Here is a 55,883-nt window from a genome sequence, read left to right on the forward strand (position 1 = left end):
GTCATCTGTTGCGCGGCAACCGAATCCGGATCATCAGGGGCCTACGGTGAGATTCTGTGTCGGGTCGGTGGTGTCGTTGAACGCGAGGGTTCCCGATACCGTTCCGGTCGGGGATTCCGTTGGGCACAGCGGGTCACCGGTGGTCTTGACGGGCACCTCGACATTGCTGATCGCGACCGTCGACGGGCTGCCGTTGGTGAAGGTGCCGGAGGCGGAGAACGGCCCGTCCGGCGCGACCACGGTTGTGCAATTGGTCAATCCCGTCACCTGGATCGTCATGCCAGCCTGCGGAATCACCAGGCTTCCGACGATGGGCGACCCGTTCTGCGCCGACACCGTCCAGGTGCCGCTGGTGGTTATGGCGATGTTCACGCCGGTCAGGTTGGATGTGCAGTCGGTGATGGAGATCGACTGGATCGGCACCGACACCGGACCGCTCGGGTTCGCGTTGCCCGGAGCCGCGGGCACGGCGCCGGTCCCGCTGACGGTATTGCAGCTACCGGTCACCGGACCCGAGCTGAAGGTCATCGGCCCTTGGTTGACGGCCGTGATGTTGTGTCCGGCCGGGGTGACCGTTGTCGAACCGGCGGCCGCCTGCGCCGGGCCTGCGCCCGCGCCGACGAGAACCGTTGTCGCCGCACAACTCACGGCGGCCAGCGTTATCCGGGCAAGCGAGGGGTTGCTGAGCATTTCACTCTCCTTGACAAACCGAAAAGGCGTATAGGATAAGCAATCGACACCGAATGTGATCGAGCTGTCGATTCGAAGACAGCAATCAACATACCGAGAAAACAACCGCCCGAATACGTCCGATCAACAGGGGAATTTTCCCCAGTCGAGCATCCGGTCGGCTACTCGAAATCCCTTGCCGCACTTGTGATGTCGGCACAAATCCCCCGGGCCTCATTATATGAGGGATCACAAGGATGGAATGCCGAACCGAGCACGGAACTCTCGACCACCGCGGCGGCTCGATGCGCCCTCGTTCAGCCGGAATCGAGCTTCAGCACGCGTACCGAGCACCCGAATACGACGACCGCGCCCCGGCGATGAGACCGAAATCGGCCTGCCCAAGATTGCGAAATTCCACTCGCCCGAGAACATTCACCATCGGCAAATTCGAGCGGTGCGGCTATTGGATAGAGCAGTAATTACGAACAGAATCTCCTCCACCGAGCCACCGACGCGACGGAATATCAGCCGACCAGGTTCTTGCGCAGCCGCAAGATGGTCAGCGGATCCAGCCCGAGGCCCTCGGTGAGATATTTCCCGAATCCACCGTACGTCTGCTCCAGCTGCTGCACCGCTACGACCAGATACTCGTCGCGAACCTCCTGCAGCGGAATCAGCAGATCCGGATTCTGCATCAGACCCGCCTGCCGCAGCTGGGCGCGCAGCGCGGCATCGGCGGCGGCCCGATACCGATTCGACAGCAGATAGTCTTCGCGCGCAATCGATTCCGGCACACCGACCGCCCGCAACACAACGTAGGTGAGCCAGCCTGTGCGATCCTTACCGGCGGTGCAGTGATAGAGCATTGCCGAATCGGTCGCGGCGAGCTCGGTGATCGTCTGCCCGAACTTCGCCCGCGCGTCGTCGGTGAAGAAGCTGCGGTACACCTCCCCCATGATCCGTTCCGCCCCACCGTCTCCCAGCACCCGCTGCTGCTCGACCGGATCCCGGGACTGAATCACCCGCGTCATCTGCTCGAACAGCCCGGTGTCGTCGATCGGGCGGGCAACCGAGGCCACCCCGGCGGGCAGCCTGTCGGCTCCCATCATCCGAACCTCGGCCGGAGTTCGCAGATCGATCACGGTCCCCAGGTTCAGCGAGCCGAGCCGTGCGACATCCGCGTCGGTCAGCCGTTGCAGGGCATCTGCGCGAATCACCTTGTCCGCCTTGACAGTCGCACCATCGTAGGTGCGATAGCCGCCGATGTCGCGAACATTGATCGCGCCTTGCAGATCAATCTTGCCGTCGGCCGATAGCGACGGCGATTCCGGTGCCGAAGGCGGCTCGCCGCTCGCCACACCCGCGGTGAATGTAACGGCAACGACGATGCCGACAAGCATGCTGCGAAAAATCCTCATAAAGGGACGGTAGGGCCGCCGAACACACCGAATCCGCCCATCCGACTGGGGAATCCGACAGTTACGCGGTATCGGTCGAACGAAGCCGGTTCCTCACCGCGCTCGGGCGGCACCATCGCTCTCGGAGCCACCACCGCTGAGCAGCGACCGAGTGAGTGTGCTTGTCGCGGAATTCATTTCGGCCAGCGCATCGGTGAGATTCGCGCCCACCACCACGGTTTCGGCACCGGGGCGGTCGGTGATGGCCCGCAGGGCGGCTCGGCGCAGCAGCTCCTTGATGAACGACGCTGTCTGCCCGGCGGTTTCGGCGACGATCGGCGTGAGATCGGCTTCGACGCGCAGATTTCGGCTGTACAGCTGCAGGAGCGCTGCCCGCCCCTCGGCATCCGGGCGCGGGATCTCGACGGCCAGGTCGACCCGGCCGGGTCGCTGCGCGAGCGCCTCCTCGAGTTCGGCGACGCGGTTGGTGGTGAGCAGGAAGGTCACGTCGGCATCGCCTCCGATGCCGTCCATGGCGTCGAGCAGGCTGAACAGCAAGGGATTTCCCATCGGCGCGTAGCTGCGGTCCTTGGCGATGAGATCGACGTCCTCCACAACGACGACGCTGGGTTGCAGCCGCCGGGCCAGATTGGCCGCACGGCCGATCAACCGCATGGCGGGCCCGGTCAAGACGATCACGGTGCTCTCGGACAAGCGCCCCATGAGATACCGCACCGTATGCGTCTTACCGGTGCCCGGCGCGCCGTGCAGCAGCAGTCCGCGCTTGAGATGCTGTCCGGCATCGAGCAATCGGGCGCCGTGCGTCGCGATTCCGACCGTGTGCCGTTCGATCAGATCCAGCACGCCGTCGGGCAGCACCACCTGATCGGCGGTCAGCCGGGGCCGGGGCAGAAAGGTGACGAGGTCGTTGCCGCGATTCTCGCTGACACCGAAAGCCAGTACCTGGCCCCGGAATACGTCGCGCTGCGCCATCAGCCGCTCGATCCGGTCGCGGGTCGCGACCGCGGTCGCCCGCTGCGCGGCGAGTATTTCCAGCATGCACTGCTGTGTGTTGCCGTAGCGCATATCGGGTCCGCGCATGCCGATCACCACCGGTGCGCCATCGGGGGCGGTGGTGGTGATCAACCCCAATTGCACCGCCTCGGTGACCTCGGCGGGGCCGATCGCGACGGTGGTGAAATCGACCGTGCCGAGCTCGAATTGGTCGTTCTTGCGGGCCATCGCCACCAGGCCCGCCAACTCCTCGTGCCCGCGGTGGGCGCCCGCGACACCGAACCAGTCCGGCGCCGTCGCGCGCTCGGCCAGGTAGGCGTCGACACCGCGCTGCAGATTCGCGTGCTCCCAGCTGTCCCAGTTCTGCCCGACGACGGTCACCTGCGGCATATCCGCCCCGAGATGATCGACAACCTTGGCCACCAAGGTATTTCGCCGACCGTCGCCCGCCACGGCGTTCGCCGTCGAGCGCATGATTCGTTGTAGATCTATCGCGAACGTATCGGCATCGAATGCTTCACTCCCCACGAACTGCCAGCATCCTCCGGGCCTTTCGGAAATGCAACGGGCTACCCCGACCTCTTCTTGCCGACCACGAACCGGCCCATGACCAGATAGTCGATCTCCGTCGCCAGGAAGCAGGCCAGCGCATCGTGCGGCGAGCACACGATGGGCTCGCCCGCCACGTTGAACGACGTGTTCAGCAGGCAGGGTACGTCTGTGTGAGCGGTGAAGGCGGACAAGAGCTTCGCCAGTTCCGGATGCTGCCGTTCGTCGACCGTCTGAATCCGCGCGGTGCCGTCGACGTGGCAGGCGCCGGGGATCCGCTCCAGATATTCGTCACGCACCGGGAAGACGAACGTCATATACGGCGACGACGTCTTCTTGCTCATCCGGAAGACCTGGGGCGCAACGGATTCGAGGACCACCGGAGCGAATGGCCGGAACGGCTCCCGATGTTTCACGCGCAGGTTGATGACGTCCTTGATATCCGGGAAGGCCGGGTTCGCGAGGATGCTGCGGTTGCCGAGTGCTCGCGGCCCGAATTCCGCGCGACCCTGGAACCAGCCGACGACGTTCTTCTCGGCCAGCAGCTCCACCGTCCGCGCGACGACGGACGCGAGATCGGCCTCCTCCTGCCATTCGACCTGGTCGGCGTGCTCGGTGAGCGCGGAGCGGATCTGTTCCGCATCGTAGGACGGCCCGAGGTAGGGCGTGACGACCGCGGTAGCGGGTCGGTTGCGTAGCCCGGCGGCGTAGACGGCCGCGCCGATGGCGACGCCCGGATCGCTGGCCCCGAAGCTGACCTCCATACCGGTGAACGACGATCGCTCCAGCATCTTGGTATTGGCAACGCAATTCAGCGCGAGACCGCCCTCGAACAGCAGGGTGTCCATCCCGGATGCCGCGGTCAGCGCCCGCACCTGATGCGCGGTGACGGCCTCGACCATGTCCTGGGCCATACCCGCGACCTTGACCCGGAAGTCGAACTCCTCGCGCTTTTCGCTGTCCCCGCCGAACAGCCGGTCGAACAGCGCGTAGTAGGTATCCGGATCGGCCGGGATGGATATCGTGTACGAGCCGTTATCGTGTAGCCGCACAACGTTTTCCAGCAACGGGTTATGCCGCGGCGGCGGGCCGTACGCGGCCAGCCCCATCACCTTGTACTCGTCGTTGTTGGGTACGAAGCCGAGGTAGCGGGTGATCCGGCCGTATGCGACGCCGAGCGAGCTGGTCATCTCGACGGTGCCCTCCTCGAAGATCCGGACCACACCGTCGCGCAGCTCGCCCATCACCGCCGACAGCGTCTCGGCTCGGCCGTCGCTGACCAGGAAGGCGGCGTCCCGGACGCCGGAAAGGTAAGCGCCGCACATGAGATGGGCCAGATGGTGTGGCACCAGGGCCAGCTTGTTGGGGTCGAGCTCGTGGCCGGTGCGCTCGACGAAGTCGCGGTGGATCGCCTCGCGGCTGAACATGCCGGTGTAGACCGCGCCGGCCCGGCGCAGCGCGTCGAACTTCGCGGTGACGGACATCCCGGAATCGCATATGTCGGAAATCATCCGCTCGGCGACGGTCGGCGAAAAGCGCCACGGAAACGCAACGACATCCACCTCCTCGAATTTGACACCGGCGAATTCCAGGCACCAGTCGATCGCATTCGCCGGAAAGTCCGAGGTCTTCTTGACCCGGCTCAGCCGCTCCTCCTCCACCGCCGCCACCAGCTCGCCGTCGACCACCAGCGCCGCGGCGGCGTCGTGACCGACCAGCAGATTCCTGGCGATGCCAACGGCCCCATAGTGCTCACCAAAAAGCCTTGCACCACTGGAGAATCCGTTGTAACCGAGAACTATCATGGACCTTCCGCCTCCCAGCGCGACACGGGCGGCGAACGGCAGGTTACTTCGCACGCGCGCGGGTTCAATTCGAAAGGTGTTGCCGCACTTGCCGATCTGACATCCGTCCAATCGGAACTATCAACACCGTTACGGAAATCGTTGCAGCACAGCCGCAATCGAGCAACTGTGACATAGCTCACATCCATGCCGTACGGTCCCCTTTGTCGGGACATGGCAATAAGCTGCCGTATGCAAGCATCGCTGCGATTCGATACGGATGTATCAACCGCACCGAGGGTTGCGGTAGTAGACAGGATCGCTGTCTATTCAATGGCGCCTGCCACCGGAACGGTGAGTCGGGAAAACTCTGCTAGAGGTATTTGCAGTGGCGAAATATCCGATGTTGATCGTTCTCGGATATCGGGACGACCTGGATCAGGCGCTCCGGCGCCGAGGCGTGGATCCCTACTACATCGTGAACGCGCCGGCAAGCCCACCGAATGGGCGGAACTCGATATCCGTCACCGATATCGAGGACGTCCAGGAATTGTCCCGTGCGGTGCTGGCCGCGGGTGTCGACAATGCCGATGGGGTGCTCACCGTCCACGAATTCGGCGTCTTCGGGGCGGCGTATCTGCGCCAGCAGCTGGACCTCCCTGGACACCGGGATCCGCAGAAAACACTCTATTTTCGGGACAAATACCTGCAAAAGAACGCGCTGCCGCCCGAGGTGCGGCGGGCACGCGTCAGATACGTGTCGGCGCAAACCTCGTACGCCGATATCGCCGATGAACTAGGCGACGTTTTCGTGATCAAACCAGCGAACGGGGCGGGGTCGCTGCGCACCAGCATCGTTCACTCCCCCGACGAATACGCTGCGGCCGTCGAACCGCTCCCGACCAGGTCGGATGTGGCGATCGTCGCCGAATCCCACATCGACGCACCGGAGATCCACATAGACGGTATCTGGTGCGGTGGTGCCCTGTATTGGTCGTCGCTCGCCCGATACAACACCTCACCGCTCAGCGCCGTGCAGGGCCGGGTCATCGCCGTGAATATTCTCGACGAACGCAAACATACGGAACTGTACCGGCAGGCGCGAACGCTCGCCGAACAGGTGCTCGGCGGCCTCGGCGCACCCGATTGCGTATTCCACCTGGAGATATTCGTCGAGGAATCGGGGCTGACATTCGGTGAATGCGCCATCCGCCTTCCGGGCGGGATGACACCGCGCATCAACGAACTCACCTTCGGCGTCGACCTGTTCGACGCCGAAATCGACCTCGCCCTCGGTATGCGACCCGGCCCCATACCCACCACCGCGCCGAACCTATTCCATGGATACGCGTTCCTGCGCCGCCGCGATGACAAGAATTTGACCCGGCAGGACTTCGAACGCAGATTCATACTCGATGAGGTCGAGTACTCGCCGGAGACGCCGCCCGGTCCATACGGAAAAGTGGGGCACGCGATCATCTCCGACCAGGACGAGCTCAAACTACAGCGCAGGCTGGAGGATATCGTGCGGTTCAACGAGGCCGAATAATCCGGCTCGGCGCTGCTCATCCATAGTTCCTTTCAGAGGTTCCGTTTTCCATGCTCAAAAATTCTCAGTTATCGACGCTCCCGGAGTTATTGGCGAGCGCGGCCCGCGACGCATCCCGTGGCATCACTTTCATCGGTGGCTCCTTTCTCTCCTACGCCGAATTACAGGGCTCGGCCCGCCGGATATCCGATGGACTGCGCCGCGGCGGCACGGCCGCGGGCGACAAGGCGCTGATCGTCGCGCCGGATCCCGAAAGCCTCTTCCGCGCGTTCTGGGGGTGCGTGCTGAGCGGGGTGGTGCCGTGCCCGATCGCGGCGGCGGAATCATCGCGCCTGCAAGCGCAGCTCGAGCAGTTGCGCGTGCTCCTCGACGATCCGTTGGTGATCGCGTCCAAGCGCGGTTACGGCGCACTGCCGGATATCGGAATGCGGACCGTGCTGGTGGAGGAGCTCGACAACACCGAGCCGCAATCCGGGCAGCGCCATACGCCCTCCCCCGGCGATCTCGCCCTGCTGATGCTCACCTCCGGATCCACCGGATCGAGTAAGGCGGTACGCCTCACCCACGCCAATCTCCTTGCGGCACAGGCGGGTAAGGCGCACGCCCTGGACCTCGGACCGGCCGACACCCAGCTGAACTGGATCGCCACCGACCATATCGCCGCCTTCGAGGCGCATCTGCTGCCCATGTTCAACGGCGCCGATCAGATCATGACGACGCCGGAAACGGTACTCCCCGACCCGCCGGAGTTCCTGCGGCTGCTGTCCGCCCACCGGGTCCGGGTGGCGTTCACACCGAACTTCCTGTTCGGGCTGCTGAATCAGCACATCGCGGCATTGGGCGAAATCGACCTGTCCGGAGTGCGGTACATCATCTCCGGCGGTGAGGCCACCGTCACCGCGACCGTGCGGACCTTCGTCGAGGCGCTGTCCGGCCACGGCCTGCGCGCGGACGCGATCGTGCCCGCCTTCGGGATGACGGAGACGTGCGCGGGCAGCGTCTTCAACCGCGATTTCGCCACCGACGACCGCGAGACGGAATTCCCGCCGCTCGGTAATCCGGTGCGGGGCTTGCGGATTCGCATCGTCGCCGACGACGGCACGGTGCTGTCCGAGACCAGGCCCGCTGGCGAAGCCGGCGCCGGATCTGACCTCGACACGGGGCCCGGCGAGGTCCAGCTGTGCGGCCCGATGGTCACCGACGGCTATTACGGCGACGCGGCGGCCACCGCGGCGGCATTCACCGACGACGGATGGTTACGCACCGGCGATCTCGGATATCTGGACGCCGACGGCCGGTTGACGCTCGTCGGGCGCAGCAAGGATTCCATCATCGTCAACGGCGTCAACTACTACAGCCACGATCTCGAAGCTGTGCTGGATGAACTGGACGAGGTGCGGAGGGGATCCGTCGCGGCCTTCCCTATCCGCCCGGCCGGCGCCGATTCCGAGCAGCTCGCCATCGCCTTCGTGCCGACCGCCGATCCGGCCGACGATACGGCCCTCTACCAGGCGATCGTCGCGATACGGAGCTCGACGGTGATGCACTGGGGGTTCCGCCCGCAGCTGATTCTCCCGGTCGCGGCGGGCGATATCCCCCGCGGCAACCTCGGCAAGATTCAGCGGTCCCGGCTGCGCGCGGCGGTGGCGGCGGGGACCCTGGACGCGGCGGCGCACCGGACCGATGCGGTGCTCACCCGGTTCCTCGGCACTCCGGTGCCGCCCGCGGGCGCCGTCGAAATCGCGCTGGCCGAGGCGTACGCCAGGGTGCTCGGCGCCACCGCGGTATCCGCGACCGCCAGCTTCTTCGACCTCGGTGGCACCTCGCTGGAACTGCTGCGGCTGAAGCTGGAGATCCAGGCCGAGCTCGGCGTCGAGGAGGTGCCGATGGCCACGCTGCTGCAGTTTCCGACCGTGCGTGCGTTGGCCGAGCGCCTGACCGGACAGACCGACGTCACCGGCGACGCCGCCTACGATCCGCTGGTACCGCTACAGACCACCGGCGACGAAACGCCGCTGTTCTGTGTCCATCCCGGCCTCGGTGAGGTGCTGATCTTCGTCAACCTCGCGAAGTATTTCACCGGCGAGCGGCCGTTCTACGCCCTGCGGGCGCGCGGATTCGGAACGGGCGAAACCCATTTCGGATCGTTCGACGAAATGGTAACCACTTATGTCGCGGCGATCCGCCGGACGCAACCTCACGGACCGTATGCGGTCGCGGGTTACTCCTACGGCGGTGCCGTCGCGTTCGAGATCGCCAAACGACTGGAGGCCGACGGCGAAACCGTCGATTTCGTCGGCATTTTCAACCTGCCGCCGCATATCTCCGGCCGGATGCACGAGATCGGGTTCACCGACGGCGCGATCAACCTGGCGCTGTTCCTGGAGCTGATCGACCCCGCCGATATCGAAAGGCTCACCGCCACACTGCATCCCCTGCCCGAGGCCGATCAGCTGGCCTACTTGATCGACCACGCGCCGCCGCGCCGACTGACCGAACTCGACTTGACCGTCGAACGATTCACCGCGTGGGTGCAGTTGGCCCAGAGCATGGTGCGGCTCGGCCGCGACTACGAACCGTCGGGTTCGGTCGCGCGGGTCCAGGTCTTCTATTGCACCCCACTGCGCGGCACCCGGCAGGAATGGCTGGACGGACAGCTCAGCCGCTGGGCGGATTTCACCCGAACCCAGCCCACCTTCATCGAGGTCGACGGCGAGCACTACACCCTGATGAGCCCACAACACGTACAGACCTTCCAGGCCACGCTGCGGCGCGAACTGGCCAGCGCCGAGGCATACCGGACGACCCCGACGGAGGACGAATGACACTGCGCGGCAAGCGAATTCTGGTCACCGGCGGCACCGGACAGGTCGCGCGGCCCGTCGTCGAGGCGCTGGCGGCCGACAACGAGGTGTGCTGCCTGGGCCGGTTCGGCGATCCCGCCGCCCGCGCGGAGCTGGCGGAATTGGGTGTCGAAACCGTCGTCTGGGATATGGCGACCGACGATCTCGCCGGTGTGCCAAGGGATTTCACCCACGTGCTGCACTCCGCGGTCTGGCGCGGCAATGGCCGGGACTTCGAGGAGACCGCGCGCGTCAACGCCGCGGGCACCGCGCGATTGATGACGCACTGCGCGACGGCGGAAGCGTTCCTGTATGTCTCGTCCGGTGTGGTGTACAACCGCGCCGACCCGGCGCATCGGTACCGGGTCGGCGATCCGCTCGGCGGACAGGCGCCGTGGCTGCCGACCTATCCGGTCGCGAAGCTCACCGCGGAAGGCGTGGTGCGCGGCCTGGCCGAGGCGCTCGCGCTGCCGACGGTGATCGCCCGGCTCAATATCGTCTACGGCCCGTACGGAAATGGCGGCGTGCCGGTGATCCTGTTCGACCAGATGCGCAAGGGCCAGTCCTGCGCGGTGCCGCTCGAAGGACAGAACTACTGCAATCTGCTGCACACCGATGACGTCGTTCGTCAGGTGCCGCTGCTGTGGGCGGCGGCCCAGTCGCCCGCGCTGGTGGTGAACTGGGGCGGTGACGAGGAGGTCGGCTGGACCGACCTGCTCACCTACATGTCCACGCTCACCGGCGTACCGCTGCGGCTGGAACGCAGCGAATTCAGCCGGGAGACAGCGCTTTTCGACCCTGAGGAGCGTCGCGCCCTGATCGGCGACTGCACCGTCGACTGGCCCCGCGGTATCGCGGGCACGCTCGCGGGCCTGTTCGCGGAGTACCGCGACCACATCGCCGAATACATCCGCGACCACGAACCCGAGCCGGTCGCTCGGACACCGCGATAGGAGCCGCCATGCGAACGTCCACCGCCATCGACGCGCTGCGGGACGTGCTGTGCGCCGCGCTCGGATCCACCGAACCGGTATGCGCGGCAACCGAAGCCGGGTTGACCGGTCCCGACCGCCCGACCCTGATCGGCGGCGGGGCGCTGTACGGCCCGACCAGCCCTGCCCCCACCCCCGGCGTCATCGACGATTTGCTGCGCCGCGCCGAAGAACTGCGGGCGCCACAGATTCTCGTGCCGCATGTGCGCCGCACCGACGACCTCGCTCCGCTGCGAGCGGGCGGGTTCGTGCCATTCGACGCGGGCGTCGAATGCGTACTGCGACTGAGCGATTCGATTGACGAGACACTGCGGGCCCGCGTCGGCGCCGACCGGCTCGCCGAACTGCGCCGCCTGCATCGCGACCTCGCCGAGCACACCACCTGGGAGCGGATCCGCCTGCGCGAGCTCGCGGCGACACCGTGGGCGTGGGACGCATGCGTCAAACTCCCACCGCGCAACGGGAATTTCTCGTACAACGCTCGAGCCCTCGATGCCCTGGCGCGCGGCCCGCTGGCGGAGCGAGTCGAGGTGCTGGTGCGCCGTCGCGACGGCGCGGTCGTTCAGGTCGGGCTGATCGCGGCGTCGCAAAACGGCCGGGGCACATACCATCTCGCCCACGCGGTCGACGATTCCGCGATGGATCGCGAAACCCTCTACGCCGCAACCGTATACGAATTGTGCCTGGACGCATGGCAATCCGGCCTCGACTGGATACATCTGGGCCGAGTCGACGCCGAGGACGCCCGGAGTCTGGGCGCGGACCTGTTCATCCCGCTCGACAACTGGCTGCGCGCACCCGGACTCGCGCCGGTGGCTCAGGCGGATCCGGCGCTGTCGGATTTCGCCGCGCCGCCCGTCGCCGAGGTGGCGGCGGCGCCGGGACCGGTGCGCTTTCGCCTGCGCCCGAAGTTCGATCTCATCGATATGTCCGGTAATACCAATCCGTTCCTGGGTCGCGAGGCCCGGTATCCGGATCTCGACACGACCGAACTCGCGCGAATCTATCTGGCGGCGATCGCGGCCCTGCCCGGCGGCGACCGCCTCGGCGCGTTGACGCCGGATCACCTGCTGTTCACCAGCGGAGCCGTCGACGGCCTCGCCTTACTGCTCTCCGCGCTCACCTCCCCCGGCGAATCCGTCTGCGTCACGCCGCCGACCTTCGAGCTCTACGCGCATTTCGCCCGGGTGCAGCGGCTGCCGGTCGTCGAGGTGCCGCTGTGCGGCGCGGCCATGTCCGAACTCGACAACGAGCGAATACTGGCGGCCGGACCGCGGGTGACCGTGTTGTGCGATCCGAACAATCCCGTTGGCACCAGGCTGGATCGCGCGCAGGTTCGGGAACTGATCGCGTCGAGTCGCGGACTGGTGGTGATCGATGAGGCGTATGTCGAATTCAGCCGGGAGCCCTCGTATGCCGCATTGATCGACCGACACGAGAATCTGGTTGTGCTGCGGACGCTTTCGAAGGCGTGGGGGCTGGCCAGCGCACGCTGTGGGATCGTGCTGGCCCGGCCGGGCGTCATCGAGGCGCTGCGGCGCGTTCAGGTGCCCTTCGGATTCACCGATGCGTCACAGCGCGCCGTGCGGGAGCGGCTGAGCAATGCGCATTTGGCGCTGGATACCGTCCCGCGCATCCTCGCCGAGCGGGATCGGCTGGCCGCCAGGCTGTCTGGGCACCCGGCCGTGCGCGAGGTGTTTCCCTCGGACGCCAACTTCCTATTCGTCCGCCTACACGAGCACGAGCGCGCGATGGCGCGGCTGCGCGGGGCCGGGATCATGGTGGCCGACACCGGTCGGCTCGTTCCGGACACCTGCCGCATCTCCGTCGGCAGCCCGGAAGCGAACGATCTTCTGCTCCAAGTACTTTGAGCGTTGGAACGGCCGTTTCACCGCTGCGGCGGGAGGTCTATCGGATCGTTCGCGCCGCCTTTGACCTCGATGGTGAGATACGACAGCGGCGCGTCACCGATGTTCCTCATGTCGTGCAGGTGGTATCGCTCGGCGGGGAGCGGGAAGTAGCGGGTCTGTCCTCGGACGTAGGCGATCTCCCGTGACGTGCCGTCGCCCCCGTGCTGGCGGACCCGGCCGTCGGTGAGGGCGATCCAGAAGTAGTCCAGCACATGCCGGTGCATCGGGACGCGCTCGCCGGGTGCGAGGTGGGTTTCCCAGATGCGCAGCGCATCGGTCTCCCGCACCAGCGCCTGACCGATCCGGCCGTTGTGTGCGTTGTCGCCGAATTCCCGTAGCAGCGGCGGACTCCAGCGCGCGAAACCCTCCGCGACGATGGTGCCGATCAGTGGATTGTCGAACGGTGAATCCTTGCCCACGAACCGGGTCCTCTCGATTTCGATGTGCCCCAGCGGAATCCGACTGTCGATCCCCTGGCCGCGAATTGTGACTATAACGGAATACACAGCGCTCCACCGGATTTCGGCAATGCGAAGACGGCATCGCACCCTTCGGATGGGACGGAACCGGCCGGGTATTGACAGGCGATTAGCTAATTGCCATATTAGCTCGGTGATCGATGTGGACCTGCTCAAGGCGCTGGCCAACGACAAGCGGTTACAGATCCTGGACTGGTTGCGCGACCCGGTCTCGCACTTCCCGCCGCAGCGCGACGGGGACCTGGTCGAGGACGGGGTCTGTTCGCTGTTCATCGCCGAGAAACTGGGGTGAGCCAGCCGACCTGCGGCGAACATCTGAAAATCCTCGCCCAGGCCGGACTCGTCCGCGGTAAGAAGATCAAGCAGTGGGTCTTCTACCAGCGCGACGAGGACCGCATCGCCGAGGCGAAGCGGTTACTTTCCCACGATTGGTGAGTCGGCGAAATATGTTCGGGCACATCGTGATCGATCATTGCCACTATCTCATCGAGGATCAGTCATGACACAGACCGAGTACACCATTCACTACGAGCCGCTGTTCGGCGCACTCCAGAAGATGGATATCCAGACGCTGATCAACGAGGTCGAAGATCCCTGGTACAACCAGACCCTGTTCCGCCTCGGCGGTGTCGTGGTGCGCCTCGGCGTCATGCAGGGCGAATTCCACTGGCACAAACACGATGAGCAGGACGAATTCTTCTTCGTCCTGGACGGGCTGTTCCGCATCGAACTGGAGGGTCGCGAACCCGTCGAACTGTGCAGACGACAGGGATTCACCGTACCGGCGGGCATGATGCATCGGCCCGTCGTCCCGGTCCGCACCGCCGTATTGATGATCGAGCAGGACGGCGTCTGCGCCACCGGAGACTGAATATGAAGACATCACTGCGGCCCGGCCTGACCGCTCAACTGAAATACGTTGTGCCCGTGGAACGTACGGTGCCCGGCCTGCTCCCCGAATCGGACCACTTCCGCGCCATGCCCGCCGTACTGGCCACCGGATACCTCGTCGGCCTCGTCGAGTGGACCTGCATGCTGGTACTGGACGGACACCTCGACATCGGGGAGCAAACACTCGGCGTCCACGTCGATCTCAGCCACGACGCGCCGACCCCACCGGGAAGCACCCTGATCATCGATGCCGAGCTCGGCGCGATCGACCACCGCCGACTCACCTTCACCATCCACGCCTACGACGAAAACGCGACGGTCTGCCGAGGCACCCACCGCCGCGCCGTCATCTGCACAGACCGCTTCAACGCCCGCCTACAAACCCGATCAACCCCCTGAACAGAGCATCTCTCGGCCAATCGCACCTCGGCCCGGTGGTCCGGCACCGAGCCAGGGTTCTACGGCCTGATGAATTCGGCCTGCAATGATGGCCATATGAGCGCACCTGATAAGCAACACGAGCTGCGGGTCACGGCCGAGGAATTCGCGGACGGAGCGACAGCCGCGCTCGGTGACATCGAGATCGTGGACGGGCGCGTCGTGCGATTGATGGCCCAAAGCGCCTTGCACAGCCGAGTGGTCCGCCGCCTGGCCGGTCTGCTGGAGGCCGCACGGCGTGACGGCGGGCCGTGCATGGTCGTGGATTCCGACGTCGCCGCGCGATTCGCCGACGCCGATTCCTCGGTGGCGGACCGGCGACTGAATATTCGCTATCCCGACATCTGGATACGGGACTGCGAACCATACGAGGTCAACACCGTACGCGACCACCTGCTGCTCGTCGTCGAGGTGACCTCCGAATCGACCATCGACACCGACATCACCGATAAGCGAATCCAGTATGCGGCCGCGGGCATTCCGCGCTATCTGATCGTCCGCCTCGACCAGAAGGAAGAACGGATCGAGGAGATCGAGGACTATCGGCTCGATTGGTCGGGTCGCCGCTATCGCGTCCACACCGTCCACCGGCGCGTGCTGCTGCTCGACGATCCGGTCGAGGCGACCATACCGTTCGACGTTTTGGAACAGCCCTGAGGGCCAATGCTTTTCACAGCGATATCGAGGGTAGATCTATGCCGCGCAAGGGGATCGCGGTGACGTTGTGTACTCGGGTGGTCCAGATGGCGTGGCCGTGGGCGGACCACAGGGGGCGAGGGGGAGGTCGCGGAGGAGTTGGTTCTCGGCGAGGCGGTAGAGCTGGGCGCTTTCGGGGGTGGTGGGGGCGGAATCGGCGGCGGTCAGGAGGTTGGCGAAGCCGGGGTCGGTGTAGCCGGCGGTTTCGGCGATGGCGGTGAGTAGTTCGTGTGGGCTGGATGTGTTCGGGGTCAGGGTCACCGTGGAGGGGGCGGGTGCGTCGGCGCGCGGTTTCGCGGTGACGTCGAGTGTGAGGGCGGTGTGTAGTTGCTCGGCGAGTTGAGTTGCCCAATTTTGTTGTCCAGCGCTGTAATACATGGTGACCGGCCCGGTGAATGCGGCCTGGCCGAGTAGCGATTGCGCCGCGGCCTGGTCGTGGGTGCACGGTCGGCACGGGCCGGAACGTTCGCCCGGCGCGATGCCCGGCGGCAGCATCGAGCGGGCCGGATCGGCCTGCTGTGCGAGCGGACCCGACGTCAAGGCCGCGCGGTCGACCGCCATGGCGAAGGCGTAGCGCACCGCCGCGTCCTGGAAACGCTTGTCGGACAACGGAAATGCGAGATAGCCTGCCTCCGGTAGCGGCCACATCGCGTGCCGGTCGGCGAATTCGTGGTGCATGGCCTCGTGCCGCTCGCCGGGGACCTCGCTCGCCAGATCCAGCGAGCCCGCCCGCACCTGGTCGTATTGCGCGGCGGAATCGCCTACCCGGAACTCGATTTCGCGCACATTCCCACCGGCTTCCGCGACGCGCAGCAGTCGCCCGCCCGAACCCGGCCGCCACGGCTGCGCCATCCGGTACGGACCGTTGCCGATCGGATCGGCGGCGAAGCGGGCCCAATCCCGACTGGCCAGTACCGATTCCGGCAGCGGAAGCAGTGCCTGCGCCGCGAGCACCGCGGGGACCTGGCCGAACGGTCGATCGAGCACGATCCGGATCGTGTGCTCGTCCGGCGCGCCGATCTCCTTGGCGCGCAACACTTCCGTGAGCGCGCCGGAGCCGGTCCACCGCTGGCCGGCGACCGTATGCCAGGTATCGACATACGATTTCGCGGTGACCGGCGTCCCGTCGTGGAACCGCCCATCCGGGCGGAGCTTGACCTCCCAGGTCAACTGGTCGGTGCTGGTGACCGATTCCGCGGCCCGCGGGGTGACCTTTCCTGTCGCCGAATCGTAGTCGACCAGCGGCGTCCACAGCGCGGCGACGATCATCCGGCCCGCCTGATCGTGCAGATCGGCGGGCAACAGACTGCCCGGCTCGCCGACGCCCACCGTGAGCACGCCGGGCTTCGCCGACTCCGGCGCCGAACCGCAGCCGGTGACGCTGAGCAGGGCGATGGCCAGTACGGCGACGACTCGAAACCAGGACATACCGGCATCACCCACCTTGTCTCGCGCGAATCACCCTTTCGCACATGACATCACGTGATCAACTACCCGAAACACCGGCGACAACTGGGGAGCTCGCGCCCGGCCGCACTGAAATCTACAGTTGTCTCGATGATCAGGACACCCTGATCCGAGGCGATCCCGTCCGGGAGGCAGTCATGCGCCGCTGGTTCTACCGATCGTCCCTGCTCTTGGCCACCGTGACGGCCACCGTCGCCGCCGCGACGCTGCCCGCCCTCGCCTGCGGTGAGGACGGCCCGGACGGCGCGGCGCCGAAGGTCACGGGCTCGCCCGGCGCGGAAAAGAACGTCAAGGCGGTGGGCAACGTCCCGGACGCGCAGGGCGCGATCTCGCTGGGATTCCTCCAATACGGCGACCGCGACGTCATGTATGTCTCCGGCCAGTTCGGGCTGCGGACCTACGACCTCACAGGTAACCCGACGGCCCCGAAACTGCTCGGACAGCTCAGCATGCCCGGATTGTGGGAGACCGAGGACACGCAGGTCGACCCGGTGCACAAGCTGGCCTTCCTCGCTCGCGACCCGCGCGCCTTCAACGGCAACACCGATACCGGCGAATCCGGCGTCTACATCGTGGATTTGGCCGATCCGGCGAATCCGACCACGCTCAGCTATGTGAAGGTGCCCGCGGGTCACACCACCCGATGCATCAACGACTGCCAGTACCTGTGGACCCAGGGCCCGGCCAAGGCGGACGACCAGCCCGCCGACTGGGGCGGCCGCCCGATCTGGGTCACCGATATCAGCAATCCCCGTGAGCCCAAAGTCTTTCCGGATCCGATCGATCTGGCGCGCAATGACGGCAAGACCGATTATGTGCACGATGTCCAAGTGGACGAGACCGGCATCGCCTGGGCGTCCGGCCGCGGCGGCGTACGCGGGTACTGGACAACGGGCACACACAACGATCCCGTCACCGGTCAGCAGCGCGAGGCGACCGCGACCGATCCCGTGCCGTATGCGGGCGGCGGAATCGCGGAGACCGCCGCGCCATCGCGGTTCATGCACAACAGCTTTCGCCCGATCGGCGGCCGCGCGAAGGACGGCGGCGGCGGGCGGTTCGCCGACGGCGATCTGATCTACGTCACCGAGGAGAATTTCGCACCCGGCTGCGCGGACGACGGCGTCCTCGTCATCGCGTCGCTGGACGGCTCCTACGACGGCGAGGGCTGGCGTTCGACCCCGGATCAGCCGTACCGGCTCACCACCGTCGGCACCTGGGGCGTCGCCGGTCAAGAGGGCAGCGACCCGGCCTCCGACGACTGCTCGGCACACTACTTCGACGTGCAGGACAAGATCCTCGTGCAGTCGTTCTACGCGCAGGGCACCAGATTCCTCGACGTCAGCGACCCCACCAACCCCCAGCAGATCGCCTACTACCGCCCCGCCGACGCCCGCTCCTGGGCGCCCTACTGGCACCGCGGTCTCGTCTACGTCGCCGACAACACCCGAGGCATCGACATCCTCCAACTCACCGCATAGTCTTTGCCCGATCCCGTTGTGTTCCAGCGCTGATCGCTAGTCTGACGGATATGGCGATCTCGCGAAGTTTCGTGAACATCTGCACCGACCGGCTTCCGGAGACACGCGACTTCTACGTCGACCTACTGGGTTTCGAGGTCGGCTTCGACAGCGACTGGTTCATCCAATTGAGCGCCAAGGGATCCGACGCGACCATCGGCATCATGCGACGCGACCACGAGCTGGTGCCGGAGCAGGCCCGCGGCACGGCATCCGGTTCGTACCTCACCGTCGTCGTCGACGATGTGGAACCGGTATTCGCCCGCGCCAAGGAACTCGGCGTGCCGATCATCGAGGAGCCGACGGACCTTTTCTACGGCCAGCGCCGCATGCTGGTGTCCGACCCCAACGGGGTGGCCGTCGACGTATCCAGCCCGACGGCGCCACCGACCGCCGAATTCGGTTACGCTCCAGCGTGATTCGGTCGCTGCGCAAGCTCCTCGACCAATTGTCGCGTCAGCGGCACGGGTAATCCGCGCCGATCGGCCGCGCGGACGATCGCGCCGCCGATCGCGTCGAGTTCGGTGGGGCGTCCCGCCTCCGCGTCGCGTTGCATCGATGACTTCGTATTCGCCGGGAAGATCTCATAGCGGGCGAGGACGTCGGCGGCTTCGACGGTCGCACCATGGGCTCGGCTCACCGTGGCGATCTCCTCGACCAGCGTCCGCAGCTCCGGTAGTCGCTCGGATCTGATGCCGCCGAACGGTATTCGATAGCGAGTGGTGAGCAGCGCCAGCGGCGCGAGAAGGGCCAGCTTGTCCCAGAGCACGGCGTGCTCGTCCGGCATGACCCGGGTGTTCACTCCTGCGGCGATCAGCTGCGCGGCAAGCGGGGCGAGATCCTCGGGCACGGCGGCGGCCATATCGATCTCGACGAACGGGCTGTTGTGCTCGATGGTTCCCGGCGTCGTGCGGGTGGACTCGACCCGGATGATCGCGGGAACCACCTGCCCGACTCCGTAGCGCGCCCGTAGCAGGTCGATATGTTCTATGCCGTTGAGCAGCGGCAGGATTCGACCGTCGCGCAGGCGCTCCGGCGGCACGCGGTCCAGGGCGGCGTCGAGCGCGGTGTGTTTGACGGTCACCAGGCACAGATCGACGGACTCGGACAGGACGGTCGCGGCCTCGACTCGGGCGGTGAAGTTCCCGAACTGGTTGCTACGCACCCGGATTCCGCTCTCGCCCAGCGCGTCGACGGTCCGCGGGCCGCCGAGGCAGATGACGCGGTGCCCGGCCCGCGACAACAGTGCGGCGAGTAGTCCGCCGACCCCACCGGGGCCGAGTACCGCGACTGTCGCCTTACCTGACCACATGGTATGCAGAGTAGCAGCAGCCAATTACGCTGTGGCACAGCACAATGCAGAGCTCAGCTTGTCGTCCATGGGCGCAGTTTCTCCGGGTTCCGGATCACCCAGATGCGGGTGATACGGCCGTCGGCGATATCGAAGGCGTATACCGAGACGACGGTTCCGTCGAGTTCGGCCACCAGGCCGGGTTGGCCGTTGACGGTGCGTTCGAGCAGGGTCACTTCGGGTGCGCGAGTGGCGATTTCGATCCAGGCGTGCGCGATCTGGGCGCCGCCGTCGATCGGGTGCAGGAAGGCCGGGGTCAGGCCGCCGCTGTCGGCCATCGCGATCGCCCGCGGATCCAGCAGGCCGATCAGCGCCTCGATATCCTTTGCCTCCCAGGCCCGTTTGAAATCCCGGACCACCTCGGCGCGTTCGGTCCCCGACGGGCCCTGCGAGGTGCGGATGCGGCGGCGCGCGGATGAGGCGAGCTGACGGCACGCCGCCGGGGTGCGCCCGACGATCTCGGCCACCTCGGCGAAGGAGTAGCGGAACACGTCGTGCAGGACGAACGCGACCCGCTCGGCCGGTGTCATCGAGTCGAGCACGACGAGGAAGGCCATGCTGATCGACTCGTCGAGGGTCACCCGGTCGGCCGGGTCGGCGGGCACTGGACCGCCGAGCCATTCGGAGCGGTCCGGCACCGGCTCCGGAATCCATTCGCCCACATAGCGTTCCCGCCGGGCGCGGGCCGAGCCGAGCAGATCGAGACAGATGCGGCTCGCGACCGTCGTCAACCACGCGCCGGGCGCGGCCACCTCCGCGCGCTGCCCTTCGGACAGCGTGTACCAGCGCGCATAGGTCTCCTGCACGACATCCTCGGCCTCGGCCAGCGAGCCGAGCAGCCGGTAGGCGAGGTTGATCAGCTGACGGCGTTCGCTGATCACCGAGCGCGGGTGCGGGTCGGTCATGGGTGCTCCTCGGATCGATACGGCCGTTCGACCAATCGACGAAACGGCGACCTGAATTGTCAGGGGCGATGCGAAACGTCCCGATGACGGGGCGCAACCCAACCGAATCCGGCAGCTGATGCAGCATCGCAGTCGCCGCCGGTGCGCATCGAACGCGCACCGGCAGCAGCTGCCCCTCGGTCGCAGTGGTTGGCGTTGTGGCACAAGGAGACTGGACGTCGACGCATGGCAGCTGCGCCCGTCGTAACACCTTTATGGTACGTTCATATCATCAAAGACCGAAGGGGAGTTCATGGCGAAGATCGGGCGATTCAAGAGCGACGCGGCGCGGGCCGAATTCCTGCGGGCCTACGATGCGCTGGCCGCGCAATGGCCGGTCCCGTCGGACGATATCGATGTCGAAACATCGTTCGGGACAACGCGAGTGCGGAAATCGGGTGCGGGGCAGGGCATACCGCTCCTGCTGCTGCCGGGGATCGGGGGCAATTGCCTGTTCTGGAGCCCGTTCATCGAGGAGCTGGCCCGGGACCGGGTCGTCTACACCCCCGACATCATCGGGTGGGCCGGGCGATGCGAGCAGACCGCTCCCCTGCGCGACGAGACCGATATCGTCCGGTGGATCGCCGAGACGCTCGACGGGCTCGGCGTGGATCGCGTTCACCTGGTGGGCTATTCGCAAGGCGGATGGCTCGCGGCGGTGGCCGGGATCCACCGACCGGATCGGCTGGCGAGCCTGAGTCTACTGGAACCGGCTCCGGCCACCTTCGCCAGGCCATCGTGGAAGCTGCTGTGGAAATTCGCCACCGCCGGGATGCCGCCCACCCGCGAGAAGTTGGCGAAGTTGAATGCCTGGCTCCAGCCGAGTATCGAACCATCCGAACTCGAATGGGCAATGATAGAGGCGGCTTTGAAGTTCCGCTTCGGACTGCCGTGGCCGCGCCCGATCCCCGGTGCACGGTTCGCCACCATCACCGCTCCACTGCTCGTCCTCTTCGGCGCGGAGACGGTCGTACACGACGCCGAGGTAGCGGCCGGGCGCGTGCGCAATATGGTTCCGTCGGCCGACATCGAGATCTACCCGAGCGTCGGCCACGACATGCTCTGGGCGATTCCGGAGCGGGTGATTCCGCGGGTACTGGAGTTCGCGGCCGACCACGATCGAGCGAACGTCTGAGCTCCACGGCTAGGCCGCGAAATCCGATTGCACCCTCATTCGGGACATGTACTATCCCTATTCATGTTGATGAGCGAAGGAGTCGAGTGGGGTCTGCACTGCTGCATGGTGCTGGCCTGGCTCGGCGATCGCGCGCCGATCGCCACCGCGCGACTCGCGGAGATATTCGAGCTGCCACCGGAGTACCTGAAGAAGCGGCTGCAGCCGCTGGTGCGCGAGGGCATTCTCGAGTCGACGCCGGGTGTGCGCGGCGGCTACCGGCTGGCGAAGGCACCCGAGCGCATCAGCCTGATGGACATCGTCGCCGCGGTCGAGGGCCGCACCGGGGCGTTCCGCTGCACCGAGATTCGCCGCCGGGGCGCGGGCGAGACGGCCGCCGAATCGGAATTCGCCAAGCCGTGCGGAATCAGCACGGCCATGCGCCGCGCCGAGTTGGCGTGGCGGCGCGAGTTGGCGAGCCAGACCGTCGCCGATCTGCTGGCGGGCGCGCCCGCGAACGCCTCCGCCCGCGCGCGCAGGTTCTACGAGCAGCGGACCGCCTGAACGTCCATCGATAAATCGACCCGGCCACCAGGCCGGGTTTTTCTCGAAAGGAAACCGGGATGTCAAATGTCCTGATTAAATCGCCCAGGGCCTCGGGTGATCGATCGAATGGGTTGCGGCGCACGCTGATTCTGGCGCTCGGTACCTTCGCCGTCGGCACCGACGCGTTCATCCTGGCCGGATTCCTGCCGGATCTGGCTGCCGGACTGGAGGTTTCGACGGCGACCGCGGGCCTGGCGGTATCGGTCTTCGCCGCCGCCTACGCGCTCGGTTCGCCGCTGCTCGCCACGGCCACCGCGGGCGTGCCGCGCCGAGCGCTGTTGGTCACCGCACTCGCGGTGCTCGCGGTCGCGAATCTGGGATCGGCACTCGCGCCGACGTTTTCGATCCTGCTCGGCACCAGGATTCTGGCCGCGGCCGGGGCAGCGGCATTCACACCCAACGCGGGCGCGGTGGCCTCGGCACTGGTGCGCCCGCAGGCGCGGGCCAGGGCGCTCGCGGTGGTCGTCGGCGGGTTGACCATCGCGACCGCGCTCGGTGTTCCGCTCGGCGATGCGCTCGGGCAGTGGCTGGGCTGGCGTTCGGCGCTGGCCGGGGTCGCGGCGCTGTGCCTGCTGGCCGCGGCCGGGGTCGCGCTGTGGGTGCCGTTCGTGCCGGGTAATCCGAAAGTGCCGCTGGCCGAGCGAATGTCGGTGCTGCGCAACCGCACCGTCGCGACGGTGCTGCCGCTGACGGTGCTCGGTATGAGCGCGGCCTATGTCGTCTACGCCTATGCCGTTCCCGCGCTCGGTGGGCTCGGAATCGGTTCCGCGGCAACGGCCTTGATGTTGTGCCTCTACGGAATCGGCGCTGTCGCGGGAAATCTGTTCGCCGGCTTCGCAACCGACCGCTGGGGCCCGGCCCGCGTGCTCACCGCGGGCTACCTGACCATGGTCGCCGCGCTCGGCAGCATGGGCGTACTCGCCGCCACCGGCGTCTATTCACCGCCACTGGTCGGCGTGCTCGCCGCGGCGTGGGGTGCGGCCAGCTGGTGCCAGACCCCGCCGCAGCAGCATCGGCTCATCGGCGCGGCCCCGCAGGAATCCGGATTGGTGGTGGCGCTCAACGCATCCTGCATCTACCTCGGCATCGGCGCAGGCACCCTGCTCGGCGGCAGCACCACCGGCCACGGCGCGGCCACCATGTTCACCACCGGCGCGATCCTGGCGGTGCTCGCCCTGATCTATCTGCGCGCCACCGTCCGATCCTGACCACGCGAGGGTGCCCGGCGATATCCGCCGGGCACCCGAACCGTCACGCCGTACGTTTAGGCGTGGCACGTCCCCCGAAGTGCATGAACGGGCTGCCGTCGGCAATTCGGTAGAACGTCAACGGGATCCAGCCGAGCTGCGGGTCGTGGCAGAGATACCGGTCCTCGGCGACCGGGACCAAATCGAATGTCTTGTCCGGCATTTCACCCGCCAATTCTCCGGTGCCGATCACTCGCATCCGCAGTTTGCCGTCGCTGACGGTCACCTCGCAGCGCGCGCCGGCGCGTTCGTAGACGCCGACGTGGCGGTCCACATCGACCCGCGGCGGCTGTGCGGGCGGGGCGAACGGTTCCGGCACGGTGATGCCGACGAGCGCGGCGACCTCGGCGCACACCTCGCTCATCGCGGGCCCCACCTCGCCGCCGTTCGTGAGCATGGCGAACGCCAGCCGTTGTTCCGGAAGCACCCGCAAAAGCGCTGTCTGGCCGAGGGTTCCGCCGTCGTGCCCGATGATCCGGTGGCCGTCCCAGTCGAGCCGGAACCAGCCGATCCCCCACGAGTCCAGGCCCGGCGACAGATCCGGACCGGGCAGCACGGCCTGCTCGGCCCGCATCTGCTCGACCAGGTCGGCGGGCAGCAACCGATCGCCATCGGGTGCGACACCGCCGTCGATGTGCAGGCGGGCGAAGGTGAGCAGATCGCGGGCGGCCGCGGTGATCAGCCCGGCGGGCCCCGCGCTGCGCGGCAGCACCCACCGGTCCGCGCGGCGCGGCGCACCGTCGGGGCCGGGCAGATGTCCGACGGCGGCGCGATGCAGCAGCGCCTCCTCGGGCAGGGTGACGGTGCGGCGCAGGCCCAGCGGTTCGAACAGCAACTCACGCATGGCCGCATCCCACGTCTTGCCGGTGACCACCTCGATGACCCGCCCGGCCAGGCTGAATCCGGAATTGCAGTAGGACCAGGTGGCATCGAGCGGGAAGATCGACGGCACATCCGCAAGCGCGGCGACATAGCGTTCGAGACAGTCGTCGCCGCGCCCGGTATCGGTGAATACGTCGCCGTCGATACCGCTGGTGTGAGTCAGCAAGTGCCGCATGGTGACTCGCTTCGTGGTGTCCGGATCGGCGAGCCGCAGCCACGGCAGCGCCTCGATCAACGGCGCGTCCAGCTCCAGCCTGCCCTGATCGACCAGCCGCATGATCGCGGTCGCGGTCCACACCTTGGTGATCGAGCCGATCTGAAACAGCGAATCGGGGGTGGTTTCGACACCGGTGTCGAGATTGAGCACGCCGTGCGCGGCCTCGACGATCTCGTCACCGTGCGAAATAGCAAGTACCGCACCGGGAATGCGGTGCCGAGTCGCTATGTCGGCGAGTCGCTTTTGCCAGTGCTCACCATCCAATGTGGTCCGGATCGCCTCGGCGGGACTGGAATTCGTCATGAAACAGCTCCTTCACTACTCAGGGTTCCGATGGTCGCCACGGTTTGTTCCGGATCGTGCTGTCCGGCAAGATTATCCGAGGAACGGCCGCGCACGAGAAGTGCGAGCGCCGCGGCCGCGACGGCGATCGCGAGGCCCGCGCCGCAGACGACGTGCAGGCCGAAAACGAAGGTGTGGTGCGCGGCATCGGTGACGGTGTCGACGGGATTCGGCACGCGCGCACCGACATTGCCGAGCTGGTCGGACAGGTGCTGTCGCGCGGGCGGCGGGAATCCGAGCGTCACATCCTGACGCACCTGCGGATCGTCGGCGATCCGCCCGGCCACGGGATCAGCTGACGGGAACGCGGTGCGCACCGCGTTCGGAAAGCGGGAATTCACCACCGACACCAGCAGCGCACTCGTCGCGGCGACCCCGACGGTGCCGCCCAATTCCAGCGCCGCTTGCTTCACTCCCCCGACGACGCCCGCATTGCCGACCGGTGTATTGCCCAGGATCGCCTCCATCGATGCCACCATCAGCAATCCCGCGCCGACCGCGACGAGCAGCAGCGACGGGACCACCTCCGCCATCGAGGAATCCGGGGCGAGGCGCAGCAGCGATGCGAACGCCGCGGCGAATGCCCCGGCGCCGAGCAGCAATGTTGTTCTGGCGCCGAGCTTTTGGGTAAGCACCCCGGCCAGCGGCGCGGCGACCACGACCGTCACGGTGAGCGGCAGCAGCGCGACGGCCGCCGCGGTGCCGCCCAGCGCACGCACCCCTTGCAGATAGAACATCAGCCCGAAGACGACCCCGGTGAGCGCGGCCTGCGCCAGCGCCTGCAGCACCAGGCCCGCGGTGAACGAACGGTCGCGGAACAAACCCGGCGGCACCATGGGATGTGCGACGACGCGTTCGATCACGAGGAAGCTGCCGAACGCCAGCGCGCTGAGCGCCAGGTAGCGCAGCGTCCACGCGGACGCCCAGCCGTGCTCCTGCGCTCCGGTGATCGCCCAGATCAGGCCGACCACCGCGGCGGTCGCCGTGATCGCGCCCGCCAGGTCCAGCCGCTTCGACCCGGGTTCGGCGGATTCGCGAATCACGAACGCGCCGAGCAACACAGCGAGCACGCCGAACGGCAGGTTGATCAGGAACACCCAGTGCCAACCGGCGTATTCGACGAGCACACCGCCGAGCAGCGGACCACCCGCCGAGGCCAGCGCGGTGACCGAACCGAACAGTCCGAGCGCCGTCGGCAACCGGCTCGGCGGGAACGCGGCCCTGACGATGGCCAGTGCGGCGGGGAGGATCAGCGCGGCGAAGGCGCCCTGCGCGATTCGCGCGCCGATGAGGAATCCGATCGAACCGGCGAGCCCGCACACCAGCGAGCACAGCGCGAATCCGGCTACGCCGCAAAGAAATACCTTCTTGCGACCGAATTTGTCGGCCAGGGTGCCCGCCGGGATGGCCAGGCCCACCGTCGCGAGCGATTGTGCGGTCACCACCCATTGGATGCCCGCCGCGTCGGCCCGCAGGGCGACGGCGATGCTCGGGCTCGCGACGGCGACGACGGCACCGTCCAGCGCCACCACCAGCACCCCGAAGGCCACGGCGAGCAGGGTCGGCCAGGCTCGCGCCGGAATCGGTCCGACCGGGGATCGCGCCATTACTCTCACACGTATTCTCTTCTCGTACAGGACTTTTGGACTGGCACGGGCCTGCTGCCGATGCCCACCGATGACGTTAGGAACTCCGGCGTCATCCCCCATCCGGCGAGCAACCGGATCGCGACGACAGCGGACACCAGATCGCGGGTAGGGGTAGCCCCACCCCGGCGGCTCCCGGCCACCGGATGGTGGCGCCTACCCCGGCTCGGGAATCCTTATCCGCATGATCGACATCGCTCAGACCCGGCGCGACCTGGTCTATCTGCTACCCGGCCTCGCCATCGGGCTGGTCACCTTCGTCACGCTGGTCACCGGCGTGCTGCTGGGTTTGTCGCTGGTGGTGGTGTGGGTCGGTCTCCCGGTGCTGGCCGTCATGCTGGTGCTGGCCAAGGCATATGCCGACCTGGAACGGCTCAGGCTGCGCGCGGTCACCGCCGGTGAGCTGCCGCCCACCAATTACAAGCAGACCACCGGCATCGGACCGCGCCGGTTCGCCGCCGTACTCACCGATCCGCAGCGCTGGCGCGATGTGCTGCACGGAATCCTGGTCATGCCGCTGGCCGTATTCACCTGGAGCGTCACGGTCATCTGGACCTCCGGTGCGATCGTCGGGCTGACCTACCCGCTGTACGGCTGGGCGGTGCCCCGATACCCGGACAGCCAGAACCTGCCCGACATGATCGGGCTGCACGGATTTTTCTGGGACGCACTGATGAACGTGGTGCTCGGCACATTCTTCCTGGTGACCGGGCCCCGGGTGCTGCGGGCGCTGACCTTCCTGCACACCGGTTTCGCCCGCAAACTGCTGACCAACGAAACGGCGGAATTGCGGGCCAGGGCCGAACAACTCACCGTCAGCCGCAGTGCGGCGGTGCAGGCCGAGGCGCAGACGCTGCGCCGGGTCGAACGCGACCTGCACGACGGCCCGCAGCAGCGCCTCGCCCGGTTGACCATGGATCTCGAGGCCGTCCGCCGCCGCATCGACAACGATCCGGATGCGGCGCGGACGCTGGTGGACGAGGCGATAACGCAGAGCCACGAGGCACTGTCGGAGTTGCGCGCGGTCTCCCGCGGTATCGCGCCGCCGATCCTGCTCGACCGCGGCCTCACCGCCGCGCTCGCCGCCGCCGTCGGCCGCTGCCCCGTCCCGGCGACGCTCGACTGCGAGCTGGCCGACGGACAGCGGCTGCCCGAGGCGGTGGAGAACGCGGCCTACTTCACCGTCAGCGAGGCATTGACCAATATCGCCAAGCACTCCCGCGCCACCCGGGCCACCGTCCAGGTCACGCTGGATACGACGGGTCTGTGGTTGCAGATCACCGATGACGGCATCGGCGGCGCGCACCTCGGCAAGGGCCACGGCCTCGCCGGGCTCACCGATCGGCTCACCGGCGTCGACGGGCGGCTCGACGTGCACAGCCCGGAGGGCGGGCCGACCGTGCTCACCGCGCAGATTCCGGTCGCCCGGTAACATCGCCGCGTGCGAGTGGTGTTGGCCGAGGATTCGATGTTGCTGCGGGAAGGCCTTATCCGATTGCTCGACGAGGCGGGTGCGACCGTCGTCGCCGCCGTCGGCGACGGGGACGCGCTCGTCGACGCGGTGGTCGAGCACAAGCCGGATATCGCGATCACCGATGTGCGGATGCCGCCGTCGTTCACCACCGAGGGACTGCGCGCCGCGCTGGAGGCTCGCCGCCGCGTCCCCGGCACCGCGGTGGTGGTGCTATCGCAGTACGTCGAGGCGTCCTACGCCACCGATCTCCTCGCCCAGGCAGGGCTCGGCGGCGTCGGATACCTGCTCAAGGACCGCATCTCCAAATTGGAAGAACTCTCCGACGCACTGGAACGAGTCGCCGCAGGTGGCACCGCACTCGACCCGGAAGTGGTCGCGGGCCTGTTCGCCGGCCGCAAACGCCGCCCCCTCGACGAACTGACCCCGCGCGAACGGGAGGTGCTGGAGCAGATGGCACAGGGCCGCACCAACCGCGCCATCAGCAGACAACTCACTATCACCGACGGCGCGGTGGAAAAGCATGTCTCATCGATCTTTTCGAAACTGAACCTGCCACCCTCCGACGACGACCACCGCCGCGTCCTCGCCGTACTCGCCTGGCTGGAATCCTGACAATTACGGTGCGTCCGCCGATACGCTCCGCTGCGCCCGATCCGTCGCAGCGATGCTGCCCAGCAAACGCAGCGCGGTCTGCCCCTCCGAACCCGGTGCCGCACTGAACAATTGCAGTTGCTGATCAGGCTGATCCGGCAAACGCAGCATCTGATAAGACAATTCGAAGCGGCCCACCTCCGGATGCCGGAATTCTTTTGTCCCGAACGTACATTCGCGAACATCGTGATCGTTCCACAGTCGCGCGAATTCCGGACTCTTCACGCACAGCTCGCCGACCAGCGCAGCCAGCCGCGGGTCGTTCGGGTGCCGGCCCGCTACGAGCCGGAGAAATGCGACGGCGGGACGGGTCTCGGCTTCCCAGTGCACGAACAGGTTTCGATACCGGTCATCGAGGAAGAGCATCCGAATGTGGTTGGGCGGCTCGGCCGCGTCCGGCGGCAGGCCGGCGCCGATCAGCGCCTGTCCGAGTCCGTTCCACGCCAGCACGTCGAGGTGGCGGCCGTACACGATCGCGGGCACCCCGTCCATGGCCTCGAGCAGTTGGCGCAGCTGCGGACTCACCGACTCGGTGACCGCGACCGGACGACGACGCGGCGCGGCGGCCGCCAGATCGTGCAGATGCGCACGTTCGTCGTCATCGAGGCGCAACGCCAGCGCCAACGCATCGAGCACTTCGGCGGACGCATTGCGAGCTTGCCCCTGCTCGAGGCTGGTGTAGTACGCCACGCTCACCCCAGCCAGCTGCGCCAATTCCTCCCGGCGCAATCCGGGCACCCGCCTGCGCGCGCCGTAGGAGACCAGGCCGACGTCCGCGGGTTGCAGACGCGACCGCCGCGCACGAAGGAAACTGCCGAGGTCGGCGACGGAGGACTGACTCATACCGACCAGTCTGCCGGATCGGTATACCCGCAACCTGACCCTGCCGGTAGTAGGAGTTGAGATGCCCACACACTGCGCGACCGTCTGGATAACGCGAAATGGCCACCTGGCAGGACCATGCCTCGAAACATGATTTCCTGCCAGGCGATGGTGAATCTCAGCGCCGCCGACTAGGCGTCCGTGTGGGAGACGTTTGCCGGTGACACAACCGGCGGAGGTATGGGACCCGCGTCCTTATGGGGGGCGTGTGCCGGTGGAGGTATGGGTCCCGCGTCCTTGTGACCCGACGGCACCGGGCCGGGCCCGCCCGGGGCAGCCAGCGGGCTTGTGTGGGCGAAGGATTGCTCGACCCCGCCGAGGGCCAGTACCCCCGCAATCGTCGTCATGATCGCCAGGCGTGTCCAGCGCCCGACGCTCGCTGTTTCTTTCATCGAATTTCCTCTTACTCGGGAATACTTTCAATAAGACCTTCCCTCGAAATCGAGACCGGATATATCCCGAGAGTTAGGGATATTCGGCTGACGCCGAGGGGTTGCCGATTTCGGCCCTCAGAATATGGCGGCACGGCCGGGATGGGTATCCCGAAGTTTCGGGATATGTCCGCGTCGAGCGTGGGAGAGATCCTGTTTCTGGAAACCCGAGCCTAACCAAGGCATCAATGGGAGGAAATGATGAACATGACATCGGCTCGAACACTGCGAGCAGGCATGGGGGCCGCCGTCAGTGGGCTGGGGCTGGCTGTCGCGCTGGCAGGCGGCGTTCTCGTCGGGAACATAGAGCCCGCGCCGAGCCCGCACATGAGCAGCGGAGGCGCGCCGTTCCCGGCGGTGATTCATCAGCGGGACCTGATCGGCTCTTTCGCCGCCGCACAGCCGCCCGTTGAAGGTATTCACACCGAAATCCAGCCGCCAGGAAAAGGGATCATCGCTGAAATCGATCCGCCGAGCAGAGGTATTTTCGCCGAAATCGAGCCGCCGGGCAAGAACATTCTCGCCGGAATCGAGCACGAGCCGAACAGAGGCCCGTAGTCGAGCGACGAATGGTATCGGAATTCCGATCCCGGTGCTGCCCATGGACATCGGAATGGTGACGCGTCGTATGCAGCGTCGTGCCCGGCGAACAACCGAACCAACAACTGAGGAGAATCCCAATGGTCATCCCGGATAACCCGGACGTCCCTCCCGCCATCCACCTCCAGACCGAGCGGGCCGCCGAGATCGACTATTCGGTCCGCCCGTTCGGTGAGGTCACGGTGACGATCAGCGGAGGGCTCGTGGACGGTTTCCTGAACCGCCCGGCGCCACTCGTCGTCGACGGAGTGCACAACCGTCGGTCATCGCAGGTCTACATCGGCCCCGCGGCAAACAGCGACGAGAAAGCACTTTCGGCCGGCCTCGTGGACGATTTCCTCAATCGCCCGGCCAGGCTCATCAATCGGGGCGGCACCGAATGACCGGCATTCCAACGGGATTCGGTTTTCACGACTGGTTCGCACCGCTCGAACTCGCGGAGTTCCACCGCACCGTCCTGGGCCGCGAACCCCTGGCCACCGCGGCTCGTCCGGATCTGGCCGAACGGATCGGCAACGCGCTCGAGGTTCGATCCGCCGACGATCTTTTCGGCAAGCGGGTCCGCCAGGTCTCGGCGTGGTTCCCGCGCCTCGACGGCGCGGTCAGTTCGGCCGTGATCCAAGCCGGTACGGCGAAGACGTTCTACGAAGCCGGAACGACGCTGTTCTACCAGGACGTGGCCGAGTTCGCGCCGTTCGCGCTGGAGGCTGCCGAGGCGTTCGGGGTATCGGCGAAATCGGCCAAATGCCAGATCTTCTGCAACCGGCCCGGCGCCGTCACCGCCGTACACTTCGACCCGATAGACGTGATCACCGTCCAGCTGACCGGCCGGAAGACCTGGCGCGTCGCACCCAACGCATTCGCACCCGCCCCACTGGAAGCGTGGTCGCCCAAAGAACCCGTGCCACCGATCGTGCGCATCTACAGCGACGGCACGACACCGACAGCGATCCCGGACGAGGCCACCGAATACGTCCTCGAACCCGGCGCGGTCCTGCACGTCCCACGCGGCTACTGGCACGAGACCAGCTCCGACCAGGACTCGATCTCCGTGCACATCCTCCTGATCCCACCGTTGCGCCTGGACTTCCTGCTGGCCTCGCTACGCAACGAACTACTGCGCGAACCATACTGGCGGGAGTCGGTATACGACTTCGACAACTCCGACTGGCTCCCGGCCGCATTGACGGCGTTCGCGGACACGGTCGGCCGGATCGACACTCACGACCTCGCCCGGCCTCCGCTCACCGACCGGCCGGTCACCCCCGACACCACCTTCGTGCGAGCAGGACAAACATCCTTCACCATCGACACGATCGACGACACCGCCGCCCAAATCTCTGTCACCGCACACGGATTCCGCGACACGGCCACGGCGACCCTTCGCCTCGATCGCGCCCTGCTGCCCGCATGTCAATGGATCGACCGACTCCGAACCACCGCCGCCATCACCGTCGCCGACCTACTCACAACCGCACCGCACCTCTCGAAATCCGACGCGCAACAGTTGCTCGGCCTGTTCGAGCAGACCCGGCTCATCCGTCGAACGGATTGACAATTCGCCTCATTGCCTACCACCTGACCCCGGAGTGGCGTGCCGGTTGTCAGGTGGTGAGGATCGCGAGCAGTTCGTCACGGCCGTACGTTCCGGTCTTGCGATACAACGCCTTCAGATGATCGTTGATCGTATGTGCCGATACGCCAAGGGTTTTGGCGATCGTTCGAGGTGGGTCGCCCGTGCAGAGCCGTTCGAGGACGGATCGCTCCCGGCCGGTGAGTTCGTACCAGTGGCAGAACGAGGGCAACAGCAGCTCGCCGCGAGCGGCCTCGATTACGACGGCGACATCACTGGTGTCGTCGGCGCCCATACGGCGGCCGTGCACGGCGATCCACCGTCCGGAACCGCTGGCCGATGCGCAGATCAACGGCGTCGAGGTGATGCCTACGCCCGCCAACTCCTTTGTACGGCAGGATAATTCGGTGGCGAACGGCTTTGCGGTCCAATCGGAGGAACTGCCGCCGGGCATCCACAGCTGTTCCAGCCACGCGTGCGCCTCCGGGCTGATTCCCTGAATGCGGTGGTCCGGTCCGACGATGATCACGCCCGGCAGCGGGGGTGGCGGTGCGACCGCGGGCGGGCGACCGCGCACGTAGGCGCGGATCGCCGCGGTGAGCGCAGGCCCCAGCCGTGCGACCCGTTCGATATCGTCCTGCCCGAACGGCCGCCCGCCCGCGGCACGCAGCAACCCCAGAAAGCCCCATACGCCGTGGCGATCTCGCAACAGCGACCGCAATTCGCCGCTCGCACCGTGCTTCGCCAGCAGCCGCGCGGTCTGCCGACTCCGCAGTCCGAATCCGGACTCGGCACCGATCACATCGACCGCAACGCGCTGCCGGTCGAGGTCCTCGGGGCGGCACGGATCGCCGCCCAGATAGCGATCGAGGACAAGATCGCACAGCAGCTCGCGATCATAGTTGTGCCAGCAGCTGAACGAACCCAGGCCCAGCGCGGCCGCCGGATTGGTGCATACCACCCGGAGGCCGTCGAACGCCACACACGACCGCACCGCGCCCGCGAATGTCTCGCCCAGCTCGGCCGGTCCCATCGCGCGCGTCGCGACCGCACAGAGATCGCGGGTCAACCGACCCATATCAGGTACTGCGTCGACCATGTCATTCCCCGGAGCAACTTACGGCGCACGGTGCGGGGTCGATTCCCGTTGTTCGCACGACCGGGCCGTAAGTGCACAGCAGTGCATTGAATGCATACAGGTATAGTGAGCATCGGAAGGTGCTCTGTCAAGCCCCGAACGTCCTGCGAGGAGTAGCCGCGCGTGTCCGAACCCACCTCGAAAAACGGCCATACCAGCGAATCCGGCCGGACCGCGCAGCGCCGTCGCACCCGCAGGGCGATCGTCGAGGCCACCATGTCATTGCTGGCCCGGGGCATCGAACCGTCGATCAACGACATCGCCGATGCGGCCGAAGTCGCCCGACGCACTGTCTATCTGCACTTCCCCACGCTGGATCAGCTACTGCTCGATGCCACTATCGGAAATCTGAGCACCGATACGGACACCGTCATCGAGCAGGTCGATTCCGATGACCCGCGAGCGCGTATCCGGGCCCTGGTCGACGCCCTGTGCGCGAATATCGGTGACACGCTGCCGATGGGTCGCCGCCTGGTGAAGTTGACGGTGGACACCGCCCCGTCCACCGACGACCAACCGCGGCGCGGTTATCGCCGTGTCCGCTGGATCGAGTGGGCGCTGGAACCGCTGCGAAAAAGCCTTTCCCCCAACGAATTCGAGAATCTGGTATCCAGTGTGGCGCTGGTGATCGGCTGGGAGGCGTTCATCGTTCTCACCGACGTCCGCGGTATGGGACCCGAAGCCATCGGCGAGCTGTGCACCCGCACCGCCATCACGCTCATCGACGCCGCCGACCCCACCGCGCACCCGACAAAATAGCGGTCGCGTCCACCGGCACAGGGCTCGCTGTCGGTTGCTAATGGGGCGACTTCCAGTCCGGATCGCGACCGAACCAGCCGGCGAGGCGGTCGTAGGCGGGGGCGTCCGGGGCGACGGCGACCTCGAATCCGAAAGCCTTGTCCGGACCGCGGAATTCGGGGCGCAGCATCTGCCGTGACCAGGCCAGACCGTGCTCGGCGAGTTCCGGGTCCAGAGTGATGCGCTGGTCGGTGGCTCGGGCGAGATCCCAAGCGTGCATGGCCAATTCGGCGATCTGCTGGTCCAGCCGATTGCGCAGCGGAGCGTCATCGGCGCCGGCGGGGACCGAGTGGTCGGCGCCGCGCCAGACCTCCAGCAATGCGGCGGCGCCGGTTCGGAACTGCGCAGCCCAATCTCCGTGAAGCTCCTCGGCCGGTGCCCGCCAGTCCACCGTCTCGCCGCGCGCCGACATCGCGAAGTTTCGGAGATCCTGGCCGACGACATGCCGGACCAGGGTGTGCACGCCCCAGCCTTCGCAAGGGGTCGGCCACTCCGATTGCTCGGCCCCGATCGCCGCGATAACCTCGCCCATCTGCGTCAACGCCCGCTCCAGCAACTCAACGGTTGTCTTGAAATCGGTCATGAGAGTCGATTCTGCTCGGCCGATCGCCCCAGGTCTTGGAAAAATCCGCCAGGCCGGGACCGGTTCCGTCGCACCGGTCAGTCCGGTAGCCAATGCTGCTCGTGTGCCAGGTTTTTGGCGACGGCACGGATGCGGCGGTGTAGTGGCGACTGCTCGCGTGGGAGGACCAGGTGGATCGTCAGGCCGGGCGCGCCCCGCAGCGGTCGCCAGGTGAGACCGGCCGTTGTTGTCGTGGCCGCGGCCTCTCCGGCGGGGGCGAGGGTGAGCCCGTCGCGTAGGTCGCACTGAGACATGTCGAAAGAGACTGCGGGCGTGTGGAATTGGCGCAGCTGCGGACTCACCGACTCGGTGACCACGACCGGACGACGACGCGGCGCGGCGGCCGCCAGATCGTGCAGATGCGCACGTTCGTCGTCATCGAGGCGCAACGCCAGCGCCAACGCATCGAGCACTTCGGCGGACGCATTGCGAGCTTGCCCCTGCTCGAGGCCGGTGTAGTTCGCCACGCTCACCCCAGTGAGCTGTGACTCTTCCGCACTCCTTGCGGTTCCCACATCGTTTGTCGCCCAGCCAATCTGAACGGTTGGCCGACGCGCGCCCAGCGGCTGCTTTCCGTGCGTTGCTCGGCGCGTCGCGCGCAATGCGGCGACGGGCCGGTCGAGGGCAACTTGTCGCCGGTTCAGGTGCCGTGAGGACCACGAACCGTCTTGTGTCGGAGGCGTCCAGGCGCGCCAGGGCACTGGGCAGGTTGGATGGTCACCAGCGCCATTGAACCCAGCGATCGCCGATGAATCCGAACGAATACGCCTCGTGGTCGGTCCCGTTCCGAGTCGCGATGGCCCAGGAGCCGGTCTCACACCAATCGACGTCGGCGCGCGTCGTCCGATGGCGGCTCAGTTCACGGTCGTAGAACTCGTTGTATGCATTGTCATCATCAGGCAGATCGTCCTCGTGCTGAGCGAGCCACTGGAGAAACTCCACAGCACTGTCCGAACGCTCGCCGCGCCTGGGATCCGAATCTTCGAAAAGTCCTGTCGCCCATGGCGTTTCGAAACCATATCGGGTGATCGAACCGACGAACACCCGATCGCGGAAGAGCCGCATGGGCATGCGCAAATCCATTCGCCCAGCGTACAAGTGGTCGATGTCGCAAACGACCGGCCAGCGGCATGAGCGGCACTTTGGTTGGCTGAAGCCAGCCTGGTGAGCGGCTGAATCACGTGATTCAGAACGCATTACGCTGATTTGCGGATGTCAGCCGATCGGGGGCGACGGGGTCGACCCGGGGCGCTCGAGCGTGGGTCTCATTCCGGCGTAAGCAGATTCGTTTCGACTTTCCGCAGCATCCGTAGGAACTCGGTGCGCTGGCGCTGGGACAGGCCGCGGGTGGTGGCGGCTTCCAGATCGGCCCAAAGGTGTTCCACGCGCGGGCGTAGTTTTCTTCCTCGATCGGTCAGTGACACGATCATCGCCCTGCGGTCGTCCGGCGCCGGCGTGCGGACGATCAGGCCGTCCCGCTCCAGCGTTTTCACCTTTGCCGTGATGGTGGAGGCGTCGAGGCCGAGGGCCTTGCCGAGTCCGGCCTGCGTCTGGCCGTCTCGGTCCCACAGTTCCATCAGCAGCAGCTCCGGCCCAGGCGTGAGGCCCGCCCCGCGCAGCAACCCGGCGGCCGTGGCGATGTGCGCCTTCGCGACCCGGGCGATCATATGACTGATCGGACCGCACGTCGCCGACACAGACGGCAGCTCGTGCACAGTCATCGGGCCCCTTCCGTTCATTTCCTTGGCGTGCCAAATACTACACGTCCGAACGCAACGCTTGCGGGAATGTGCGACGCGGCACTCCGTTCATATACTTGGCGCACCAAGTATTATTCTTGGCGTACCAACTATCTTGGAGGAATCGTGTCCCAGTCCGATATCGCCGCGCTGTTTACCCCAATCACCGTCAGTGCTGCTCTGGAGCTGCCGAACCGCCTGGTGATGGCGCCGATGACACGCAGTCGCGCCCACGGCGGCCTGGTCGATGAGCTGACCGCCGAGTACTACGCGCAGCGCGCCGGGGCCGGTCTGATAGTCACCGAAGGGATCCAGCCCAGCGTGCTCGGCCAGGGCTACATGCAAACCCCGGGCCTGCACGACGTCGAACAGGTGGCTGCGTGGCGTAAGGTCACCGCCGCAGTGCACGCCGCGGGCGGACGCATCTTCGCGCAACTCATGCACGCCGGCCGGGTCGGCCATCCAGTCCTGTACCCGAATGGTGAGCTGCCCCTTGGGCCTTCGCCGATCGCATCCGGCGGGAGCCTGTTCACCCCGGACGGCATGCTGGAGCACCCCATTCCCCGTGAGATGACCCGCGACGACATCGGCGATGCCGTCCGTGAACATGTCGACGCCGCGCGCAACGCCCTCGACGCCGGGTTCGACGGTGTCGAGTTGCACGGCGCCAACGGGTATCTCATCCACCAGTTCCTGGCCGACGGCAGCAACGAACGCGCCGACGAATACGGCGGATCGATCACCAACCGCATCCGCTTCGCCGTCGAAGTCGTCACCGCCGTCGCCGCGGCCATCGGACCGGAGCGCACCGGCCTGCGCATCTCACCGGCGGTCACCCTCAACGGCATCACCGAAAGCGACTCAGCCGAGCTGTATCCGGCACTCATGCGCGCACTCGCACCGATGGACCTCGCCTACGTACACGTGATGGAGATGGGCACCCGCCACCTGACCCGCCTCGTTCGCGCGGCATGGCCGGGCCTACTCGTCGTGAACCCGCACCCCACCGATCCCAGCACCCCAGCCACACCCGACCTCGCAGCGCAGGCCCTCGACTCCGGCATCGCCGACATGATCTCCCTCGGCACCTACTGGTTGGCCAACCCCGACCTCCCCGCCCGCATCCGCGCCGACGGCCCATACAACACCGCCGACCGCACCACCTTCTACGGAGGCGACCAGCACGGCTACACCGACTACCCGACGCTGGCAGACACCGGCACGCGGTAGCCGACAACCCCCGCGCGCAGTCCGGGTTTCATTCCGCCGACACGAAACCCGGACACCACGCCGCCGCCACCTGCCAACGCACTCGACTCGGCATGTGCGTACGTTGAAAAACCCTGTCGCTCAACCGATCTGAACGGTTGACGACGCGTGATATGCGGCATGAGCATACGTTCTGAACTGGCCTCCCGACGAGGATGATCTTATGCCGCCCGACATGCGAAACATGCTGCGGATCTGGCACTACATGTCCGCGCGAGCGAGAGCCTCGGCTTCCATCGCGGCGATAAAGTCCGTGACGTCGGATCCGTAGATGCCCCAGCTGTTCACACCGCCGAGCTCGACGAGGCGAAGCGCACCGTCGGGGCCAACGCCGACATCGACGGTGACCATGGTGCAGCCGTGAGCGATCAGACGCGCCGCCGCGGTTTCCGCGAAGCCGCGAACGTGATCGGGGACGGGGAGATATGGCTCGACCGTATAGGAACTTCCGCAGACGAAGCGGCCGTCGCGGCAGAAACAGCGGTACTCGCTTTCGAAGGCCACGACCTCGGACACGACGACGAGTTCGTCTCGGTACTGGTCGTAAGTCTCGAGCCAGTGCTCCAGCTCCGTAATGGCATGCACGCCTGCGGGAAACAGCTTGTAGTTCGTATCGCTGCGGACGAAGACCTGGCCACCGTCGAACATGCGCCGCAGCGGTAGACCGGGAACCGCCGAGAACGGCACGAAGACGGCGGTGCGTCCCAGGAGGTCGTACATGTGCCGGTAGTAGAACGAGCAGCGCAGCATCGTGTAATCGTCGAACACCGCTTCTCCGAGCCGCGGCACGCGACGGAGACTTCTCATCGTGGGCATAGTCCCGTACCCGACGATCGGGCGGCCGTCTTGGACGACGGGCCAGCGTCCCGTCATCGCATCCCGCGGTTGAATAATCAGGGCATCGTCGAGCGCGGCCGCGACGAGAGCGGAGCCGGGGAATTCCTCATGGAGATCAATGAGCCATTGCGGTCGCATGGCACGATGCTATTCGCTCTGAACGCGACGGAGCGCGGCAATCAGGTTGGGGCAGTTAGCGATTCACGACACTGACCACGCTGGTCGGCGGACAGCGGGACATGGTTCGGTCAGCCACACCGACACCCTCAATTCGGCAGAAGAGGACGTTCAGTAAACCCAAATGATCTCGGCACGTTGATCTTTCGGCGTGCCGCGCGACTGTTCCGTACCGCCCGCCCAGCGGCATGTGGGGATGTTGTGGAGATGTTGTGGTGGATGGTCGCGAATGGTGTTGTCGCCGTTGCATCGCACGTACCATCGGCCCGATGGAAAGCCTCTTGTTCGAGACGCGCCGACCCTGCGATTATCTGCGCCGCCTGGCCGATTCCGATATCGGCCGCCACTACAAGGCGATCGCATTGGAACAGTTGGGAATTCGGCCGGGCGATATCGTGGTCGATCTCGGATGCGGGCCCGGAGCCGATTTGGCGGCTCTCGCGGATGCGGTTGGATTGGACGGATTTGTCATCGGTGTCGACGTCGATGCCGCGGCTGTCGACGAGGTATCCGCCGCGCATTCAGCTGACCCGCGGATCACAGTGTGCCACAACGATATCCATGACCTCTGTCTGGCTGATGGCAGTGTGGATCGCGCACGCACGGATCGTGTCCTGCAGCATGTGGCAGAGCCCGCCGCTGTCCTGCACGAGATGCGCCGGATTCTGAGACCCCATGCCACGGCGGTCTTCGCCGAACCGGATTGGGAAACCCTGGTCGTCGATCATCACGACCGGCAACTTGCGCGCGCCTACGCCCATTTCGTCGCCGACTTCGCAATCCGCAACGGTGCGATCGGCCGACAGCTACCCGCCCTTGCCCTGCGATCCGGTTTCGACGTCCACGATGTACTGCCGATCACGACCGTCTTTCGAGACATTCGTGCCGCAGACCGAGTACTCGGCTTCCACCGCGTCTGCCAGCGCGCTGTCGATGCCCACCAGTTGACGCAAGAGCAGGCCGACCGCTTGCTCCACGACCTCGCGACCGAGCCATTCTTTGCTTCGGTGACCCTATTCATCGTGACTGCCACCCGGCAGCCATGACCGGGTACATCATCGGCGCCGAGAACGCGGCGGCGAGACCGGACATCGCCTCATCGGCATGTGCGTACGTTGAATTGTCATGTGCCCGAGGCCATGTAGGCGGCCAGGATGTAGTTGGGGTGGCGGTCGAGGTTGGTGCGTGCACGGTCGTAGCGCATGGTGGTGCGGGGGTCGGCGTGGCGGGCGGCGATCTGGACATCACGGAGATCGACTCCGGCGTCGAGCATGGTGGTGACGAAGGTGTGCCGCAGCATGTGCGGGTGCATCGGTGGTAGCCGCACCATCGATCCTTGCTCGAGGCGACGCAGCCGCCGGGTGGCGCAGTGCCGATCCATGCGTCGCCCACGGGAGTTGAGCAGGATCGGTCCGTGCTCGCGGTCGCCGATGGCGCGGTCGATTCCGCGCCCGACCGCTGGCGGGAGTGGGATGAGAACGACCTTGCTGCCCTTGCCGACTACGCGCAGCACGCGGTGCCCGTGTTCCTCGCCGAGATCATCGATATCGCAGTTGGAGGTTTCGAAGATCCGCAGGCCGAGCAGTCCCAGCATCACCACGAGCGCGAAGTCGAACCTGTTGGCCGAGTTCCGGGCTGCGGACAGTAGGGCTTCGAACTGCAGGTGTGAAAGGCCCAGTGTCGGTGACTCGTTCGACACTCGCGGACGGCGAACGTACTCGGCCGGCGAGTGTTCGAGGACGCCGTCGATGACGCAGGTGCGGTGGAAGCCGGTGACCACGGCCATGCGGCGGGCGACGGTGGCAGGTTTGAAGCGGCGAACTTCGCGCATCCACCCGACGTAGCGTTCGATCTCGGGCCGCCGCATCGCGAGCGGGGCCAGCTGGTGCTCGGTGCACCATGCGAAGTACAGGCGCAGGTCCGAACCGCAATGCTCCCGGGAGGTTCCGGTGAACCGGGCCGGATACGCGGCCGAGGCCAGCCACAGCACAAGGTCGTGACCGGCGAAGGTGACATCGATGTGCGTTGGAAGATTATGTCGCCCACCAGATCTGAGCGATTGACCGACGCCCGCGCGGCGGCAGATGCGGGTGTTCGTCCACCGAGCAGCGCGTTCGTCTGCGGCGCCGTCGCGACGGTGCATCAGACCGGACTGACTCCCAAGTGGTATCGACGGTAGGAAGCAAATTCTGCGATCGGCTGAAAACCCAGGCGTTGCAGCACCCGGGCGCTGTCGTCGTTGCCGTGTCCGACACCGGCGAAGATATCCGTTGCTCCGAGCGCAGTGCGCGCGTACTCGATTGCGGCAGAGCAGGCAATCGTGGCGTAGCCGCGGCCGGTGTGGTTGCGGTCGAGCCAGTAACCGATCGTATAGCGAGGTGGCGCAACGGGATTGAGGTCCACCCGGCCGACGAGCTTCCGATCGAGCCGCAGGCCGTATCTGATGTTGTTGTCGGGTGGGTTGGTGAAGTAGTCGATGACCCAGTCCAGCGTGGCGCTCTTCTCCTGCTGGTAGTCGCCGAACCGGCTCAGGTGGTCACGGTTGTGGTCCAGGACGGAGAAATAGCAATCTGCATCCGAAATAGTCAGCTCGGACAGCAGCAGGTCTGGGCAGTCGGTAACCAACGTCGGATGCGAGTCGAGCACGCCGCCAATCCTCTCGAACCCGACGCACATCCGCACATCGGCATGTTGGTGTTTGGAAGACCTTGCCGCTCAACCGGTCTGGACGATTGACCAACGCGTGATATGCGGCATTACCGTGAACTGTCGGTGCGGGTTCGACATCGTGGAACCAACGTCGTCGAGCATCACGCCTGCCTGCACGATTCATGCGATGTGACTTCACGATTCATGCGATGTGACTTGAGGAAGTGGCCTGGGCTTTGAACATGCGGACTTTCCCGTCTGGGTGCACCAGAACCCTGTAATCGGCTGGATCGTGACCGTCAATCAGCGGGGCGGTCGGAGTGCAGGAGCTGCTCGGCAATCGTCTGCACATGGGCCAGCGTGATGCCCGTTCGCTGTTGGATAGCGAGCGGGTGATCGGTGGGTTCCAACTCGACTGTCGGACGGGTCCCAACGGGCTGGGTGTGCAGATTGGTTTTCAACTCCAGTGTCGTTGGCTTGTAGAGGGGTAGCTCGGAGGCTAGCCAGCCGAAGTACGGCGGCTCTTCGATTCGGCTCGGGCTGTCCCACACCTCGGCCATACGGTCGAAGTTGGCTTGGCTGACCGAAACCCAGACACCCCAATCGAATTCCTGCTCGGCATCGATAATCGGTAGGACCAGACGACCTCGAACGAAGAAATGCGTTCCCTCGATCACGCACTGTTCCTCGCCGAGGACGTTGCCCGGCCGGTTTTCGAGGCCAGGGTGCCAATAGGCCGGTGCGAGCGTGCCATAGCTGAATGGTGGTCCGTCGTGTTGCCGACTGCAGGATGAACAGACATAGCTGGAGCTGGTCGTCACGTTGCAAGCATAGTGAGAACATGTTGCCGGTACGCGGCCTCGACGCCCGATAATCGCGGTGTGGTCTCAATGGGTTAGCGCAACACTGGGTTTGTCCTGGTGAACGAGGATGTGATGCGCGATGGCCTCGAGCAGACCGTTGTCGGAGAAGCGAACACCATTGACCGAGGCGCAGGCCGAGGAGGTGTGGCGCCGCTGGCGATCCGGGCAGGCCATCAAGGTGCTGGCCCGCGAGATGCGCCGGCATCCCTCGACGGTGCGCGAATTGCTCAAACGCTGCGGCGGAGTCCGTTCTACTTCTGCGACCTGAACAGTCCCTGGCAGCGCGGAAGCAACGAGAACACCTATTGGTGAATACTGGCTTCAATGGCCTTGTCCGCCAATACCTTCCCCGCCACCTCGACCTGCGCACCTACAGTCAGGCCGATCTGGATGCCATCGCCGACGAACTCAACGGCCGCCCTCGACAAACCCTGGGATTCCGAACACCATCAGAAGCACTCGATGAAGTGTTGCGATGACCGCCTGAGGCCACAGGTGTGTGCGGACGTTGGAAACCTATGTCGCCCAACCGATCTAAACAGTTGACCAACGCGCGCAGCGGCATTTCAGGATGTTCGCAGCGTCGGATCACCTGACCTGGTTGCCAGCGCATCTATCGAGCAAAGCCTGCCGAGATCGTGATGAGACACCCGTCTACCGCGTCTTTGATGCTTGTTCGCTTCACCGGATCCGTCCTATCTGTCTTGTCTGCGGCGTCGAATATCTATCAATGTCGGATCGGGGCAGGACCGTACCGAGTGTGAGGAGAAGAGAGTGTCGATGTCGTGTAGGGCGAGCGTTGTTGTGCTGGCCGCTATCGGTGCGCTGGCTCTACCGTCTGCCGCCGCATCAGCCGCGCCCGGAGCCCGGAGCTTCGCTGCCGAACTCCGTTCCGCCGCTGACGTCACCTTCGCCTACGACCCGCCGCAGCTCAGCGAGGATGGCAGCCACGTCACATGGCACTGGTCGCTGAAGAACACCGGCAGTGAGACCGCCCGCGAGGTCACCTTGATCCACCGCATCAAGCCGCCGCTGGCCAACGTCAAGGCGTCCGCGCCCTGCCAGGTCGAGCAGAAGGCAATTCAGTGCCGATACGTCGAAGTACCGGGCGGCGGGACGAAACAGGGCACGATCGATGCCGACCTGCCCGAAAACTTCTCCGGCACACCACAGATCAGCGGCCGGATCACGTTCCAGGAGTAGGTAGTCGACACCCATGATGGCCCATTGCGATTCACGGGCACCACACCCGCCGACTCGCCCGGCTCGCCGGTCGGCGGGTGAATCCGGTTCGCCTGCCGCGTCGTTCGATCGGAGCTCCCTACTGCCTTTCGGAGAGGGTGAAGGTGGCCCTCGATGGTCGCACTCGTCAAGCCCAGGGCAGGCGCCTTTCGCCGTCAGAGTGTCGTTGTCCGTGGCGGTGTCTCATGTCGCTGATCTCGTCTTGATCAGCTTCGTGAAGCACGCTGCCGAGCGCGCCTTGGCCGTTTGCCGCTATGTAACGACACCCTCTGTCGGTCGATATGAACTGCGTCACATTTATGCGGTTTTCGCATGACCGGTAGCAGGAGAAGAATCCCTATGACACGCATGACACGCCTGAGCGCTGGACCGGTCAGGCTGGCCACTATGGCCGCTGCCGCGACCACGCTGGCCGTGGCGTTCGCCGCACCCGCGTCCGCGGCCACAGGTCCCGGCAACGACCTCGACATCGACTTCGGCAAGATCAACAACGCGGGGGAATTGACCTTCGCGGGCACGTTCAGCTGCACCGATGTTCCCCGGGTCACCATTCTCGTGACCGCCACCCAGGGCACTACGACCGGTAAACAGTCCTTCACCGAGACCTGCGACGCCACCGGTAAACCGATCAAAGGGGCGCTGGCTCCCGAGGTCGGCACGTGGTCAACGTCGACGACGCCCGTTGTGACCTGGACGGCCACCATGACCAGCGATGCGGGCGTCGCGGTGGCGTCGCAAACCGGAGACGAGGAAGTGGGCGACCAGAACGTGTCCATCTCCGTCGACACCGTCACACCCGTCAGCGGCGGCTTGGAGGTCAGTGGTGTCTACGAATGCCACGGCGACCTCGACAGGGCCCTCACGGTCACCGTAACCGCCGGCCTGATCACCGGCACGGCCTACACAACAGTGCACTGCCCCACCGCCGGGCCTACTCCGGTCACCGTCACCGTCACCGGCTCCTTCCCGGACCACGGCAGCGCGAAAGTCGCCGACTTCCTCGACCAATCCAATGCCGGGCAGGCCACCGCAGACACCGAAGTGAACTACTAGCTGGTGGCGGGCCACCGAGCCCGGAAACCCCGGAAAGCGAACAACGGCGCTGTGCGACACGGCCTCACGGGCGGCTGGCACGACATGATCACCACCGCGCCACCCCTCCCGCCGGTTTGCCGACTTGTAACGACGTTGATCAGCCTTCGGATATGACCTACATCACAATGATGTGATCGCTGCGGGGAGCGGAACCCGAGTACGGGGAGTCCTGTCATGAACAACAACCTCATCAAGATCGGCCTCGCCGCGATCACCGCGGCCAGCGCGATGGCGATCAGCGCGGGAACAACCAACGCCGTGACCGAATCCTGCCCGCCGTCGGATACGACAAGCTGCACCGCGAGTGTCTCTGTTGTCCCCAGTGTCGACCAAACCCACCTGGACGCACTCATAGCCGCCCAATCGACACTGTCAGCCAACTGTCAAGCAGCAGTAGTTGCAGTTGTGGGCCTCGGTAGCAACCCCACCGCCGCCGAGCTCGCCGCCCAGGCGGCCAATATCGCCACAGTGTCGAGTTGCCAGCCTGGCTGAGAAGTCTCCTTCTGGTAAATCGGCGCAGGTCAACTGAGTTGTCTGGCGATAGGTGCCCGCAGCGTGGTGGCATCGAGAGGGCAGGTACCGCCCCTGCAAGCGCGGGCACCATCATCCAGGTATTCGATTGATGTGACTGCTCTTCACACGGCTGCAAGCGGCCTTGAGCAGCGCCTCGGCACCCGCCACGATTCACACCATGGTGGGTGTTCGGGTGCCGGGCTACCTCTTTATCCCCAGTGCGCTGTAATCGGCATTACCGCGCGCCGGAAGGCTCTGTCGCCCAATGAATCTGAACGATTGACCACCGCCCGGTCAGTGTCGCCTGCCAGCCTGAAGGGACCATTGGGTTGCCATGAGCATGGGACCGGGTTGGGTCCGGTCGCGGGCCGTGTGCTGATGGTGGCCGACGATCGGGCTGTTGGTCAATCCGAGTGGGCCGGATCGGCTGGTTTGCCGCGGCGGGGCTTCTGCCGTTGCCGGTAGGATTCGCCCTCGACGACGAGTTCGTAGGCCGCGGACTGGAGCCGGTCCATCGCCGATTGCGCCAGCAGTGGGTCGGCCATCATGGTCAGGATCTCCGGAGGTTCCCGGTTGCTGGTGATCACCGTGGAGGCCTTGCGGTGGCGCTCGACGATCAGTTCGTAGAAGTCGTTGGTCTCGGGTGCTTCGAGTCGGTGCAGGGCCAGGTCATCGATGATCAGCAAGTCGACGCGGTGCAGTTTGCGCATCTCGTCTTCGTAGCTGCTGTCGAGGCGTGCTCCGCGCAGTCGTTTGAACAGTTTGTCGGCGCGTTCGGTGTGAACAGTGTGGTGGCGGCGGACCGCGATGTGTCCTAATGCGTTGGCCAGGAACGTCTTTCCGACCCCGACCGGCCCCATGATCAATACGTTGTAGGCGTCGGCGAGGAACCTCATCGAGGTGAGTTCGGCCCAGAGTTCGCGGTCGAAGGTGACCGCGGTCGAGTCGTCCCATGCCGCCAGGTGCATCTGCGGGTCCAGGTGGGCGGTCTTGGCGCGGCGTTGCTCGGATTGCCGGTCGCGGCGGGCGACCTCGTCGGCGAACAGCATTTCCAGGAAATCGTGGTGCGGCAGCCGATTCGACCGTGCCAACGCCAACCGCTCGGGGAGGGTGTCCAGGAGCTGGCCGAGCTTGAGCCTGCGCATCAGCGACTTCAGCTCCGGGGTGATCTCGATCGGTTTGACCGCCGGGTCGGCGGCGGGACGGCGAGTGGCGCTCATGACGGCCTCCTGACCGCGAAATCGGTGGTGGAACGGACGAACCGGGACGGAGCCGGTGGCGGCAGCAGCGTCAGCTGCTGACCGGTGGTGGCGCGGGTGAGCATGCGGTCGATGACGCCGACGTCGACGACCTCGGCGTCCAGTGCTCGGCGGCAGGCATCGTCGACGGCGTCGGCGCCGTGGCGGCGCACCAGCCCGAGCAGCCGGTAGACCTGCCGCATCTTCGTCCAGGGCAGTGGATGCTCGAGGACCGCCGCCGCATAGGAACCGACATGAGCGCCGTGATCGAATGCTTTGCGTTGCAACGTATTCAGGTCTCGCATCGCATAGGCGGTGAGCTCGCTGGGCAGGTCGGCCGGATCGGTTTGGCGGCGACCGGCTCCGACTCGGGGTGGACCTTGATCAACTCGCCACGGAAGTAGAGCTTCACCGTCTGCGAGTCGACGCGGGCGGACAGGCGCTGCCCGACGAGATCACCGGGAATGCTGTAGAGCGCCTGACAAATCTGAACATGCCGGTCCGGGGCGACCTTCGGGTTCACCCAGGTCGGAATATCGAAGGCAGTGTCGGGCAACGGTTTCAGCTTCGGGTGCTCGTCGGTGGTGAACACTTCGGCCGGACGTAGTCGCGTGGTGCCATGTATTCTCATTCCCGCGGTCTCCCGGCACCACCGCTGCGCGCGTTCCCGGCAGTCGGCCAGGTCTCGGAATTGTTCTCCGGCAAAGAAATTCGACCGTGCGTAAGGAACACAGCGTTCGACGCGGGGCTTGTCCTGCGGGCTGCGGATCCGCGCCGGATCAACCACGAACCCACGAGACTCGGCATATTCGCGGAACGAATCGTTCAACCGGGGATCTGTCGCGTTCGCCCGGTCGACGATGGCTTTCATATTGTCCGGGATCGCGACAGCGAACACACCGTCGAAGAACACCCACGCCGCTTCGAATCCGGCGATGACGTCGTTGAGTGTTTCCCGGTAGGTCGGGAAGACGAACATGTGCCGCGAATACACCGCGGTGAAGATCAGACCCTTCACCACCCGGCGACGGCCCTCGACGTCGGTCAGCAACCCGAGCCGGCCGAAGTCGACCTGCACTTCCGCACCGGGTTCGCAGTCGGCCACCCGCACGGTCGTGCGCCGCTTCCCGAACCCCAATTCCGTTGTGGCGTAACGGTTCAACGTCCGATACGACACCACCACGCCACGGCGGGCCAGCAGAATATGAATCTTGGTCAGGGTCAGGCCCTGATCCAGCCATTGTTTGATCTGCTCGGACTGACCGGCGAGTGTCTCCCACACATCGCTCTTACCGTTCGGTCGAGACCTGCGAACCCCGGCGATCACCGCCGCCAGCAGCTCATCGGTCAACTGCTCCACACCCTCGTCGCGGTCCACGCCACACGACTGCGCTCGCTCGACATACCGGCGCACCGTCTTGCGGTCAGTGCCCGACAGCCGGGCCACCTCCCGCAAGCCGCGACCCTGCAGCCATAGCCGCAGCATCTCCCTGATCTCGATCACCGAAACCTCCCGGTAGCTCATCTGGCCAATACAGCGGCCGAGCGACCGGAAGCCCCGAAGCCACGCCGGGTGGTCCCATAACTGGCAAAACCGCTAGTCAGGTGGTCCCATCAGTGGCAAACAGGGTGGTCCCATACTCATGGCAAAACCGGCTCCGAAGTGGTCCCTTCCTCCTGGCAGCCGACAAGCGGCAATGTAGTGCGTTCTGGCGACTACCAGATGAGTACGCCGCCGCCCACACCCAGCGCCGTTCGGACCACTCGGCCGCGGCCTGCGCGGCGATCATGGTGAGAGGGCGGGGAAGGGCGAATGAGACGGAAACGTACTGCGTGGGTTGCCAGATAGACAGCACAGGGGAACCCAGAGAGAGCGAACCGATGGCACAACCGAAGTACGAAGATGAGTCGGTAGGCCGTATGGACTACGAGCTGGCAGCGCGGGCGCTGATCAATCATGCGCGAGACATGCAAGTGTCCGTTGTGACTCCGGACGGCGGCCGGTCATGGGACATACAGCTGAAGAACGATGGCGATTACTCCAGTCGGCACGACGCAGAGAACGTCGCCAACTACCTCCGTCAGTTGGTCGCCCGTCTTGCGGAGCTTGAGGGGCAGTGACCTATCTTCAACTCGGCATTATGGGATGCCCTGCGTAGCAGCGGATCTCGCTGTGCGGAACGCCCGCCCGGCGGCATTACAGCTCACTCGAGTTGACTTGAGCCAGAGCGCCGAGCCGTTGCCTGGATCAAGTCGGCAGAGCGTGGGATTACTCGCGAATCGACCGCGACCCGACCATCCGAAACGGCCCTCGATCATCGGTTTCAGGCTACCTATGCCACAGGGCATTCACCCTACGGCCGCAGCAGCCGGGCGAGTTCGGTACGGGTTGCGAGCCAGGGGTTGCGCGATGAACTCGATTGGCGCGGTTCGATGGCGGTGCGCAGTGCCAGCCCGCGCAGGGTGTCCAGGGCAACGGTGATGCGGCGAGTCCAGTCCCGGGCCTCGATCCCAGGCGGGGTGAGGTCGGCGGCGGTCGCGGCGACGGCCGCGGCCAGGCCGGGTTCGATGGCCGCGAGGCGGTCGTAGAGGGCCGGATCGTCGGCGGCTGCGATCCACACCTTCAGCCACACCGCGAATAGGTTGCCGCTGAACAGTTGCCACAAGGCGTCGGGAGCGGCTGGAATGCGATCGGCGGGGTCTGCGGGCAGAGCGGCGAAACGATCGTGTATCTCGGTGACGGTGCGCCGGCCGACCTCGCCGAGCGCGGCGGCGATGAGATCCAGGTGGTTCGGGAAGTGGTGGGAAGGCTGAGTTCGAACTCGACGCGGAACTCACCGACACCGTGGTCGCGACCACTCACGGCGTGTATCAAATCCGCAGTTACACACTCGATTTCGCGAAGCAGGCCCGGTGATGGCGGGCCTTTCACTGCCCTGAGCGGTGGGCCGGATCGCCGATGAGGCACTGGCCCTGCGGGACTGTGTGCGCGGGACCGCTCGGGCCGATGGGACCGGCTCGGCTACGGGGTGTGGTCTCGGCACTGGCCGATTACGGGGTGATCGGCGGTGCGCTGACCGCGTCGGCGATCCGCTGGCCCGAACGTGTCGCGGTGATCGACGAACTGGGTTCGCTCACCTACGCCGAACTCGACCGCCGGTCCACCGCTCTCGCCAATGCCTGGTGCGACAAGGGATTACGCGCGGGCGGCGGGGTCGCTGTGCTGGTCCGCAATCATCGCGGGTTCCTCGACGCCGTCTGTGCCGCGGGTAAATGCGGTGCGCGAATCGCCTTGTTGAACAATGACTTCGCCGGACCGCAGATTCTGGAGGTGGTCGACCGCGAGGGCATCGAGCTGCTCGTCCACATCGTCGTCCCGGTCATGCTCGCGCGCATCCTCGATGCCGAACCCGAACCTACTGCCCAGCACGATCTTTCGGCATTGCGGGTGATCTTCGTTGCCGGTTCACAGCTCGGCGCGGCCATGTGCACCCGGGCGACCGCGGCGTTCGGGCCGGTGCTCTACAACCTCTACGGCTCCACCGAGGTTTTCTCCGCCACCATCGCCACCCCCGCCGATCTGCGTGCCGAACCCGGCTGCGTCGGCAGACCTGTGCGCGGCGCGGTAGTTCCAGGGTGATACCTGGCCGCTCGCCCAGGGCTTCGACGGCCACGGCCTCGAAATCGTCGGTGGTCATCCGCAATGGAGTGGCGTGTTTCTTGGCTGCTGCCATGTTGAAAGCTCCTCGGCTGTACAGGATTCGGCTGTGAGACAGTCCGGTGCCGCACCCAGCCGACAAGCGCGGCGCCGGGGACTGCTGCACGGATAGGTGACAACCGAATTGGCTTGCCCGTCGGGCGGGCCGGAAGGATGTCACTGTGCCCAAGCCGTATCCCCGCGAGTTCCGCGATGATGTCGTGCGCGTCGCACGCAACCGCGATGAGGGTGTGACGTTGGAACAAGTCGCCGCCGATTTCGGGGTCCACCCGGTGACGCTGTCGAAATGGATGCGCCAGGCCGATGTCGACGAGGGCGCCAAGCCCGGCACCAGCACGAGTGAGTCGGCCGAGTTGCGGGCGGCGAAACAGCGAATCCGGTTGCTGGAACAGGAGAATGAGGTCCTCGAGCGGGCCGCGGCCTATTTCGCGCAGGCGAACCTGCCGGGAAAATGATCTACCCGCTCGTCCGTGAGCTGGCCGCCGACCCGATCCCCGTCACGGTGACGTGCCGGGTGCTGAAACTGGCGCGTCAACCGTATTACCGGTGGCTGGCCGCCCCGGTTACCGACGCCGCACTCGAGCAGGCGTATCGAGCCAACGCGTTGTTCGACGCCCACCGTGACGATCCCAAGTTCGGGTATCGGTTCCTGGCCGATGAGGCCCGCGCCGCCGGCGAGGCGATGGCCGATCGCACCGCGTGGCGGATCTGCTCGGCTCAGGGTTGGTGGAGCGTGTTCGGGAAGAGACGCAGCGGCAAGGCCAGACCCGGTCCGCCGGTCCATGATTTTGCGCGGTCACCGACGTCTACTCCAACCGGATCGTGGGCTACTCCATCGACTCGCGGATGAAATCGACACTGGCCGTGCGCGTGCTCAACAATGCGGTAGCTCGCCGCGGCGACATGACCGGATGCATTCTGCATTCCGACCGCGGGTCGCAGTTTCGAAGCCGAAAGTTCGTGCGCGCCTTGACTCGTCACGGCATGGCCGGGTCGATGGGCCGGGTGGGCGCGGCCGGTGACAACGCCGCCATGGAGAGCTTCTTCGCGCTGCTACAGCGCGACGTTCTCGACCGCCGAACCTGGTGCAGCCGTGAGGAATTGCGTATCGCGATCGTCACCTGGATCGAACGGACCTACCACCGCCGACGACGACAAGCCGCTCTCGGCCGTTTGACGCCGATCGAATACGAGACCATCATGACCCCACCGGCCAGTCAGGCCGCGTGATCACAGCTGTCACCTGATCGTGCAGCAGTCCCCCCGGAGTGTGGGCGTGACTAGCGGGCCAGGCCGTGCTCGGCGCGGCCTGGCCGCGCCTGTTCTCCTGAAGCGGCACGAGCGAACAGCCTGCGCCGCAATCGTTCTCGCCGCGCGGCTGCGCACGGCAATGGTCATACGCGCAGTCGATTCCCCACTTGCTGCGCAATCTGCAAATCGGGCTGCGCCACTTGTTAATTCAGACGGTCGAGATCATTCTGACGCACAACGGGATTCGGGCGGAAGGAAAAGCGATGCGAGGCAGCGGGTTCGGGCGAAGGGGATTCCTCGGTGCGCTAGGCATCTCAGGGATCGCGATTGCGATCGGGATGTCGGCCTCCCCCGTTGCGCGGGCGATCGCGGGCGCACGGGCGTATGTCGGATGCTTCACCACGGGCGGTCAGGGACGCGGAATCATGGTCACCACGGTGGATCCGGGTAGCGGGCGACTGACCATGGACAGCACCATCGAGACCACGGATCCGACGTCTCTGGCGATGTCCCCGGACGGGCGATTCCTGTACGCGGTGAACGAGTCCGACGGCGCGGGCACCGCCACCGCGATCGACCTGACGACGCAACCGCCGACAGTGCTCAATACCGTTGCCGTGGAGGGCAATAGGCCGATTGACCTGTGTGTGACCCCGGATGGGCGCTGGCTGCTCACCGCGAATTACGAGTCGGGCAGCGTGACCGTGCTCGCCATCGCCGCGGACGGCAGCATCGGCGATGTCACCGATGTGGCCCAGCATTCCGGCTCGGGTCCGAATGAGCGTCAGAAGGGCCCGCACGCCCGCCAGGTGCACGTCGACCCGTCCGGAAACTGGATACTCGCGACCGACCTGGGCGCGGATTCGGTCTTCGTCTATCAGCTCGCCGACGGCAAACTGAGCCAGCAGTCCCAGGCCACACTGCGCCCGGGCAGCGGCCCCAACCAGCTGTGCTTTCACCCCGACGGACGCAGCGCCTACCTCGTCAGCGAACTGGCTGTGGCGGTGACCGTGTGCGATTGGAATGCCGACCGCGGCGAACTGCGGCCCGGATTCACCATCGGCACGGCGGACCCCACCGGCCTCTTCGGGAACTATGCCGCCGCACCGGTGGTCTCCCCCGACGGCCGATACCTCTACGTGGCCAACTGCGGCCACGACAACATCGCCGCCTTCGCCGTCTCCGGCGCCACCCTGACACTATTGGGACGCACACTCTCCGGCGCCAGGCGGCTCTACGGCCTGACAATTTCCCCCGACGGCCGCCGCCTCTATGCCGCGCATCGGGGCACGAACACGGTCACCTGGCTCGACCTCGACCCGTCCACCGGCCTCCCCGGCCCGGCATCGAAAGCGCTGGACGCACCGTCCGCCACCACGGTGCTCTTCGGCTAGGTGGCTGTAATGACATTCGAGAAGCCGCAGGCAGCGACACCGAACCGGTAGCGGTCACCTAGACGTGCGCCGGTAGGACTCGACCGCCAGTAGGGCGGAAAAGTCGCTGCCCGGCACGAGATGGTCGGCGCCGAAGGCTTCGCAGGCACACCGGAGAGCCGCTTGTGAACCCCATCCGACGGTGTCGTAGTAGAGGCTGCGAGCCATCGCGCTCGGAGCGAGCAGCATCGTGAGGTTCGATTCCCCGGCGCTTACCCGGCGCGCTCGTCAAATTGCCCACGGGCCGAGTCCTTTCCCCCACGGTCGCGGTGCCCCTGTTCGTCCTCGCCGCGATCGCACTGAGCACCACGATGCTGCCGTGGACGTGGCTGAGCGGCCGCCAGCAGATCGTCGTGATGGCCGTCACCAGTGAGGTCGGCCGGTGGAGCGCTGCCGGGTGACTTCGGCGACGCTCGCCCAGTCGAGGTCCGCGCCGATCTGGTCGACCGCGGTGGCGAACACGTCGTGCAGGACCGGTCCGGCCGGTAGGTCGACGCCGAGTTCAGCGGCGATGCCCAGCGCGAGATTCAGGTCCTTGAAGCCCAGGGTGGTGGTGAACCCTGGCGGCGTGTATGTGTTCGTCGCGATGGCGTTGCCGTAGCCGCTGTACACCGCGCCCGGGAAGATCGGATCGTTGATCATTTCGACGAATCGTCTCGCGTTCAGCTCGGCGTGCTGCAGCAGGGTGATCGATTCGGACAGTGAGCTTCCCGGCCACCACCGCCTCGGGTCGGCCGACTACCGGGGCGCTGAGGTAACCCCCGCCCGGCATCCTGGAACTGGAGAAGTCCAGCGTCACCGGCTTGGTCGATCGAGCCGAGCGGCGTGGCCTGGTGCGACGGATCGCTGTTCCCGGAAACCGGCGCGCCGTCCATGTCACCGTCACCACCGACGGCCGAGCCGTCGTGCACCTGGTGCGCGAGGCGGTCCGAGCCGAGATCGGCGATCTGGCAAGCACTTTGAGCGAGAGGCAGCAGGGCTCCTTCCGTCGATCGATCGAAACACTGATCCTGCATTACGTCACCCAGCACGCCATTCCGGTGTGAGCATCTTCGATGCCCGGCGGCCCAGCCCTCGACGTCACCCCCGACGCATGGGACGCGCCTTCATTGCACGCGTGCACATCGACGGGTCCCGGCTACCTGCCCGGTCCGACTGGCCACACCACCAGCCGGCAGACCAGCTTGCCCTGGTCCGGCATCAGCCACAGGCGTGGTGGGCCGATGTTGTGATGTGGGCCTTGCTCTTTGCTTGCCACCACAGCAAACAGCCTGGCCGAAGCTCCCACCGGACCGGGCAATCCGCCGCGGCGGGGCCAACTCTGCGTGCGTGCGGAACTCGGCATGTGCGGATGCGCTGCGCCGCAGTCGATCTCGCAGCAAACGCCCGACCGGCGGCAGAGTAGTGCGTTGAGTCACCGGTCGGTGTCAGGCGAGTGCCCCATCCGGGCTCATGCAGAATGGGCTGCGGCCCACCATGCGACGAGACGATCAGCCATGGGATCCACCGCATGGAGTTCCGGGCTCAGTCCGAAGTGATCTTCTAGTTCCCGCCAGAGGAACTCGCTGATCTCGGCCCGGCCGGCTCCAGCGTTCAGTCTCGACAGCAACGGTGCTAGCAGGCAGTCGTACTCGTCGTCCACCATGTCGGCGACGCCGATCGGATCCCACTCGTTGAGCAGGTATCTCAGATTACTATCGCCCGGCTCCATACCCACAATGTTCGCTCTTCGCACCGACGCACGCAATTCGGCAGTTACGGATGGCTATGAGATCGACTGGCGGCCAACCACTCTGGATCCCCGAACGGCCGATATGCGTCATTACCGTACATTTGCCCCTTTGGTTCCGTATCAGAACCTCCCGCCTCCCGCTGATCGCATCCCGTAGGTAGTGCATGAACGTGGGCCATCGGGTGATCTTGCCGCCCGAATCGAAAACGTAGGCGGGTCCGGCAGTAATCGCGGGCGCAGCGGACCTGCGATGGCGACGATGTAGCAGCCGTCCAGAATTGCAGCGATCGGGATCAGGAGTTCGATTGCATGGAGGGCCATGGCCCGCTGTACAATTCATATGACCGGGGGTCTGGTGGTGGCATCTACCGGCGCATTGCAGGAGTAGAGCACCAGTGTCCGATGTTGTGCAAACAATCTTCGACAGTAACGCTTTCGGGGATGTTGTTGTCACGAAGGCCGATGACCGTTGTACGGCGCGGTTCAGGAAAGCGGATTCGTCGGTGGTAACCATCGAACGTGTCGGTGCGCGGACGCGTCGCAGCGTTCCGATCGGGACCAGGGATGCGAGCTGTCTCGCGGCGTGGGTGAACGACCGTCGGATGAAGGTGCTACCAGGGCGCGGCCGCGCGCTCAAACGTAGCTATCGTGTGGTCGCCGAAATCGATGACCGTGTGCTGACTTTGGAACCGATATCCGGTGGCGCAAGCAGATTCCTCAACGGTGGGCCGCGAGAGATCGAGAAGTCGTTCTGCACGTTTGCCATGCTGAACAACGGGTCGGTCTATGTGGAGTGGAAGACGCCGACCACGACCGAAGCGCTCGGACACACTGTCGAACCACCACAGCCCACAGAAGAGGACGTCCTGACCGGATTCGCACTCGTGGCGGCATTCGGTATCGGGTCGCTGTCGTGGGTAGAAATTATCCTCAATTTTGTTGGGGCATTCGGCTGAGCACATTGCGGTGTCGGATCGACAAGACCAAACGATCTCACCGTCATCGCAGTTGATCGCCACCAGCTCCGCCAGAATCGGGCGCAGCTGCGCCCGCGATAGTCGGCAACTGTGGAGGTTCGTGAGATCAGCTGTCAGCTGACAACGCACGATAATCGGCAGTTGCGGACATTCGCGAGATCAGCTGGTGGCCAACGGTTATGGCTCACTCCAACGCCCGCGTGGCGGCATTACAGGTCATTCTGTGGGATCGAGTGTGGTTCTGTCGTAACGTGATTGGGAGTTGCCTGCAAGGCTGTGTAGCGAAGCGGTGGGCGGTGTCCGCGCGGATTGACCCTGTTGTGTCGGTTGTGGTCCGAGGTCCCCGGGGTTTCCGGATGGGTTGTGACGAATGCCGGGCTGGCCGTTGTGCTGCTTCGACGCTGGTGCGAGATCGCAATGGTCAGTCTGTC

The 55,883-nt window shown here is 65.8% G+C and carries 58 protein-coding genes and 2 pseudogenes (1 of these 60 only partly in view); 33 read left to right on the forward strand and 27 right to left on the reverse strand.

Features of this window, described 5'->3' with window-relative positions; translation table 11 throughout:
- Positions 1-33: 33 nt before the first annotated feature.
- From F5544_RS24425 to F5544_RS24440, 4 genes are all read right to left on the reverse strand, one after another.
- Positions 34-690, reverse strand: a complete 657-nt coding sequence (locus F5544_RS24425; protein WP_167475349.1) for a hypothetical protein — start codon at positions 688-690, stop codon at positions 34-36.
- Positions 691-1,196: 506 nt separating this feature from the next.
- Positions 1,197-2,090 carry a tyrosine-protein phosphatase gene (locus tag F5544_RS24430; protein WP_238846630.1) on the reverse strand — a complete coding sequence of 298 codons (894 nt, stop codon included), beginning with the start codon at positions 2,088-2,090 and terminating at the stop codon, positions 1,197-1,199.
- Between the two features lie 93 nt (positions 2,091-2,183).
- Positions 2,184-3,611 (reverse strand): AAA family ATPase, encoded by a 1,428-nt coding sequence (locus tag F5544_RS24435; RefSeq protein ID WP_203217334.1) that lies wholly within the window; start codon positions 3,609-3,611, stop codon positions 2,184-2,186.
- A gap of 41 nt (positions 3,612-3,652) precedes the next feature.
- The gene (locus F5544_RS24440) at positions 3,653-5,437 is read right to left on the reverse strand and encodes a carbamoyltransferase family protein (RefSeq protein ID WP_167475350.1); all 1,785 of its coding nucleotides are present in this window, start codon (positions 5,435-5,437) and stop codon (positions 3,653-3,655) included.
- Positions 5,438-5,804: 367 nt separating this feature from the next.
- Between F5544_RS24440 and F5544_RS24445 the strand changes: the two genes are divergently transcribed.
- From F5544_RS24445 to F5544_RS24460, 4 genes are read left to right on the forward strand one after another with little or no spacing between them, the layout of a single operon-like run.
- Positions 5,805-6,965 (forward strand): ATP-grasp domain-containing protein, encoded by a 1,161-nt coding sequence (locus tag F5544_RS24445; protein WP_203217335.1) that lies wholly within the window; start codon positions 5,805-5,807, stop codon positions 6,963-6,965.
- A gap of 50 nt (positions 6,966-7,015) precedes the next feature.
- Positions 7,016-9,790: a non-ribosomal peptide synthetase gene (locus F5544_RS24450; RefSeq protein ID WP_167475351.1), complete on the forward strand. Its 2,775-nt coding sequence runs from the start codon at positions 7,016-7,018 to the stop codon at positions 9,788-9,790.
- A complete protein-coding gene (locus F5544_RS24455) occupies positions 9,787-10,761 on the forward strand; it encodes an NAD-dependent epimerase/dehydratase family protein (protein WP_203217336.1) in 975 nt (324 codons plus the stop codon). The genes F5544_RS24450 and F5544_RS24455 overlap by 4 nt, the downstream gene beginning before the upstream one ends.
- 8 nt (positions 10,762-10,769) lie before the next feature.
- Positions 10,770-12,671, forward strand: a complete 1,902-nt coding sequence (locus tag F5544_RS24460; protein WP_167475352.1) for a pyridoxal phosphate-dependent aminotransferase — start codon at positions 10,770-10,772, stop codon at positions 12,669-12,671.
- 17 nt (positions 12,672-12,688) lie between these two features.
- Here the strand turns inward: F5544_RS24460 and F5544_RS24465 are convergent, their stop codons facing one another.
- A complete protein-coding gene (locus F5544_RS24465) occupies positions 12,689-13,129 on the reverse strand; it encodes a cupin domain-containing protein (RefSeq protein ID WP_167475353.1) in 441 nt (146 codons plus the stop codon).
- 193 nt (positions 13,130-13,322) lie between these two features.
- Here F5544_RS24465 and F5544_RS46005 point away from each other — a divergent pair, with 193 nt between their 5' ends.
- The 5 genes from F5544_RS46005 to F5544_RS24485 all read left to right on the forward strand — a co-directional run bounded on the left by F5544_RS46005 (position 13,323) and on the right by F5544_RS24485 (position 15,175).
- Positions 13,323-13,481 (forward strand): hypothetical protein, encoded by a 159-nt coding sequence (locus F5544_RS46005; protein ID WP_203217337.1) that lies wholly within the window; start codon positions 13,323-13,325, stop codon positions 13,479-13,481.
- Entirely contained in the window at positions 13,478-13,624 is a 147-nt protein-coding gene (locus F5544_RS46010) for an ArsR/SmtB family transcription factor (RefSeq protein ID WP_203217338.1), read from the forward strand. Before F5544_RS46005 ends, F5544_RS46010 begins: the two co-directional genes overlap by 4 nt.
- Before the next feature lie 64 nt (positions 13,625-13,688).
- Complete coding sequence (locus F5544_RS24475) at positions 13,689-14,060, forward strand: cupin domain-containing protein (RefSeq protein WP_167475354.1); 372 nt, start codon at positions 13,689-13,691, stop codon at positions 14,058-14,060.
- A gap of 2 nt (positions 14,061-14,062) precedes the next feature.
- Positions 14,063-14,479 (forward strand): thioesterase family protein, encoded by a 417-nt coding sequence (locus tag F5544_RS24480; RefSeq protein ID WP_167475355.1) that lies wholly within the window; start codon positions 14,063-14,065, stop codon positions 14,477-14,479.
- Positions 14,480-14,575: 96 nt separating this feature from the next.
- Positions 14,576-15,175, forward strand: a complete 600-nt coding sequence (locus F5544_RS24485; RefSeq protein WP_167475356.1) for a Uma2 family endonuclease — start codon at positions 14,576-14,578, stop codon at positions 15,173-15,175.
- Between the two features lie 36 nt (positions 15,176-15,211).
- Here the strand turns inward: F5544_RS24485 and F5544_RS24490 are convergent, their stop codons facing one another.
- Positions 15,212-16,642, reverse strand: a complete 1,431-nt coding sequence (locus tag F5544_RS24490; RefSeq protein ID WP_238846631.1) for a peptide ABC transporter substrate-binding protein — start codon at positions 16,640-16,642, stop codon at positions 15,212-15,214.
- A 44-nt stretch (positions 16,643-16,686) separates the two neighbouring features.
- Between F5544_RS24490 and F5544_RS24495 the strand changes: the two genes are divergently transcribed.
- Both F5544_RS24495 and F5544_RS24500 read left to right on the forward strand, forming a co-directional pair.
- Positions 16,687-18,162 carry an LVIVD repeat-containing protein gene (locus F5544_RS24495; RefSeq protein ID WP_238846632.1) on the forward strand — a complete coding sequence of 492 codons (1,476 nt, stop codon included), beginning with the start codon at positions 16,687-16,689 and terminating at the stop codon, positions 18,160-18,162.
- 50 nt (positions 18,163-18,212) lie between these two features.
- On the forward strand, positions 18,213-18,620 hold the full coding sequence (locus F5544_RS24500) for a VOC family protein (RefSeq protein WP_167475357.1): 408 nt from the start codon (positions 18,213-18,215) through the stop codon (positions 18,618-18,620).
- Here F5544_RS24500 and F5544_RS24505 read toward each other — a convergent pair.
- Both F5544_RS24505 and sigJ read right to left on the reverse strand, forming a co-directional pair.
- Entirely contained in the window at positions 18,605-19,513 is a 909-nt protein-coding gene (locus F5544_RS24505) for a ketopantoate reductase family protein (RefSeq protein ID WP_167475358.1), read from the reverse strand. The two genes, F5544_RS24500 and F5544_RS24505, sit on opposite strands and share 16 nt — an antisense overlap.
- A gap of 53 nt (positions 19,514-19,566) precedes the next feature.
- Positions 19,567-20,457: an RNA polymerase sigma factor SigJ gene (gene sigJ, locus F5544_RS24510; protein ID WP_167475359.1), complete on the reverse strand. Its 891-nt coding sequence runs from the start codon at positions 20,455-20,457 to the stop codon at positions 19,567-19,569.
- A 292-nt stretch (positions 20,458-20,749) separates the two neighbouring features.
- Between sigJ and F5544_RS24515 the strand changes: the two genes are divergently transcribed.
- The 3 genes from F5544_RS24515 to F5544_RS24525 all read left to right on the forward strand — a co-directional run bounded on the left by F5544_RS24515 (position 20,750) and on the right by F5544_RS24525 (position 23,424).
- Entirely contained in the window at positions 20,750-21,631 is an 882-nt protein-coding gene (locus F5544_RS24515; protein ID WP_167475360.1) for an alpha/beta fold hydrolase, read from the forward strand.
- A 69-nt stretch (positions 21,632-21,700) separates the two neighbouring features.
- Positions 21,701-22,174, forward strand: a complete 474-nt coding sequence (locus tag F5544_RS24520; protein ID WP_238846633.1) for an RrF2 family transcriptional regulator — start codon at positions 21,701-21,703, stop codon at positions 22,172-22,174.
- Positions 22,175-22,287: 113 nt separating this feature from the next.
- Positions 22,288-23,424 carry an MFS transporter gene (locus F5544_RS24525; RefSeq protein WP_238846634.1) on the forward strand — a complete coding sequence of 379 codons (1,137 nt, stop codon included), beginning with the start codon at positions 22,288-22,290 and terminating at the stop codon, positions 23,422-23,424.
- 43 nt (positions 23,425-23,467) lie between these two features.
- Here F5544_RS24525 and F5544_RS24530 read toward each other — a convergent pair whose 3' ends face one another.
- Positions 23,468-24,865 carry a serine hydrolase domain-containing protein gene (locus F5544_RS24530; protein ID WP_167475363.1) on the reverse strand — a complete coding sequence of 466 codons (1,398 nt, stop codon included), beginning with the start codon at positions 24,863-24,865 and terminating at the stop codon, positions 23,468-23,470.
- A complete protein-coding gene (locus F5544_RS24535) occupies positions 24,862-26,511 on the reverse strand; it encodes a DHA2 family efflux MFS transporter permease subunit (protein WP_167475364.1) in 1,650 nt (549 codons plus the stop codon). The genes F5544_RS24530 and F5544_RS24535 overlap by 4 nt, the downstream gene beginning before the upstream one ends.
- Before the next feature lie 223 nt (positions 26,512-26,734).
- On the opposite strand from F5544_RS24535, the gene F5544_RS24540 reads away from it, so the two are divergent.
- Together F5544_RS24540 and F5544_RS24545 are read left to right on the forward strand one after the other, a co-directional pair.
- Complete coding sequence (locus F5544_RS24540; protein WP_167475365.1) at positions 26,735-27,982, forward strand: sensor histidine kinase; 1,248 nt, start codon at positions 26,735-26,737, stop codon at positions 27,980-27,982.
- Positions 27,983-27,991: 9 nt separating this feature from the next.
- Positions 27,992-28,636 carry a response regulator transcription factor gene (locus F5544_RS24545; protein WP_167475366.1) on the forward strand — a complete coding sequence of 215 codons (645 nt, stop codon included), beginning with the start codon at positions 27,992-27,994 and terminating at the stop codon, positions 28,634-28,636.
- 3 nt (positions 28,637-28,639) lie between these two features.
- On the opposite strand, the gene F5544_RS24550 is transcribed toward F5544_RS24545, so the two are convergent.
- Positions 28,640-29,518: a helix-turn-helix domain-containing protein gene (locus tag F5544_RS24550; RefSeq protein ID WP_167475367.1), complete on the reverse strand. Its 879-nt coding sequence runs from the start codon at positions 29,516-29,518 to the stop codon at positions 28,640-28,642.
- A 707-nt stretch (positions 29,519-30,225) separates the two neighbouring features.
- Here F5544_RS24550 and F5544_RS24555 point away from each other — a divergent pair.
- The 3 genes from F5544_RS24555 (at position 30,226) to F5544_RS24565 (ending at position 32,143) form a co-directional block, all read left to right on the forward strand.
- On the forward strand, positions 30,226-30,546 hold the full coding sequence (locus F5544_RS24555; RefSeq protein ID WP_167475368.1) for a hypothetical protein: 321 nt from the start codon (positions 30,226-30,228) through the stop codon (positions 30,544-30,546).
- A gap of 80 nt (positions 30,547-30,626) precedes the next feature.
- Entirely contained in the window at positions 30,627-30,971 is a 345-nt protein-coding gene (locus tag F5544_RS24560) for a hypothetical protein (RefSeq protein ID WP_167475369.1), read from the forward strand.
- Positions 30,968-32,143, forward strand: coding sequence for a JmjC domain-containing protein (locus F5544_RS24565; RefSeq protein ID WP_167475370.1), 1,176 nt, complete (start codon positions 30,968-30,970; stop codon positions 32,141-32,143). Before F5544_RS24560 ends, F5544_RS24565 begins: the two co-directional genes overlap by 4 nt.
- 49 nt (positions 32,144-32,192) lie before the next feature.
- On the opposite strand, the gene F5544_RS24570 is transcribed toward F5544_RS24565, so the two are convergent.
- Positions 32,193-33,239 carry a helix-turn-helix transcriptional regulator gene (locus tag F5544_RS24570; protein ID WP_167475371.1) on the reverse strand — a complete coding sequence of 349 codons (1,047 nt, stop codon included), beginning with the start codon at positions 33,237-33,239 and terminating at the stop codon, positions 32,193-32,195.
- A gap of 183 nt (positions 33,240-33,422) precedes the next feature.
- Between F5544_RS24570 and F5544_RS24575 the strand changes: the two genes are divergently transcribed.
- Positions 33,423-34,058 (forward strand): TetR/AcrR family transcriptional regulator, encoded by a 636-nt coding sequence (locus tag F5544_RS24575; RefSeq protein WP_167475372.1) that lies wholly within the window; start codon positions 33,423-33,425, stop codon positions 34,056-34,058.
- A 37-nt stretch (positions 34,059-34,095) separates the two neighbouring features.
- Here F5544_RS24575 and F5544_RS24580 read toward each other — a convergent pair whose 3' ends face one another.
- From F5544_RS24580 to F5544_RS24595, 4 genes are all read right to left on the reverse strand, one after another.
- Positions 34,096-34,680: a TIGR03086 family metal-binding protein gene (locus tag F5544_RS24580; protein ID WP_167475373.1), complete on the reverse strand. Its 585-nt coding sequence runs from the start codon at positions 34,678-34,680 to the stop codon at positions 34,096-34,098.
- Positions 34,681-34,757: 77 nt separating this feature from the next.
- On the reverse strand, positions 34,758-35,186 hold the full coding sequence (locus F5544_RS24585) for a hypothetical protein (RefSeq protein ID WP_428847070.1): 429 nt from the start codon (positions 35,184-35,186) through the stop codon (positions 34,758-34,760).
- A 250-nt stretch (positions 35,187-35,436) separates the two neighbouring features.
- The gene (locus F5544_RS24590) at positions 35,437-35,802 is read right to left on the reverse strand and encodes a hypothetical protein (protein ID WP_167475375.1); all 366 of its coding nucleotides are present in this window, start codon (positions 35,800-35,802) and stop codon (positions 35,437-35,439) included.
- A gap of 182 nt (positions 35,803-35,984) precedes the next feature.
- The gene (locus tag F5544_RS24595) at positions 35,985-36,440 is read right to left on the reverse strand and encodes a MarR family winged helix-turn-helix transcriptional regulator (protein WP_167475376.1); all 456 of its coding nucleotides are present in this window, start codon (positions 36,438-36,440) and stop codon (positions 35,985-35,987) included.
- A gap of 144 nt (positions 36,441-36,584) precedes the next feature.
- On the opposite strand from F5544_RS24595, the gene F5544_RS24600 reads away from it, so the two are divergent.
- Positions 36,585-37,688, forward strand: a complete 1,104-nt coding sequence (locus F5544_RS24600; RefSeq protein WP_238846636.1) for an alkene reductase — start codon at positions 36,585-36,587, stop codon at positions 37,686-37,688.
- Between the two features lie 240 nt (positions 37,689-37,928).
- Here the strand turns inward: F5544_RS24600 and F5544_RS24605 are convergent, their stop codons facing one another.
- Positions 37,929-38,702 (reverse strand): ATP-grasp domain-containing protein, encoded by a 774-nt coding sequence (locus F5544_RS24605; protein WP_167475378.1) that lies wholly within the window; start codon positions 38,700-38,702, stop codon positions 37,929-37,931.
- Positions 38,703-39,010: 308 nt separating this feature from the next.
- Here F5544_RS24605 and F5544_RS24610 point away from each other — a divergent pair, with 308 nt between their 5' ends.
- Positions 39,011-39,787 carry a methyltransferase domain-containing protein gene (locus tag F5544_RS24610; protein ID WP_167475379.1) on the forward strand — a complete coding sequence of 259 codons (777 nt, stop codon included), beginning with the start codon at positions 39,011-39,013 and terminating at the stop codon, positions 39,785-39,787.
- Between the two features lie 77 nt (positions 39,788-39,864).
- Here F5544_RS24610 and F5544_RS24615 read toward each other — a convergent pair whose 3' ends face one another.
- The 3 genes from F5544_RS24615 to F5544_RS24625 form a co-directional block, all read right to left on the reverse strand.
- Positions 39,865-40,884, reverse strand: a complete 1,020-nt coding sequence (locus F5544_RS24615) for a tyrosine-type recombinase/integrase (protein ID WP_203217339.1) — start codon at positions 40,882-40,884, stop codon at positions 39,865-39,867.
- Positions 40,884-41,387 carry a GNAT family N-acetyltransferase gene (locus F5544_RS24620; RefSeq protein ID WP_167475380.1) on the reverse strand — a complete coding sequence of 168 codons (504 nt, stop codon included), beginning with the start codon at positions 41,385-41,387 and terminating at the stop codon, positions 40,884-40,886. The genes F5544_RS24615 and F5544_RS24620 overlap by 1 nt, the downstream gene beginning before the upstream one ends.
- Before the next feature lie 302 nt (positions 41,388-41,689).
- Positions 41,690-42,211, reverse strand: a complete 522-nt coding sequence (locus F5544_RS24625) for a DUF2199 domain-containing protein (RefSeq protein ID WP_167475381.1) — start codon at positions 42,209-42,211, stop codon at positions 41,690-41,692.
- A 121-nt stretch (positions 42,212-42,332) separates the two neighbouring features.
- Here F5544_RS24625 and F5544_RS24630 point away from each other — a divergent pair, with 121 nt between their 5' ends.
- The 5 genes and pseudogenes from F5544_RS24630 (at position 42,333) to F5544_RS24650 (ending at position 45,082) form a co-directional block, all read left to right on the forward strand.
- Entirely contained in the window at positions 42,333-42,521 is a 189-nt protein-coding gene (locus F5544_RS24630; protein ID WP_167471237.1) for a hypothetical protein, read from the forward strand.
- Positions 42,506-42,732 (forward strand): annotated as a pseudogene (locus tag F5544_RS24635) (transposase); the annotation flags it as partial. The gene F5544_RS24630 and the pseudogene F5544_RS24635, both read left to right, overlap by 16 nt.
- Before the next feature lie 325 nt (positions 42,733-43,057).
- Positions 43,058-43,456 carry a hypothetical protein gene (locus F5544_RS24640; protein WP_167475382.1) on the forward strand — a complete coding sequence of 133 codons (399 nt, stop codon included), beginning with the start codon at positions 43,058-43,060 and terminating at the stop codon, positions 43,454-43,456.
- A 378-nt stretch (positions 43,457-43,834) separates the two neighbouring features.
- A complete protein-coding gene (locus F5544_RS24645; protein ID WP_167475383.1) occupies positions 43,835-44,548 on the forward strand; it encodes a hypothetical protein in 714 nt (237 codons plus the stop codon).
- A gap of 216 nt (positions 44,549-44,764) precedes the next feature.
- Complete coding sequence (locus F5544_RS24650; RefSeq protein WP_167475384.1) at positions 44,765-45,082, forward strand: hypothetical protein; 318 nt, start codon at positions 44,765-44,767, stop codon at positions 45,080-45,082.
- A gap of 425 nt (positions 45,083-45,507) precedes the next feature.
- On the opposite strand, the gene F5544_RS24655 is transcribed toward F5544_RS24650, so the two are convergent.
- The 3 genes from F5544_RS24655 to istA are packed head-to-tail and all read right to left on the reverse strand — an operon-like array spanning position 45,508 to position 47,866.
- A complete protein-coding gene (locus tag F5544_RS24655; protein WP_167472021.1) occupies positions 45,508-46,323 on the reverse strand; it encodes an ATP-binding protein in 816 nt (271 codons plus the stop codon).
- Entirely contained in the window at positions 46,320-46,646 is a 327-nt protein-coding gene (locus F5544_RS46520; RefSeq protein ID WP_238846637.1) for a transposase, read from the reverse strand. The genes F5544_RS24655 and F5544_RS46520 overlap by 4 nt, the downstream gene beginning before the upstream one ends.
- Positions 46,634-47,866, reverse strand: coding sequence for an IS21 family transposase (gene istA / locus F5544_RS24660; RefSeq protein ID WP_238846638.1), 1,233 nt, complete (start codon positions 47,864-47,866; stop codon positions 46,634-46,636). Before istA ends, F5544_RS46520 begins: the two co-directional genes overlap by 13 nt.
- 356 nt (positions 47,867-48,222) lie before the next feature.
- On the opposite strand from istA, the gene F5544_RS24665 reads away from it, so the two are divergent.
- Complete coding sequence (locus F5544_RS24665) at positions 48,223-48,462, forward strand: hypothetical protein (protein WP_167475385.1); 240 nt, start codon at positions 48,223-48,225, stop codon at positions 48,460-48,462.
- A gap of 233 nt (positions 48,463-48,695) precedes the next feature.
- Here F5544_RS24665 and F5544_RS24670 read toward each other — a convergent pair whose 3' ends face one another.
- Positions 48,696-48,974, reverse strand: coding sequence for a hypothetical protein (locus F5544_RS24670; RefSeq protein ID WP_167475386.1), 279 nt, complete (start codon positions 48,972-48,974; stop codon positions 48,696-48,698).
- A 398-nt stretch (positions 48,975-49,372) separates the two neighbouring features.
- Between F5544_RS24670 and F5544_RS24675 the strand changes: the two genes are divergently transcribed.
- The 3 genes and pseudogenes from F5544_RS24675 to F5544_RS24685 all read left to right on the forward strand — a co-directional run bounded on the left by F5544_RS24675 (position 49,373) and on the right by F5544_RS24685 (position 52,704).
- Entirely contained in the window at positions 49,373-49,981 is a 609-nt protein-coding gene (locus F5544_RS24675; protein WP_238846639.1) for an AMP-binding protein, read from the forward strand.
- A gap of 239 nt (positions 49,982-50,220) precedes the next feature.
- Positions 50,221-51,289 (forward strand): annotated as a pseudogene (locus F5544_RS24680) (IS3 family transposase).
- Between the two features lie 284 nt (positions 51,290-51,573).
- Positions 51,574-52,704 (forward strand): lactonase family protein, encoded by a 1,131-nt coding sequence (locus F5544_RS24685; RefSeq protein WP_167475388.1) that lies wholly within the window; start codon positions 51,574-51,576, stop codon positions 52,702-52,704.
- A gap of 402 nt (positions 52,705-53,106) precedes the next feature.
- Here F5544_RS24685 and F5544_RS24690 read toward each other — a convergent pair whose 3' ends face one another.
- On the reverse strand, positions 53,107-53,385 hold the full coding sequence (locus F5544_RS24690; RefSeq protein ID WP_238846640.1) for an NAD-binding protein: 279 nt from the start codon (positions 53,383-53,385) through the stop codon (positions 53,107-53,109).
- A gap of 137 nt (positions 53,386-53,522) precedes the next feature.
- Between F5544_RS24690 and F5544_RS24695 the strand changes: the two genes are divergently transcribed.
- Entirely contained in the window at positions 53,523-53,789 is a 267-nt protein-coding gene (locus F5544_RS24695) for a MarR family winged helix-turn-helix transcriptional regulator (protein WP_428847180.1), read from the forward strand.
- Between the two features lie 404 nt (positions 53,790-54,193).
- Here F5544_RS24695 and F5544_RS24700 read toward each other — a convergent pair whose 3' ends face one another.
- Positions 54,194-54,454 carry a hypothetical protein gene (locus F5544_RS24700; RefSeq protein WP_167475389.1) on the reverse strand — a complete coding sequence of 87 codons (261 nt, stop codon included), beginning with the start codon at positions 54,452-54,454 and terminating at the stop codon, positions 54,194-54,196.
- Positions 54,455-54,870: 416 nt separating this feature from the next.
- Between F5544_RS24700 and F5544_RS24705 the strand changes: the two genes are divergently transcribed.
- Positions 54,871-55,431 (forward strand): hypothetical protein, encoded by a 561-nt coding sequence (locus F5544_RS24705; protein ID WP_167475390.1) that lies wholly within the window; start codon positions 54,871-54,873, stop codon positions 55,429-55,431.
- Positions 55,432-55,873: 442 nt separating this feature from the next.
- Here F5544_RS24705 and F5544_RS24710 read toward each other — a convergent pair whose 3' ends face one another.
- On the reverse strand, positions 55,874-55,883 hold the final stretch of the coding sequence (locus F5544_RS24710; protein ID WP_203217340.1) for a class I SAM-dependent methyltransferase. Its footprint extends 746 nt past the window's final position; only the last 10 of its 756 coding nucleotides appear in the window; its start codon lies off the right edge, out of view; its stop codon occupies positions 55,874-55,876.

Origin of the sequence: Nocardia arthritidis (assembly GCF_011801145.1) — a bacterium.
In the GTDB taxonomy this organism is placed as follows: Bacteria; Actinomycetota; Actinomycetes; order Mycobacteriales; family Mycobacteriaceae; genus Nocardia; species Nocardia arthritidis_A.

What these genes read in the sequence shown, in the direction of transcription:
- F5544_RS24535 (WP_167475364.1), bottom strand. Translation starts at nt 26,511, where the DNA reads ATGGCGCGATCCCCGGTCGGACCGATTCCGGCGCGAGCCTGGCCGACC.
- F5544_RS46520 (WP_238846637.1), bottom strand. Translation starts at nt 46,646, where the DNA reads ATGCGAGACCTGAATACGTTGCAACGCAAAGCATTCGATCACGGCGCT.
- F5544_RS24655 (WP_167472021.1), bottom strand. Translation starts at nt 46,323, where the DNA reads ATGAGCGCCACTCGCCGTCCCGCCGCCGACCCGGCGGTCAAACCGATC.
- F5544_RS24500 (WP_167475357.1), top strand. Translation starts at nt 18,213, where the DNA reads ATGGCGATCTCGCGAAGTTTCGTGAACATCTGCACCGACCGGCTTCCG.
- F5544_RS24595 (WP_167475376.1), bottom strand. Translation starts at nt 36,440, where the DNA reads ATGACTGTGCACGAGCTGCCGTCTGTGTCGGCGACGTGCGGTCCGATC.
- F5544_RS24455 (WP_203217336.1), top strand. Translation starts at nt 9,787, where the DNA reads ATGACACTGCGCGGCAAGCGAATTCTGGTCACCGGCGGCACCGGACAG.
- F5544_RS24570 (WP_167475371.1), bottom strand. Translation starts at nt 33,239, where the DNA reads ATGGGTCGGTTGACCCGCGATCTCTGTGCGGTCGCGACGCGCGCGATG.
- F5544_RS24590 (WP_167475375.1), bottom strand. Translation starts at nt 35,802, where the DNA reads ATGGATTTGCGCATGCCCATGCGGCTCTTCCGCGATCGGGTGTTCGTC.
- F5544_RS24605 (WP_167475378.1), bottom strand. Translation starts at nt 38,702, where the DNA reads ATGCGACCGCAATGGCTCATTGATCTCCATGAGGAATTCCCCGGCTCC.
- F5544_RS24690 (WP_238846640.1), bottom strand. Translation starts at nt 53,385, where the DNA reads ATGATCAACGATCCGATCTTCCCGGGCGCGGTGTACAGCGGCTACGGC.
- F5544_RS24610 (WP_167475379.1), top strand. Translation starts at nt 39,011, where the DNA reads ATGGAAAGCCTCTTGTTCGAGACGCGCCGACCCTGCGATTATCTGCGC.
- istA (WP_238846638.1), bottom strand. Translation starts at nt 47,866, where the DNA reads ATGAGCTACCGGGAGGTTTCGGTGATCGAGATCAGGGAGATGCTGCGG.
- F5544_RS24645 (WP_167475383.1), top strand. Translation starts at nt 43,835, where the DNA reads ATGACACGCATGACACGCCTGAGCGCTGGACCGGTCAGGCTGGCCACT.
- F5544_RS24490 (WP_238846631.1), bottom strand. Translation starts at nt 16,642, where the DNA reads ATGTCCTGGTTTCGAGTCGTCGCCGTACTGGCCATCGCCCTGCTCAGC.
- sigJ (WP_167475359.1), bottom strand. Translation starts at nt 20,457, where the DNA reads ATGACCGACCCGCACCCGCGCTCGGTGATCAGCGAACGCCGTCAGCTG.
- F5544_RS24485 (WP_167475356.1), top strand. Translation starts at nt 14,576, where the DNA reads ATGAGCGCACCTGATAAGCAACACGAGCTGCGGGTCACGGCCGAGGAA.
- F5544_RS24615 (WP_203217339.1), bottom strand. Translation starts at nt 40,884, where the DNA reads ATGCACCGTCGCGACGGCGCCGCAGACGAACGCGCTGCTCGGTGGACG.
- F5544_RS24520 (WP_238846633.1), top strand. Translation starts at nt 21,701, where the DNA reads ATGAGCGAAGGAGTCGAGTGGGGTCTGCACTGCTGCATGGTGCTGGCC.
- F5544_RS24565 (WP_167475370.1), top strand. Translation starts at nt 30,968, where the DNA reads ATGACCGGCATTCCAACGGGATTCGGTTTTCACGACTGGTTCGCACCG.
- F5544_RS24475 (WP_167475354.1), top strand. Translation starts at nt 13,689, where the DNA reads ATGACACAGACCGAGTACACCATTCACTACGAGCCGCTGTTCGGCGCA.
- F5544_RS24550 (WP_167475367.1), bottom strand. Translation starts at nt 29,518, where the DNA reads ATGAGTCAGTCCTCCGTCGCCGACCTCGGCAGTTTCCTTCGTGCGCGG.
- F5544_RS24540 (WP_167475365.1), top strand. Translation starts at nt 26,735, where the DNA reads ATGATCGACATCGCTCAGACCCGGCGCGACCTGGTCTATCTGCTACCC.
- F5544_RS24555 (WP_167475368.1), top strand. Translation starts at nt 30,226, where the DNA reads ATGGGGGCCGCCGTCAGTGGGCTGGGGCTGGCTGTCGCGCTGGCAGGC.
- F5544_RS24425 (WP_167475349.1), bottom strand. Translation starts at nt 690, where the DNA reads ATGCTCAGCAACCCCTCGCTTGCCCGGATAACGCTGGCCGCCGTGAGT.
- F5544_RS24665 (WP_167475385.1), top strand. Translation starts at nt 48,223, where the DNA reads ATGGCACAACCGAAGTACGAAGATGAGTCGGTAGGCCGTATGGACTAC.
- F5544_RS24580 (WP_167475373.1), bottom strand. Translation starts at nt 34,680, where the DNA reads ATGACCGATTTCAAGACAACCGTTGAGTTGCTGGAGCGGGCGTTGACG.
- F5544_RS24700 (WP_167475389.1), bottom strand. Translation starts at nt 54,454, where the DNA reads ATGGAGCCGGGCGATAGTAATCTGAGATACCTGCTCAACGAGTGGGAT.
- F5544_RS24650 (WP_167475384.1), top strand. Translation starts at nt 44,765, where the DNA reads ATGAACAACAACCTCATCAAGATCGGCCTCGCCGCGATCACCGCGGCC.
- F5544_RS24685 (WP_167475388.1), top strand. Translation starts at nt 51,574, where the DNA reads ATGCGAGGCAGCGGGTTCGGGCGAAGGGGATTCCTCGGTGCGCTAGGC.
- F5544_RS24440 (WP_167475350.1), bottom strand. Translation starts at nt 5,437, where the DNA reads ATGATAGTTCTCGGTTACAACGGATTCTCCAGTGGTGCAAGGCTTTTT.
- F5544_RS24460 (WP_167475352.1), top strand. Translation starts at nt 10,770, where the DNA reads ATGCGAACGTCCACCGCCATCGACGCGCTGCGGGACGTGCTGTGCGCC.
- F5544_RS24515 (WP_167475360.1), top strand. Translation starts at nt 20,750, where the DNA reads ATGGCGAAGATCGGGCGATTCAAGAGCGACGCGGCGCGGGCCGAATTC.
- F5544_RS24480 (WP_167475355.1), top strand. Translation starts at nt 14,063, where the DNA reads ATGAAGACATCACTGCGGCCCGGCCTGACCGCTCAACTGAAATACGTT.
- F5544_RS24530 (WP_167475363.1), bottom strand. Translation starts at nt 24,865, where the DNA reads ATGACGAATTCCAGTCCCGCCGAGGCGATCCGGACCACATTGGATGGT.
- F5544_RS24505 (WP_167475358.1), bottom strand. Translation starts at nt 19,513, where the DNA reads ATGTGGTCAGGTAAGGCGACAGTCGCGGTACTCGGCCCCGGTGGGGTC.
- F5544_RS24495 (WP_238846632.1), top strand. Translation starts at nt 16,687, where the DNA reads ATGACATCACGTGATCAACTACCCGAAACACCGGCGACAACTGGGGAG.
- F5544_RS24430 (WP_238846630.1), bottom strand. Translation starts at nt 2,090, where the DNA reads ATGAGGATTTTTCGCAGCATGCTTGTCGGCATCGTCGTTGCCGTTACA.
- F5544_RS24450 (WP_167475351.1), top strand. Translation starts at nt 7,016, where the DNA reads ATGCTCAAAAATTCTCAGTTATCGACGCTCCCGGAGTTATTGGCGAGC.
- F5544_RS24630 (WP_167471237.1), top strand. Translation starts at nt 42,333, where the DNA reads ATGGCCTCGAGCAGACCGTTGTCGGAGAAGCGAACACCATTGACCGAG.